Origin of the sequence: Rhizobium sp. BK619 (assembly GCF_014195245.1) — a bacterium.
GTDB lineage: Bacteria > Pseudomonadota > Alphaproteobacteria > Rhizobiales > Rhizobiaceae > Rhizobium > Rhizobium acidisoli.
Window position 1 is genome coordinate 228,588 of sequence record NZ_JACIBH010000007.1, and the last position, 56,935, is coordinate 285,522.

52 protein-coding genes (1 of these 52 running past the window's edge) are annotated in these 56,935 nt (G+C 61.9%); 26 read left to right on the forward strand and 26 right to left on the reverse strand.

Annotation, left to right across the window (positions count from 1 at the left end):
• The 5 genes from glgC to FHX14_RS15365 form a co-directional block, all read left to right on the forward strand.
• Positions 1–217 carry the final stretch of a glucose-1-phosphate adenylyltransferase gene (gene glgC / locus FHX14_RS15345; RefSeq protein ID WP_003585857.1) on the forward strand. The gene continues 1,046 nt to the left of window position 1, outside the view, so only the last 217 of its 1,263 coding nucleotides appear in the window; the start codon falls outside the window, past its left edge; the stop codon is at positions 215–217.
• Positions 218–220: 3 nt separating this feature from the next.
• The gene (gene glgA, locus FHX14_RS15350; RefSeq protein WP_184377693.1) at positions 221–1,663 is read left to right on the forward strand and encodes a glycogen synthase GlgA; all 1,443 of its coding nucleotides are present in this window, start codon (positions 221–223) and stop codon (positions 1,661–1,663) included.
• A 6-nt stretch (positions 1,664–1,669) separates the two neighbouring features.
• Positions 1,670–3,301 (forward strand): alpha-D-glucose phosphate-specific phosphoglucomutase, encoded by a 1,632-nt coding sequence (locus FHX14_RS15355; RefSeq protein WP_003585862.1) that lies wholly within the window; start codon positions 1,670–1,672, stop codon positions 3,299–3,301.
• Between the two features lie 12 nt (positions 3,302–3,313).
• Complete coding sequence (gene glgX / locus FHX14_RS15360; RefSeq protein ID WP_184377694.1) at positions 3,314–5,293, forward strand: glycogen debranching protein GlgX; 1,980 nt, start codon at positions 3,314–3,316, stop codon at positions 5,291–5,293.
• Positions 5,294–5,382: 89 nt separating this feature from the next.
• Positions 5,383–5,871, forward strand: a complete 489-nt coding sequence (locus FHX14_RS15365; RefSeq protein ID WP_003585866.1) for a MaoC family dehydratase — start codon at positions 5,383–5,385, stop codon at positions 5,869–5,871.
• A gap of 18 nt (positions 5,872–5,889) precedes the next feature.
• On the opposite strand, the gene FHX14_RS15370 is transcribed toward FHX14_RS15365, so the two are convergent.
• The 5 genes from FHX14_RS15370 to FHX14_RS15390 form a co-directional block, all read right to left on the reverse strand.
• Positions 5,890–6,288, reverse strand: coding sequence for a VOC family protein (locus FHX14_RS15370; RefSeq protein ID WP_184377695.1), 399 nt, complete (start codon positions 6,286–6,288; stop codon positions 5,890–5,892).
• A 46-nt stretch (positions 6,289–6,334) separates the two neighbouring features.
• Positions 6,335–6,883: a sarcosine oxidase subunit gamma gene (locus FHX14_RS15375; protein ID WP_183696957.1), complete on the reverse strand. Its 549-nt coding sequence runs from the start codon at positions 6,881–6,883 to the stop codon at positions 6,335–6,337.
• A complete protein-coding gene (locus FHX14_RS15380; protein WP_184377696.1) occupies positions 6,876–9,869 on the reverse strand; it encodes a sarcosine oxidase subunit alpha in 2,994 nt (997 codons plus the stop codon). Before FHX14_RS15380 ends, FHX14_RS15375 begins: the two co-directional genes overlap by 8 nt.
• Positions 9,866–10,207, reverse strand: coding sequence for a sarcosine oxidase subunit delta (locus FHX14_RS15385; RefSeq protein WP_003585872.1), 342 nt, complete (start codon positions 10,205–10,207; stop codon positions 9,866–9,868). Before FHX14_RS15385 ends, FHX14_RS15380 begins: the two co-directional genes overlap by 4 nt.
• Positions 10,208–10,313: 106 nt before the next feature.
• Positions 10,314–11,567 (reverse strand): sarcosine oxidase subunit beta family protein, encoded by a 1,254-nt coding sequence (locus FHX14_RS15390; RefSeq protein WP_003585874.1) that lies wholly within the window; start codon positions 11,565–11,567, stop codon positions 10,314–10,316.
• A gap of 298 nt (positions 11,568–11,865) precedes the next feature.
• Here FHX14_RS15390 and FHX14_RS15395 point away from each other — a divergent pair, with 298 nt between their 5' ends.
• Positions 11,866–12,924, forward strand: coding sequence for a FecR domain-containing protein (locus tag FHX14_RS15395; protein WP_184377697.1), 1,059 nt, complete (start codon positions 11,866–11,868; stop codon positions 12,922–12,924).
• A 5-nt stretch (positions 12,925–12,929) separates the two neighbouring features.
• Here FHX14_RS15395 and FHX14_RS15400 read toward each other — a convergent pair whose 3' ends face one another.
• Positions 12,930–15,101, reverse strand: coding sequence for an adenylate/guanylate cyclase domain-containing protein (locus tag FHX14_RS15400; RefSeq protein ID WP_184377698.1), 2,172 nt, complete (start codon positions 15,099–15,101; stop codon positions 12,930–12,932).
• A gap of 229 nt (positions 15,102–15,330) precedes the next feature.
• Here FHX14_RS15400 and FHX14_RS15405 point away from each other — a divergent pair, with 229 nt between their 5' ends.
• The 5 genes from FHX14_RS15405 (at position 15,331) to FHX14_RS15425 (ending at position 20,886) form a co-directional block, all read left to right on the forward strand.
• On the forward strand, positions 15,331–16,950 hold the full coding sequence (locus tag FHX14_RS15405) for an adenylate/guanylate cyclase domain-containing protein (protein WP_184377699.1): 1,620 nt from the start codon (positions 15,331–15,333) through the stop codon (positions 16,948–16,950).
• Between the two features lie 175 nt (positions 16,951–17,125).
• The gene (rpsU, locus tag FHX14_RS32790) at positions 17,126–17,338 is read left to right on the forward strand and encodes a 30S ribosomal protein S21 (protein WP_003585885.1); all 213 of its coding nucleotides are present in this window, start codon (positions 17,126–17,128) and stop codon (positions 17,336–17,338) included.
• Between the two features lie 135 nt (positions 17,339–17,473).
• Complete coding sequence (locus FHX14_RS15415; protein WP_003585886.1) at positions 17,474–18,343, forward strand: tetratricopeptide repeat protein; 870 nt, start codon at positions 17,474–17,476, stop codon at positions 18,341–18,343.
• Between the two features lie 348 nt (positions 18,344–18,691).
• On the forward strand, positions 18,692–20,344 hold the full coding sequence (locus FHX14_RS15420) for a sensor histidine kinase (RefSeq protein ID WP_184377700.1): 1,653 nt from the start codon (positions 18,692–18,694) through the stop codon (positions 20,342–20,344).
• Between the two features lie 59 nt (positions 20,345–20,403).
• Positions 20,404–20,886, forward strand: coding sequence for a DUF992 domain-containing protein (locus FHX14_RS15425; protein WP_012558961.1), 483 nt, complete (start codon positions 20,404–20,406; stop codon positions 20,884–20,886).
• Between the two features lie 58 nt (positions 20,887–20,944).
• On the opposite strand, the gene FHX14_RS15430 is transcribed toward FHX14_RS15425, so the two are convergent.
• From FHX14_RS15430 to FHX14_RS15455, 6 genes are all read right to left on the reverse strand, one after another.
• Positions 20,945–22,339: an NAD(P)(+) transhydrogenase (Re/Si-specific) subunit beta gene (locus FHX14_RS15430; protein ID WP_184377701.1), complete on the reverse strand. Its 1,395-nt coding sequence runs from the start codon at positions 22,337–22,339 to the stop codon at positions 20,945–20,947.
• Between the two features lie 7 nt (positions 22,340–22,346).
• Positions 22,347–22,745: a proton-translocating transhydrogenase family protein gene (locus FHX14_RS15435; RefSeq protein ID WP_003590253.1), complete on the reverse strand. Its 399-nt coding sequence runs from the start codon at positions 22,743–22,745 to the stop codon at positions 22,347–22,349.
• Complete coding sequence (locus FHX14_RS15440) at positions 22,745–23,893, reverse strand: Re/Si-specific NAD(P)(+) transhydrogenase subunit alpha (RefSeq protein ID WP_184377702.1); 1,149 nt, start codon at positions 23,891–23,893, stop codon at positions 22,745–22,747. The genes FHX14_RS15435 and FHX14_RS15440 overlap by 1 nt, the downstream gene beginning before the upstream one ends.
• Positions 23,894–24,096: 203 nt before the next feature.
• The gene (locus FHX14_RS15445; protein WP_003590250.1) at positions 24,097–24,321 is read right to left on the reverse strand and encodes an aa3-type cytochrome c oxidase subunit IV; all 225 of its coding nucleotides are present in this window, start codon (positions 24,319–24,321) and stop codon (positions 24,097–24,099) included.
• A 339-nt stretch (positions 24,322–24,660) separates the two neighbouring features.
• The gene (locus tag FHX14_RS15450) at positions 24,661–25,413 is read right to left on the reverse strand and encodes a hypothetical protein (protein WP_012558965.1); all 753 of its coding nucleotides are present in this window, start codon (positions 25,411–25,413) and stop codon (positions 24,661–24,663) included.
• 143 nt (positions 25,414–25,556) lie between these two features.
• On the reverse strand, positions 25,557–27,860 hold the full coding sequence (locus tag FHX14_RS15455) for an EAL domain-containing protein (protein WP_003590248.1): 2,304 nt from the start codon (positions 27,858–27,860) through the stop codon (positions 25,557–25,559).
• A 327-nt stretch (positions 27,861–28,187) separates the two neighbouring features.
• Here FHX14_RS15455 and FHX14_RS15460 point away from each other — a divergent pair, with 327 nt between their 5' ends.
• Positions 28,188–28,727: a TRAP transporter small permease subunit gene (locus tag FHX14_RS15460; RefSeq protein WP_003590247.1), complete on the forward strand. Its 540-nt coding sequence runs from the start codon at positions 28,188–28,190 to the stop codon at positions 28,725–28,727.
• 20 nt (positions 28,728–28,747) lie between these two features.
• Positions 28,748–30,238, forward strand: a complete 1,491-nt coding sequence (locus FHX14_RS15465) for a TRAP transporter large permease subunit (protein ID WP_012558968.1) — start codon at positions 28,748–28,750, stop codon at positions 30,236–30,238.
• A gap of 87 nt (positions 30,239–30,325) precedes the next feature.
• Here FHX14_RS15465 and FHX14_RS15470 read toward each other — a convergent pair whose 3' ends face one another.
• The gene (locus FHX14_RS15470; RefSeq protein ID WP_003590245.1) at positions 30,326–31,432 is read right to left on the reverse strand and encodes a TRAP transporter substrate-binding protein; all 1,107 of its coding nucleotides are present in this window, start codon (positions 31,430–31,432) and stop codon (positions 30,326–30,328) included.
• Between the two features lie 292 nt (positions 31,433–31,724).
• Here FHX14_RS15470 and FHX14_RS15475 point away from each other — a divergent pair, with 292 nt between their 5' ends.
• Positions 31,725–32,504, forward strand: coding sequence for a gamma-glutamyl-gamma-aminobutyrate hydrolase family protein (locus tag FHX14_RS15475; RefSeq protein ID WP_183696968.1), 780 nt, complete (start codon positions 31,725–31,727; stop codon positions 32,502–32,504).
• A 15-nt stretch (positions 32,505–32,519) separates the two neighbouring features.
• Here the strand turns inward: FHX14_RS15475 and FHX14_RS15480 are convergent, their stop codons facing one another.
• The 3 genes from FHX14_RS15480 to FHX14_RS15490 form a co-directional block, all read right to left on the reverse strand.
• Entirely contained in the window at positions 32,520–33,476 is a 957-nt protein-coding gene (locus FHX14_RS15480; protein WP_184377703.1) for a 2-hydroxyacid dehydrogenase, read from the reverse strand.
• A gap of 28 nt (positions 33,477–33,504) precedes the next feature.
• The gene (locus FHX14_RS15485; RefSeq protein ID WP_003590238.1) at positions 33,505–34,527 is read right to left on the reverse strand and encodes a LacI family DNA-binding transcriptional regulator; all 1,023 of its coding nucleotides are present in this window, start codon (positions 34,525–34,527) and stop codon (positions 33,505–33,507) included.
• A gap of 120 nt (positions 34,528–34,647) precedes the next feature.
• Positions 34,648–35,160: a MarR family transcriptional regulator gene (locus FHX14_RS15490; RefSeq protein ID WP_179612194.1), complete on the reverse strand. Its 513-nt coding sequence runs from the start codon at positions 35,158–35,160 to the stop codon at positions 34,648–34,650.
• Between the two features lie 85 nt (positions 35,161–35,245).
• Between FHX14_RS15490 and FHX14_RS15495 the strand changes: the two genes are divergently transcribed.
• From FHX14_RS15495 to cysE, 5 genes are all read left to right on the forward strand, one after another.
• Positions 35,246–36,034, forward strand: coding sequence for a creatininase family protein (locus FHX14_RS15495; protein ID WP_184377704.1), 789 nt, complete (start codon positions 35,246–35,248; stop codon positions 36,032–36,034).
• A gap of 146 nt (positions 36,035–36,180) precedes the next feature.
• Complete coding sequence (locus tag FHX14_RS15500) at positions 36,181–37,269, forward strand: GTP-binding protein (RefSeq protein WP_003590235.1); 1,089 nt, start codon at positions 36,181–36,183, stop codon at positions 37,267–37,269.
• Positions 37,269–38,258: a WD40 repeat domain-containing protein gene (locus tag FHX14_RS15505; protein WP_003590234.1), complete on the forward strand. Its 990-nt coding sequence runs from the start codon at positions 37,269–37,271 to the stop codon at positions 38,256–38,258. The genes FHX14_RS15500 and FHX14_RS15505 overlap by 1 nt, the downstream gene beginning before the upstream one ends.
• 64 nt (positions 38,259–38,322) lie before the next feature.
• Positions 38,323–38,769: a GNAT family N-acetyltransferase gene (locus FHX14_RS15510; protein ID WP_184377758.1), complete on the forward strand. Its 447-nt coding sequence runs from the start codon at positions 38,323–38,325 to the stop codon at positions 38,767–38,769.
• A 106-nt stretch (positions 38,770–38,875) separates the two neighbouring features.
• Entirely contained in the window at positions 38,876–39,694 is an 819-nt protein-coding gene (cysE, locus tag FHX14_RS15515) for a serine O-acetyltransferase (protein WP_003590232.1), read from the forward strand.
• 62 nt (positions 39,695–39,756) lie between these two features.
• On the opposite strand, the gene FHX14_RS15520 is transcribed toward cysE, so the two are convergent.
• The 4 genes from FHX14_RS15520 to odc2 all read right to left on the reverse strand — a co-directional run bounded on the left by FHX14_RS15520 (position 39,757) and on the right by odc2 (position 44,068).
• Entirely contained in the window at positions 39,757–40,914 is a 1,158-nt protein-coding gene (locus tag FHX14_RS15520; protein ID WP_184377705.1) for a GGDEF domain-containing protein, read from the reverse strand.
• A gap of 90 nt (positions 40,915–41,004) precedes the next feature.
• On the reverse strand, positions 41,005–42,033 hold the full coding sequence (locus FHX14_RS15525; protein WP_184377759.1) for a serine hydrolase: 1,029 nt from the start codon (positions 42,031–42,033) through the stop codon (positions 41,005–41,007).
• A 216-nt stretch (positions 42,034–42,249) separates the two neighbouring features.
• Complete coding sequence (locus FHX14_RS15530) at positions 42,250–42,840, reverse strand: N-acetyltransferase (protein WP_184377706.1); 591 nt, start codon at positions 42,838–42,840, stop codon at positions 42,250–42,252.
• 94 nt (positions 42,841–42,934) lie between these two features.
• Positions 42,935–44,068 carry an ornithine/lysine decarboxylase gene (gene odc2 / locus FHX14_RS15535; RefSeq protein ID WP_038691369.1) on the reverse strand — a complete coding sequence of 378 codons (1,134 nt, stop codon included), beginning with the start codon at positions 44,066–44,068 and terminating at the stop codon, positions 42,935–42,937.
• Between the two features lie 528 nt (positions 44,069–44,596).
• On the opposite strand from odc2, the gene FHX14_RS15540 reads away from it, so the two are divergent.
• The 3 genes from FHX14_RS15540 to FHX14_RS15550 all read left to right on the forward strand — a co-directional run bounded on the left by FHX14_RS15540 (position 44,597) and on the right by FHX14_RS15550 (position 47,334).
• The gene (locus FHX14_RS15540) at positions 44,597–45,490 is read left to right on the forward strand and encodes a LysR family transcriptional regulator (RefSeq protein ID WP_184377707.1); all 894 of its coding nucleotides are present in this window, start codon (positions 44,597–44,599) and stop codon (positions 45,488–45,490) included.
• A gap of 132 nt (positions 45,491–45,622) precedes the next feature.
• Entirely contained in the window at positions 45,623–46,264 is a 642-nt protein-coding gene (locus FHX14_RS15545) for a DUF1007 family protein (protein ID WP_184377708.1), read from the forward strand.
• A complete protein-coding gene (locus FHX14_RS15550) occupies positions 46,258–47,334 on the forward strand; it encodes a nickel/cobalt transporter (RefSeq protein WP_184377709.1) in 1,077 nt (358 codons plus the stop codon). Before FHX14_RS15545 ends, FHX14_RS15550 begins: the two co-directional genes overlap by 7 nt.
• Before the next feature lie 2 nt (positions 47,335–47,336).
• Here the strand turns inward: FHX14_RS15550 and FHX14_RS15555 are convergent, their stop codons facing one another.
• The 4 genes from FHX14_RS15555 to FHX14_RS15570 form a co-directional block, all read right to left on the reverse strand.
• Positions 47,337–47,543: a hypothetical protein gene (locus FHX14_RS15555; RefSeq protein WP_003590224.1), complete on the reverse strand. Its 207-nt coding sequence runs from the start codon at positions 47,541–47,543 to the stop codon at positions 47,337–47,339.
• Positions 47,540–48,235 (reverse strand): GNAT family protein, encoded by a 696-nt coding sequence (locus tag FHX14_RS15560; protein WP_012558985.1) that lies wholly within the window; start codon positions 48,233–48,235, stop codon positions 47,540–47,542. Before FHX14_RS15560 ends, FHX14_RS15555 begins: the two co-directional genes overlap by 4 nt.
• Positions 48,236–48,317: 82 nt before the next feature.
• A complete protein-coding gene (locus FHX14_RS15565) occupies positions 48,318–49,037 on the reverse strand; it encodes a tellurite resistance TerB family protein (RefSeq protein ID WP_012558986.1) in 720 nt (239 codons plus the stop codon).
• A gap of 105 nt (positions 49,038–49,142) precedes the next feature.
• Complete coding sequence (locus tag FHX14_RS15570) at positions 49,143–49,781, reverse strand: 2-dehydro-3-deoxy-phosphogluconate aldolase (protein ID WP_184377710.1); 639 nt, start codon at positions 49,779–49,781, stop codon at positions 49,143–49,145.
• Between the two features lie 152 nt (positions 49,782–49,933).
• Between FHX14_RS15570 and FHX14_RS15575 the strand changes: the two genes are divergently transcribed.
• The 4 genes from FHX14_RS15575 (at position 49,934) to FHX14_RS15590 (ending at position 52,898) form a co-directional block, all read left to right on the forward strand.
• The gene (locus tag FHX14_RS15575) at positions 49,934–50,422 is read left to right on the forward strand and encodes a CYTH domain-containing protein (RefSeq protein ID WP_003590219.1); all 489 of its coding nucleotides are present in this window, start codon (positions 49,934–49,936) and stop codon (positions 50,420–50,422) included.
• Positions 50,400–51,308, forward strand: coding sequence for a CHAD domain-containing protein (locus FHX14_RS15580; RefSeq protein ID WP_184377711.1), 909 nt, complete (start codon positions 50,400–50,402; stop codon positions 51,306–51,308). The genes FHX14_RS15575 and FHX14_RS15580 overlap by 23 nt, the downstream gene beginning before the upstream one ends.
• Positions 51,309–51,429: 121 nt before the next feature.
• Positions 51,430–51,906: a VOC family protein gene (locus tag FHX14_RS15585; RefSeq protein WP_184377712.1), complete on the forward strand. Its 477-nt coding sequence runs from the start codon at positions 51,430–51,432 to the stop codon at positions 51,904–51,906.
• A 62-nt stretch (positions 51,907–51,968) separates the two neighbouring features.
• Positions 51,969–52,898, forward strand: coding sequence for a rhodanese-related sulfurtransferase (locus tag FHX14_RS15590; RefSeq protein ID WP_184377713.1), 930 nt, complete (start codon positions 51,969–51,971; stop codon positions 52,896–52,898).
• Positions 52,899–52,953: 55 nt separating this feature from the next.
• Here FHX14_RS15590 and FHX14_RS15595 read toward each other — a convergent pair whose 3' ends face one another.
• Positions 52,954–55,167, reverse strand: coding sequence for a bifunctional diguanylate cyclase/phosphodiesterase (locus FHX14_RS15595; protein ID WP_184377714.1), 2,214 nt, complete (start codon positions 55,165–55,167; stop codon positions 52,954–52,956).
• Positions 55,168–55,302: 135 nt separating this feature from the next.
• On the reverse strand, positions 55,303–56,676 hold the full coding sequence (locus FHX14_RS15600) for a GH1 family beta-glucosidase (RefSeq protein WP_184377715.1): 1,374 nt from the start codon (positions 56,674–56,676) through the stop codon (positions 55,303–55,305).
• Between the last annotated feature and the right edge of the window lie 259 nt (positions 56,677–56,935).

The following is a 56,935-nucleotide window of genomic DNA, read 5'->3' on the forward strand; positions in this document are numbered from 1 at the left end:
CAACTCCTTCTCCAAACTGGAAGGCGCGGTCATCCTGCCGAACGTCAAGATCGGCCGGCGGGCGCAGCTCAAGAATGTGGTGATCGACCATGGTGTCGTCATTCCGGAAGGCCTGGTCGTCGGCGAGGATCCCAAACTCGACGCCAAGCGCTTCCGGCGGACGGAAAGCGGCATCTGCCTGATCACCCAACCGATGATCGACAAGCTGGATATCTGACTTATGAAAGTTCTTTCGGTTTCGTCCGAAGTCTTCCCTTTGATCAAGACAGGGGGCCTGGCCGATGTGTCAGGCGCCCTGCCCATTGCTCTTAAAGCCTTCGGGGTCGAAACCAAGACCCTTCTGCCCGGCTATCCCGCCGTCATGAAGGTCATTCGCGACCCCGTCGTCAGGCTCGAATTCCCCGACCTGCTCGGCGAGCCGGCGACTGTGCTTGAGGTCCAGCATGAGGGCCTCGATCTGCTCATCCTCGATGCGCCGGCCTATTACGACAGGCCGGGCGGCCCCTATGTCGATCCGCTCGGCAAGGATTATCCCGATAATTGGCGGCGTTTCGCCGCTCTGTCGCTCGCCGCCTCCGAGATCGCCGCCGGCCTGCTGCCCGGTTGGCGGCCGGATCTCGTCCACACGCACGACTGGCAGGCGGCGCTGACCTCGGTCTATATGCGCTACTATCCGACGCCGGAACTGCCGAGCGTGCTGACCATCCACAACATCGCCTTCCAAGGACAGTTCGGTCCGGAGATCTTCCCCGGCCTGCGCCTGCCCGCCCATGCCTTCGCCACCGACAGCATCGAATATTACGGCACGGTCGGCTACCTCAAGGGCGGCCTGCAGACCGCCCACGCGATCACCACGGTCAGCCCGACCTATGCCGACGAGATCCTGACGCCGGAATTCGGCATGGGCCTCGAGGGCGTCATCGCCAGCCACATCGACAATCTGCACGGCATCGTCAACGGCATCGACACCGATATCTGGAACCCGGCGACCGATCCCGTCGTCCACACCCATTATGGCCCGACGACGCTGAAGAACCGCGAGGAAAACCGCCGCTCGATCGCCGAATTCTTCCATCTCGACAGTGACGACGCCCCGATCTTCTGCGTCATCAGCCGTCTCACCTGGCAGAAGGGCATGGATATCGTCGCCAACATCGCCGACGAAATCGTCGCCATGGGCGGCAAGCTCGTCGTGCTCGGCTCCGGCGAGGCTGCACTTGAAGGCGCATTGCTTGCCTCCGCCAGCCGCCATCCCGGGCGCATCGGCGTCTCGATCGGCTATAATGAGCCGATGTCGCACCTGATGCAGGCCGGCTGCGATGCCATCATCATCCCGTCGCGTTTCGAACCCTGCGGCCTGACCCAGCTTTACGGCCTGCGTTACGGCTGCGTCCCGATCGTCGCCCGCACCGGCGGGCTGAACGACACGGTGATCGACGCCAATCACGCCGCACTTGCGGCGAAAGTGGCAACCGGCATACAATTCTCACCCGTGACGGAAACGGGCATGCTACAGGCAATCCGCCGTGCGATGCATTTTTACGCGGACCGAAAACTCTGGACCCAATTGCAAAAGCAAGGCATGAAATCGGATGTCTCCTGGGAGAAGAGCGCCGAACGCTACGCTGCCCTCTATTCAAGCCTCGTCTCGAAAGGCATGTGAACTAAAATGAACAAGTCCGTACCCACCACGCCCTATCTGGACCAGAAACCCGGCACGTCGGGTCTGCGCAAGAAGGTTCCGGTCTTCCAGCAGCCGAACTATGCCGAGAACTTCATCCAGTCGATCTTCGATTCGCTGGAAGGCTATCAGGGCAAGTGCCTCGTCATCGGCGGCGACGGACGCTACTACAATCGCGAAGTCATCCAGAAGGCGATCAAGATGGCCGCCGCCAACGGCTTCGGCAAGGTCATGGTCGGCAAGGGCGGCATCCTGTCGACGCCGGCCGCGTCCCACATCATCCGCAAGTACAAGGCTTTCGGCGGCATCATTCTCTCCGCCAGCCACAATCCCGGCGGTCCGACCGAAGACTTCGGCATCAAATACAACATCAACAATGGCGGCCCGGCGCCGGAGAAGATCACCGACGCGATGTATGCGCGCTCGAAGACGATCGACAGCTACAAGATCGCCGATTTCGCCGACGTCAATCTCGACCGCATCGGCAAGGACGAACTGCCGGGCGGCATGATCCTCTCGGTCATCGACCCGGTCGAGGACTATGCCGCGCTGATGGAAGAGCTGTTCGATTTCGGCGCCATCCGCAACCTGATCAGCCTCGGCTTCCGCATTGCCTTCGACGGGATGAGCGCCGTCACCGGCCCCTATGCCAAGGAAATCTTCGAAAATCGCCTCGGCGCTCCCCTTGGTTCAGTGCGCAATTTCATGCCGCTGCCCGATTTCGGCGGTCATCACCCGGACCCGAACCCGGTGCACTGCAAGGAACTCTTCGATGAGATGATGGGCGATGACGCGCCCGATTTCGGTGCTGCTTCCGACGGCGACGGCGACCGCAATCTGATTATCGGCCGAGGCATCTTCGTCACCCCTTCTGACAGCCTTGCAATTCTTGCCGCCAACGCCAATCTCGCTCCCGGTTATTCCGGCGGCCTGGCCGGCATCGCCCGCTCGATGCCGACATCGGGTGCCGCCGACCGCGTCGCCGAAAAGCGCGGCATCGGCATGTATGAAACGCCGACCGGCTGGAAGTTCTTCGGCAATCTGCTCGACGCCGGCATGGCGACGATCTGCGGTGAGGAAAGCTCCGGCACCGGCTCCAGTCACGTCCGCGAAAAGGACGGCCTCTGGGCGGTGCTGCTCTGGCTGAACATCCTTGCCGTGCGCGGCGAGAGCGTTGCCGATATCGTCACCCAGCACTGGCAGACCTATGGCCGCAACTATTATTCGCGCCATGACTACGAAGGCCTCGACACCGATGCGGCGAACGGCCTGGTCGACAATCTTCGCAGCCAGCTTTCCACCCTGCCCGGCAAGAGCTTCGGCAGCCTGAAGGTCGAAAAGGCCGACGACTTCGCCTATCACGACCCGATCGACAAATCGGTGAGTGAGCATCAGGGTGTCCGCGTGCTCTTTGCCGGCGGCTCCCGCGTCGTCTTCCGCCTGTCCGGCACCGGCACGTCTGGCGCAACCTTGCGTGTCTATATCGAGCGCTACGAGCCGGATTCGACTCGCCACAATATCGAAACGCAGGAAGCGCTCGCCGATCTGATCGCCGCCGCCGAAAGCATTGCCAGCATTCGTGAACGCACGGGACGCGACGCGCCAACCGTGATCACCTGATCCGGGGGGAACATGCGGGGAGAGAGTTCGGCGCAAAGCGGCGCGATCGTCTTCGAGACCGGCGTCGAATTTGCCGTGTGGTCGCATCACGCCTCACAGATCGAACTCTGCCTCTTCGAGGATGACGGCAACAGGGAATTCGCGCGCCTGCCGATGGCGCGCGACAGCAATCACGTCCACCGTCTGTTTGTCGACGGTCTGAAGGCGGGCGCCCGCTACGGCTATCGCGCCGACGGCATCTACGCTCCCGACAGCGGCCTCTGGTACGATCCCTCCAAACTGCTGATCGATCCCTATGCTAAGGAGATCGATAGGCCGTTCCGCTACGATCCCCGCCTCGGCATCTATGGCGAGGACAGCCAGGATCTGATGCCGAAGGCGATCGTCACCACCGATACGCGCGCCGAAATCGCCAAGCCGCTCTTCAAACCGGGCGGCTTCATCTACGAGGTGGCTGTCCGGCCCTTCACCATCCTCCATCCCGACGTGCCGGAGGCTCAGCGCGGCACGATCGCCGCCCTTGCCCACCCCTCCGTCATCGCGCATCTGAAGCGCATCGGTGTCGACGCCGTCGAACTGATGCCGATCACCGCCTGGATCGACGAACGCCACCTGCCACCGCTCGGCCTTACCAACGGCTGGGGCTATAATCCGGTCGCCTTCATGGCGCTCGATCCGCGGCTAGCGCCGGGCGGCATGGCGGAGCTGCGCCGGACGGTCGCGACCCTCCATGCCGAAGGCATCGCCGTCATCCTCGATCTTGTCTTCAATCATACCGGCGAGAGCGACCGTTACGGCACGACGCTGTCGCTGCGCGGCCTCGACAACCTGCATTATTATCGCCACGTCCGGAATTGCCCCAGCGAACTCGTCAACGACACCGGCACCGGCAACACGCTCGCCTGCGATCATCCCGAGGTGCTCCGTCTCGTCATCGACAGCCTGCGCCATTTCGTGCTCAATTCAGGCGTCGACGGTTTTCGCTTCGATCTCGCCCCGGTGCTCGGCCGCACCGAGACGGGCTTCGAGCGCGACGGCGGAACGCTTGCCGCGATCCTCGCCGATAATGTGCTTGCCGACCGGATCATGATTGCCGAACCCTGGGATATCGGCCCGGGCGGTTATCAGCTCGGCAATTTCCCGCCGCCTTTCCTCGAATGGAACGACCGGCTTCGTGACGATCTGCGCTGCTACTGGCGCGGCGACGATTGGAAGACCGGGGCGCTCGCCACCGCACTCGCCGGCTCTTCCGATATCTTCTCCCGCAACGACGGCAAAGAGACGCGCAGCGTCAATTTCCTCGCTGCCCATGACGGTTTCACGCTGACCGATCTCGTCTCCTATGCCGGCAAGCACAATGACGCCAATGGCGAGCACAATCGTGACGGCCATAACGAGAACCACTCCTGGAACAACGGCGTTGAGGGGGAGACGGTTTATCCCTCGATCCGCAAGCGTCGCCGTGAGGATGTGATGGCGCTGATATCGACACTCTTTGCCACCCGCGGCAGCATCATGCTGACCGCGGGCGACGAAGGCGGCCGCAGTCAGCATGGCAACAACAACGCCTATTGCCAGGACAATGAGATCACCTGGCTGGACTGGAAGGCGCTGAACGAGGATCTCATCGCCCATACAGCCTTCGTCGCCGGGCTGCGCCGCCGCTTCACGGTCTTTTCCGAAACAGGCTTCCTATCAGGCAACGGCGATGTCGAATGGATTTCGCTCTCCGGCGAGCCGATGACCGTTTCCGAATGGGAGACACCGTCGCTTTCCACCCTCGGCATGCTGCTTTCCACAGGTGACCGCTCCGCGCGCGGCAGGCAGACCCGGCTCGCCGTGCTCTTCAACCGTTCGGGCGACCGCCAATTTTTCACGCTCCCGTCCGAAATCGAACCGGGCTGGCGTCAATTGACACCGGATGGAGCCAAGAAAACCGGCGCCCGCGTCACCGTCGAGCCACGCTCCGTCGCCTTTTTCGTAGAAAAGTGACCGCCTCCCCTCGCTTGCGCAAATCCTTGTCGCAATCGTCATAAATGCACGATAAGGCTTTGGCTGGCGGCCCATCTCACGAGGAATTCATGGTCACGGAAATTTCACTCTCCGACGTCCGGGGACTGATCGGCATGGAAACAGGCCTTTCGGACTGGATCACCGTCGACCAGACGATGATCGATGCCTTTGCAGGGGCGACCGACGACCATCAGTTCATACATGTCGATCCCAAGCGCGCGGCCGCCGAGAGCCCCTTCGGCGGCACCATCGCCCATGGCTTCCTGACGCTGTCTCTGCTGTCGACGATGAACTACAACTGCTTGCCGAAAGTGCGCGAGCAGACCATGGGTATCAATTACGGTTTCGATCGCGTCCGATTCATGACGCCGGTGAAAAGCGGCGCCCGCGTCCGCGGCCGCTTCCTGCTCTCCGACGCCCGCTTCCGCGGCGGTGGCATGCTGATGACCACCTATGACGTCTCGATCGAGATCGAAAACGAGAAGAAGCCGGCGCTCACGGCAAAATGGATCACCATCATCCAGTTCGACCCGAAGGATCGTCCCGAGGACATGTAGACGGAACGGCGCTTTTGTTTAGATAGCCGAATTGAAGACGGCTTCGAGTGCGTGTCCGTCAGGATCCATCACGAACGCCGCATAATAATGTTCGCCGTAGTGGGGGCGTAAGCCTGGACCACCATTGTCACCGCCGCCATGGGCGATTGCCGCGGCATGGAACCGATCGACCGCCTGGCGGCTCGGAGCGGCGAAGGCCAGATGAAAACCCGGGCCGGCCGGGCGCTGGCCGTCCGGTCGATGTTTGATCGCCAGCTTGTCGCCGCCACCGGGAAGACCGTAGCCGACTGCCTGGCCCGTCTGCCCCGGCCGGATGTCGTCCCAGACCCTGACATAACCGAGCGCGGCAAGGGCGGCATCGTAAAATGCCGCCGATCGTTCGATATCGGAAACGCCGAGGGAGGCATGGTGCAACATTCACCTATCCCTTGTATGAGACTTCCGCAGCCGGATTGATCCGGCCTTAATGTCCCGCATCTTCTGCCGCTTCCGCCAGCAGCCCGAAGACGTAATCGGAAAACGACCGCCAGCACTCCACCCGGAACGTGTCTTTATCGGTGCGAAGAAGCACGATTTCCGCCTTGCCGAGGATCGTGCGCGACGCGGCTCCGACCGGAAACGAAGACAATGACAGATCCTGCGGGCAGCCGGCGGCAAGCGTCTTTTCCGCACCCGGTCCCGAGACGATGATCGCCAGATTGCGGTGAGAAACGTCGGTCGCCGAATGCACGGCGCTGACCCCCGAAAGCACCGTCATCAGATCGGCGCCGTCCTCGTCGATCAGCAGCCATTCGTCCGGCCCGATCCAGAGCACCGAACGGGCACCGGCCCGGCCCGATGTTTTCGGGGCGGTCGGCACGGACAGGCCGAGCGCGGAGGAAAGTGCTGCAAGCGATTCCGCCGGCGCGCGCAGCGCCACACGGCTCGCTGCCGGCGCGGTCGTCAGCCGTACTGTTGCGGAGCCGCCGAGACGGCCGGCAAGCGCCGGTTTGCGAATTGCGACATCAGCCATGGATGCGGCCTCCTTCCTTGTCAAAGAATACCAGATCCGTCACCTCGACGGCGATCGTCCGGTCCGCCATCGGCACATAGAGCGTCTCGCCCATCCGCGCCCGGCCGCCGGCGATAAGCGCGAAGGCAATCGACCGGCCGCAATTTTCCGACCAGTAGGCCGATGTGACGTGGCCGAGCATGGTCATCGGCTTCGGCTCGTTCGGATTGGCGACGACCTGCGCGCCTTCTTCGAGCACCAGCTTCGGATCCTTGGTGACAAGGCCGACGAGCTGCTTGCGCCCTTCCTTGACGAGATCTGGCCGCTGCAGCCCGCGAATACCGACGAAGTCCTTCTTTTTCTTCGAAACGGCCCAGGCAACACCCGCATCATCGGGGGTCACGGTGCCGTCAGTATCCTGGCCGACGATGATATAGCCCTTCTCGGCGCGGAGAACGTGCATCGTCTCGGTGCCATAGACGCAGGCGCCGAGCGGCTCGGCATTGGCCCAGACCGCTTCGAGCACCGACTGGCCGTAATCGGCCGGCACGTTGATTTCGAAGCCGGTTTCACCGGTGAAGGAGACACGGAAGAGCCGCGCCGGCACGCCGCAGACGGTGCACTCGGCAACGCTCATATGCGGGAAAGCTTCGTTCGAGAGGTCGAGCCCTTCGACCAGCGGCGCGACGATCTCGCGCGCCTTTGGCCCCTGCACGGCAATGACAGCCCATTGCTCGGTCACCGAGGTCAGCCATACCTTCAGATCCGGGAATTCCGTCTGCAGATAATCTTCCATGTGATGGAGAACGCGCGGCGCGCCGCCGGTCGTCGTCGTCACATGGAAACGGTCGTCCGCCAGTCGCCCGACGACGCCGTCGTCATAAACGAAGCCGTCCTCGCGGGTCATGATGCCGTAGCGGGCCTTGCCCGGCTTCAGCGTGTCCCAGGCATTGGTGTAGATGAGATTGAGGAATTTTGCCGCATCCGGCCCCACCACCTCGATCTTGCCAAGCGTCGAAGCATCGAAGACGCCCGCTGACTCGCGTGCCGTCCGGCATTCGCGGGCGACCGCCTCATGCATGGTCTCGCCCGCCCGCGGATAGAACCAGGCGCGCTTCCAGTTGCCGACATCCTCGAAGACCGCGCCATGCGCTTCTTCCCAGTTATGCAGCGGCGTCTTGCGCGTCGGATCGAACAGTTCCCCGCGCGAATGGCCGATCAGCGTGCCGTAGGTAACCGGCGTATAGGGCGCGCGGAAGGTGGTGAGACCGACCTGCGGGATTTCCTTACCGAGCATCTCGGCGGCGATCGCCAGGCCGTGCATGTTGGAAAGCTTGCCCTGGTCCGAGGCCATGCCGTTGGTCGTAAAGCGCTTGATGTGCTCGATCGAATGCATGCCCTCGCGCACGGCAAGGCGGATATCCTTGGCGCAGACGTCGTGCTGGAAATCGATGAAGGCCTTGGCATTGGTCTTCGGGCCGGCGCCTTCGGCAGCACCGATCATGCCGCCCGTCCAGTCATAGGGCTGCTCGGCCGAAATGACGATCTTCTCGCCGCCGCTTCCGCCGGTGGCCTGCGCCATCAGTTCGCCGGCCGCAAGCGATTCCTCGATCGTCCGCTGCAGATCGTCGGTGCCGTTGCAAGCGCCGACCGAGAGGCAGTCCTGTGCATAGGAGCCGGGCAGAAAGCGCTGGCTTTCGGCGTCGAAGGCCACTTTGCCGCGCGACTGTGAGAAGAGATGCACGGACGGCGTCCAGCCGGCCGAAACCAGCAGTGCGTCGACCGCAATCTTGCGCGGCGAACCGCCGCCGTTGCGCGCTACCGTCATCGACGAGATGCGCAGCCGCCCCGCCGTATTGACGACCGATTGGCCGGCCAGAACATCGATGCCGAGCGCACGCGCCTCTTCCAGCACCGCCGCTCCCGGCGCCTGCCTGCTGTCGACGATGGCGGCGATCGAAACACCGGCTCGTTTCAGATCAAAAGCCGCCTCATAGGCCGAGTCATGCGCCGTGTAGATGCCGACCTTGGTCCCGACGGCGACGCCGTAGTGATTGAGATACATCCGCCCCGCCGAGGCCAGCATGATGCCCGGCCGGTCGTTGTTCGGAAATACCATGTGCCGCTCGATCGCGCCGGTGGCAAGGATCACCCGCTTGGCCCGAACCTGCCAGAGCCGCTCGCGCGGCAGATCGCTGGAAGGCCTGGCGATATGATCGGTAACGCGCTCGGCAAGAGCGACGAAATTGTGGTTGTAGTAACCGAAGGCGGTCGTGCGGACGAGGACTTCGACATTGTCCATCGCCTTCAACCGCGCCACGGCCTTCTGCGCCCAGCTATTACCGTCCTGTCCGTCGACCTTTACGCCGGTATCGTAACGCAATGCCCCGCCCGCTTCCGCCTGCTCGTCGCACAGGATGACCCGGGCGCCGTTCTCGGCCGCAGCCAGCGCGGCTGAAAGCCCGGCAAGGCCGGCGCCGACCACCAGCACGTCGCAATGGGCGTAACGGCTGGCATAATGATCGGGATCCTCCTCCGTCGGCGCGACACCGAGGCCGGCGGCACGACGGATGATCGGTTCATAGACGCTTTTCCAGGCGGCACGCGGCCACATGAACGTCTTGTAGTAGAAACCGGCGGCAAAGAACGGCGACATCAGATTGTTGACCGCGCCGACATCGAAGGCAAGCGACGGCCAACGGTTCTGCGAGTTGACGATCATGCCGTCGAAGACTTCCTGCACGGTGGCGCGCACGTTCGGCTGCTTGCGCGCCTTGTCGCGGGCGACGTCGATCAGCGCATTCGGCTCCTCGGCCCCGGCCGACAGAATGCCGCGGGCCCGATGGTATTTGAACGAACGTCCCAGAAGATGCACGCCGTGGGCGATCAGCGCCGAGGCGACGGTATCGCCTTCGAGCGCCGTATAGCTCTTGCCGTCGAAGCTGAAACGCGCGGTTCTGGCCGGCGTCAGACGGCCCTTGCCGACAATACGGTTCGCGCCGCTCATTGCGCCTCTCCTTCCAGGGCTTCATAGGTCTCGACAGGCGCATGCTTCTCGGCCGCAGCACCGATCTGAGGCTTCGGCTCACCGGCCTTGTAAGTCACGATGAACTTGTCGCTCACCGTATCGCGCGCCGCGTTGAAGAAGCGTCCGCAGCCGTGAATATGCCGCCAGCGTTCGAAGATCAGGCCCTTCGGATTGTCACGCAGAAAGAAATAGGCTTCGAATTCCTCGTCCGAGACCGAGGCGATATCGGCAGGCCGCACGATATGCGCGTCACCGGCGCCGCGGAATTCAAGCTCCGAGCGCTCTTCCTGACAGTAGGGGCAATGGATCAGCAGCATGTGTGATTTCCTTCTCCTTCCCTTCTCCCCATTGGGGAGAAGGTGCCTGAAAGGCGGATGAGGGGGTGAGCGACGAAAGGAGCGAACGTCCAGATAGCATTCATCATCAGTGTGCCACCGCTGCAGCCGCCGCCTCGTCGATCAGCCGGCCACTGCGGAAACGCTCCAGCGTCAGCCCGGCATTGAACTTGTGCGGCTCGTCGCGGGCAATCAGATGCGCGAAGAGATTGGCCGAGCCCGGCGTCGCCTTGAAGCCGCCGGTGCCCCAGCCGCAATTGACGTAAAGCCCGGGAACCGGCGTCTTCGACTGGATCGCCGAACGATCCGGCGTATTGTCGACGATGCCGCCCCATTGCCGCATCATCTTGACGCGCCGGAACATCGGGAAAAGCTCGCAGATAGCGTCGAGCGTGTGCGTAATGATCTGCAACCCGCCGGTCTGCGAGTAGGAATTATACTGGTCGGTGCCGGCGCCGATGACGAGCTCTCCCTTGTCGGACTGGGAGATATAGGCATGCACCGTGTTCGACATGACGACGCACGGGAAGATCGGCTTCAGCGGCTCGGAGACCAGCGCCTGCAGCGGGCTCGATTGCAGCGGCACGCGCACATCGGCCATCTTCATGATCGTCGTCGTATGGCCGGCGGCCGATACGGCGACCTTTTTGGCACCGATGAAGCCGCGCGAGGTCTCGACCCCGGTCACGCGTCCATCGGGGCCGCGGCGAATGCCGGTCACTTCGCAATTCTGGATGATGTGCACGCCGCGGTCCGAGGCCGCACGCGCATAACCCCAGGCAACCGCATCGTGCCGCGCCGTGCCGCCGCGCCGCTGCAGCGCCGCACCGTTGATCGGGTAGCGGGCGCTGGCCGAAATGTCGAGCGGAGGGCAATAAGCCTTGGCCTGCTCCGGGGTCAGCCATTCATTGTCGATACCGTAGAGCCGGTTGGCATGGATATGCCGCTTGAACGACTGCTGGTCGTGAATATTGTGCGAGAGCATCATCACGCCGCGCGGCGAATACATCACATTGTAGTTGAGCTCCTGCGAAAGCCCTTCCCAGAGCTTCATCGAATGCTCGTAGATCTGCATGCTCTCTTCGTAGAGATAATTCGAGCGGATGATGGTGGTGTTGCGGCCGGTATTGCCGCCGCCGAGCCAGCCTTTTTCGATCACCGCCACGTTGGTGATGCCGTGCTCCTTGGCGAGGTAATAGGCTGCACCCAGCCCATGACCACCGGCGCCGATGATAACGACGTCGTATTCGGCGCGCGGCTCAGGCGAAGTCCACTGCTTCTCCCAGCCCTTATGGCCCCGAAGGGCCTCCCTCGCCACGGCAAAAACCGAATATTTCCGCATCCGCCTTGTTCTCCTATGGGAAAGGGCTGTTCTCCGCGCCCATACAAATCGCAAATCCAAATGCGGCACAACGGTTCTTTTGCGACAGTCTAGCGCTTTGCTTTTGACACTCAGCGACATGATGCCGAAAACTGCGCAGTATTGGCGCGACATCGTCCGCTGCTTCCGAGGCCGTTCGGCAGGACGAGGCAAAATCAGCCTTTCCCAGGGGCCTCTGCCCGGTCGTAGCCCAAGTGGGCGAGAAGACAAGCAGTTACTAAAATGTTAATTCTCCCCATGTTTCCGGGGTCCGTGTATCATGTGGGGTCGGCGTTCATTACTCCAAGCACTTTGCATTGTGGTTGCCATCGCGCAGCCGGCTCTCGCCGCCGAGCCAGTCGGCCAAGCCGTCGTCATCAAGACGGAGGTGACCGGACAGAGCGGCCCAATCGAAGTCGACAGCAGCGTCCATCGCAACGAACGCATCAAGACATCCCCATCGGGGCTTGGCCAATTCCTGTTTCGTGACGGCACGAAGCTCGCGGTGGGCTGGGGCTCGTCGGTCGTGATCGACAAATATGTCTTCGATGATTCCCAATCGGTCAAGAAACTGACCATCAGAGCGGCAAAGGGCACGTTCCGCTGGGTGAGCGGCAGCTCCAACTCCTCCGCATACCAGATCCTGACGCCGGCCGGCACGATCGGCGTGCGCGGCACCGCTTTCGATTTCTACGTCGGCCCCGATGGCACGACCGCCGTCGTCCTGTTGAATGGCGCGGCCCGGTTTTGCGGCCCGGGCGGCTGCCGGCAATTGCAGCAGCGCTGCGATTGCGTGGTCGCCAAGCCGAACGGCAATATGTCTGCGGCACGCCGGGTCGATCCCAGCATTCTCGATACGCTCGGAAATCCCCGCGCGCTGCCGTTCCTTTCCGGTAATCAGCGGCTTTCAGGCGGCATCGGCATGATCGGCGGCTGCAATATGGCGTCGGCCGCGCCGGAAAGAAAAGACAGAAAACCACCACCTCCGGCGATTGCACCTGTTCCGCAAAGGCAGGATCCGCCGCAGAGGCGGGCCGAGCCGCAGAAGGAGCGGCCGAACAAACCCGACATGCCGCATCACGCCAACCCGCATCACGACAGGCCCCATCACGACAGGCCAGATCACGACAAACCAGATCACGACAGGTCGCATCATGATCGGCCCGATCGTCCCGACAAGCATGACGGGCATGATGATCACGACCGGCCCGGACACCACGACCAGCATCACGGAAATGACCAGGATCATCAAGGACACGATCGCGACCACGATGGCGATCGTGATCACGACAGGGATCGGCACCACAACAGGGGCGGCAGTTTCAATCACAACCGCTGACCCGTTCAGTCGGCCGCGCTCTTCTCGAATCGATCATTCGCCTCGCGAAAATGATCGGTCCTGCCGGATACCCGCTGATAGAATTCCGCCAGGCCGTCGATCACTCCCGCCGCCCTGAGCTTTGCCGCCCCGATGAGCTTGCGGGTGTTCTTCGAATGCGCAAGCAGGGCCTGCATCAGTTGCTGGTGGGTGACGACAAGGGCTGAAAATTCAGCCGATGCGGCAACGCGTTCGTCGCCGACGACGGCAAGGATCTGCGTTCGGCTGCTCTTTCCTTTGAGCGGAATGGCGCCGGCCTCGAGCAGCGCCATGCCCCGCACCGACCTTGCCGTGCTGTCGGATATCAGAATATCGAAGCCGACTTCCTTGCAGCATGATTCCAGACGCGCCGCGACATTGACGGCATCGCCGACCGCCGAATAGTTGAAGCGCGTCTTGGCGCCCATATTGCCGACGCAGGCAAGGCCGGTATGGATGCCGATGCCGATGCCGACCGGTTGTCCGGGTCCGAAGCCGAAAGCGTCGCCGGCGTTTAATTCGGCGAGCGTCTCGCGCATGGCAAGGGCTGCGCGAACCGCCTTGATTTCATGACCGGCCACATCGACGGGCGCGTTCCAGAACGCCATGATCGAATCGCCGATGAACTTGTCGAGCGTGCCTTCATTGGCCACCACATGGCGGCTCAGCGCATCGAGCAGCGTGTTCAGGAAGGCGACGACATCTGTCGGCGCCAGCCGCTCGCTGATCTCGGTGAAGTTTCGGACATCGACGAACATGACCGTCAGTTCGCGGTCGTCACCGCCGAGGCGCAATGGATCGCGGGTATGTTCGATACGATGGAGCAGCGATGGCGAAAGATAATGCCCGAAGGCGCGCCGCACCGCCCGCCGCTCCCGGTCGATCACCAGGATTTTGAACGAGGTTGCGGCAAAATGGATGATCGATCCGCTGACGATCGGCGCCAGCGGATCGAAAAGAAGCCCGGCATACAGAAACGACGACCAGGAGGCCACGAGCGCCATCGCCGTGATCAGCAGGCCGCAGATCAGCGCAACGGCGGGACTGACGAAGGTCGTCACCACGACGAGCAGGCACCCGAGTACGGCAATCGTCAGGATTTCCAGCCCGTCCGCCCAGTCGGGCCGCGACAGGAAATGGCCGGACAAGATCTGCTCGACCGCCTGAGCATGCAGCGACACGCCGGGAACATTCTCGCCAAGCGCCGTGACGCGGATGTCCTGAAGGCCGGCGGCCGATGTGCCGACGAAGACGATGCTGCCGTCAATGGCAGCCGCGACCTCGGGAGAGGCCCCTTCGGCCGCAAGCACCTGCCGGGCGGATATGTACCGCTCGGCCCGGTCGGGGCTGACATAGAGCCAGAGTTCGCCCGCCGCCGTCAGCGGCACAACAAAATCGCCGATTTTCGCCGATGTCATGATGCCGGCGCGATCGGGCGCGCCTGACAGCACATAGGTCGACGCCCCCTGCGCAACGCGTAGCGCCTCGATGGCGAGATTGGGATAGAGCTGCTCGCCGTCGGTCAAAAACAGCGGCACCGCCCGCACCACCGGCGAAGGGTTGCCGGGGTTGAGGCTGATATGGCCGAGCCCCGCCGCATTCGCCTCCAATTGCGGCCTGAGCGGCGTCGAGGCGCCGAGATAGGGCGGCGCGGAAATGGGGCTTTCGCCTGTGAAGGCGAAACCCGCCTTCACAGGCGGCCGGTAATTGCCCACATTGGAAAGGCCGAAGCCGAGCACGACGGGCTTCTCGGCAATCGCGCGGGCGAATATCTCGTCATTGTCAGGCAGTTTCTCGGCCAGCGAAGGATCGACGCCTGCGACCTCGGCGACAACGTTGCGCGGCGACAGCCGGTCCGGCTCGGCGAACAGAATATCGAAGGCGATGGCCGAAGCGCCCATCGCCGAAAGCCGATCCACCAGCAGCGCCATCCGGTCCCGCGGCCAGGGCCATTGGCCGAATTCGCGTAAGGATGCCTCGTCGATGTCGATCACGCGAACCGGCATCGGCTCGAAGGTCCTTGGAACGAGCCGCTGATATTCATCGAAGGTCACGCCGCGGATCAGCTTGAAAATCCCGGGATCATCGGCCCGCAGGATCGTGAGCAGAGCCACGATCGCCAGGCCGATAACGACACCGATTTGCTGGACGCGCGTCATAATCTCACCGGTGTCCCTCCACGGCCCGCATAAACGGCCCGCACCTGCCGGCAGGCTACGCCGCTTTCGGTCCAAACGCCATTCGCACATGCCGTCCGGATCCTCTCTTTCGATGGGCCGCACTACGCTTCCGGTTTAGGCCGGGCTTTTGCCTGGATGACAGGGGTGACAGGCAGCTTCGATCTTGCCGGGCAGCCGGCGAAATGTTCTTGTAGCGATCGAAAATCGAATGCCTTCCAGAGAAGAACGAGGGGTCGCCGTGATTTCCGAAACCGCCGCACGTCGGAGCGGCTACTGGCTGATTGTCGTCGTGCTGGCAATGCTCGCAGGACTGCCGCTGGCCGTCTGGCTCGATATCAGCGATCTCTCGGGAAATACCCTGCGGCGTCAAGCACGCGACATGAGTTCACTGATATCGAGCATCCGTTCCTATTATTCCGCCAATGTCGTCGGGCGCGTCCTGGCCGCGCATGCCAGCGGCCTGACCGAAGGCACGGTCGTCTCCCACAACTACGCGAATATTCCTGGCGCCATCCCGCTGCCGGCGACGCTTTCCCTGGAGCTCGGCGATGTCATCAAGGAGCAGCAGGCCAACATCACCTACCGCTTCGTCTCCGACCTGCCGTTCAAAAGCCGTGCCTCCCACGAGCTCGACGAATTCGAGAGCAAGGCACTCGCCGCGCTGCGCGCCAATCCGCAGCAGACGCTGAACGATCTCACCCGGGTCGGATTGACCGATACCTTGCGCTTCATCACCCCCGTCGTCATGGGCCAGGCTTGTGTTGCCTGCCACAATACCCATCCCGAAAGCCCGAAGACCGATTGGAAAGTGGGCGATGTGCGCGGCATTCAGGAAGTCATCATCCGGCAGCCCTATGCGAGCAACGTCTTCGCCTTCAAATACCTGCTCTGCTATTTTCTGTTCGTTGCCATCATCGGCATCAGCTTCATTCTCCTCCAGCGGCAGCAGGCGCGCGCGATCCATAGCGCCAACCAGGATCTGGAAACGGCAAACGAGTTTCTGGCCAGCGTTTCCCTGAAAATTTCGCGTTATCTGTCGCCGCAGATCTACAAAAGCATCTTCTCCGGGCAGAAGGATGTCGTCGTCCATACCGAGCGCAAACGCCTGACGATCTTCTTCTCCGACATCAAGGATTTCACCGCGACGACCGAGCGCCTGCAGCCGGAAGCGCTGACGGCGATGCTCAACGAATATCTGACTGAGATGTCGAACATTGCCCTGGAACATGGCGGCACGGTCGACAAGTTCATCGGTGACGCCATGCTGGTCTTCTTCGGTGACCCGGAAACCAGAGGTCCGGAGGAAGACGCCAAAGCCTGCCTGCGCATGGCCGTCGACATGCAGCGCCGTCTCGGTGAACTCAAGGACAGATGGCGCAGAAACGGCACCGAAGAGCCTTTCGTCGTCCGCATGGGCATCAATAGCGGTTATTGCAACGTCGGCAATTTCGGCAGCAGCGACCGTATGGACTATACGATCATCGGTGCGGAGGCCAATCTCGCAGCCCGGCTGCAATCGATCGCCCAGGGAGGAGAAATCGTCATCAGCTACGAAACTTATGCGCTGGTGAACGAGATCGTCGAAGCCCACCCGCTGCCGCCGATCACCATGAAGGGCATCCAGCGCGAGATCGTTCCCTATGCAGTGGATGGGCTGACACTCGGCGCGGACCATAAGAGCCGCGTGCTCAGCGAACACCTCGCCGGCCTCGACCTGCATTTGGACATGAGCAGGCTGGAACCGGCCGATCGCCTCCGGGTTAGGACGGCTCTCAAGGAGGCGATCGCCGCGCTTGATGAAACTGCGCCCGAGGCGGCCGGATCGTGACCGGACAGGGGCAAGCGTGATTTTTCCACCCGCTTTCCATATGCATCTGGACTTCCTATACCCGATCTGCTATCCCGCATCACCAATCGCAAGGCTGCGGCCGCGCGAACGTTATATTTTTGCCCCTGGCGCTGCGCCGCCGCCGGCATCAACCAACCAAAGGAACGTGATTCTCGTGCAGGTACTTGTCCGCGATAACAATGTCGATCAGGCTCTCCGCGCTCTCAAGAAGAAGATGCAGCGTGAAGGCATTTTCCGCGAAATGAAGATGCGCGACTACTACGAGAAGCCGTCGCAGAAGCGTGCTCGCGAAAAGGCCGAAGCTGTTCGTCGTGTTCGCAAGCTGGCCCGCAAGCGCGCCCAGCGCGAAGGTCTGGTCGCACGCTAAGCGTTGCCGTCGTTTTTTCGACGTTTTCAGATGCATTGTGGCGGGGGCGATGGGTTCGCCACCGCCTTTTTTAGTTTGCCGCTGAAGATCGCATATCCCAGTATCGGGTATGCCGCATGGGGAAAGCGAGCCCGAATGGCTGTCAACACCTTCAATCCGTCCCGCGCCTGGCGCCTGCAGAAAACCGCATTCCTGCCCGCTTTGGCGCTGGCGGCGATGTTCGGCCTTGCCGGCTGTGAGACGACAAACACAACGGATGCCGTGATCAGCATCGACAAGGCGCAGGGCTCGGAAGAGAATATCGCTTCGCTGACGGCGGTTATCAACGCCAATCCCAAGGATCCCGAAGGCTACAACGTCCGTGGTTCCGCCTATGGCCGCGGCGGCCAGTTCCGCCAGGCGCTGAACGATTTCAATACCGCATTGCAGATCAATCCGCGGTTTTTCCAGGCTTATGCCAACCGCGCCCTGGTCTATCGCAACATGGGCCAGCAGGCCCAGGCGATCAGCGATTACAATGCCGCGCTGCAGATCAATCCGAGCTACGACGTCGCCTATATCGGCCGCGGTAACGTCTATCGCATGGCCGGCCAGGACGACCAGGCCTTCAACGATTTCGACAAGGCGATCCAGCTCGGCACCACCGATGGCCGCGCCTATCACAATCGTGGCCTGATCTATCAGAAGCGCAATCAGCAGGACAAGGCGATCGACGATTTCTCGAAGGCGATCTCGCTCGCGCCGAATTCGCCCGAGCCCTATAATGGCCGCGGCATTTCCTATATCGCGCTGAATGACAACGACAACGCCTTTGCCGATTTCAACCATGCGATCGAACTTAACGGCAACATCGCCGAATCCTGGGCCAACCAGGCGCTGGTCTACGAGCGGCGCGGCGACAAGGCGAAGGCCGCCCGGTCCTATCGCCACGCCGTTGGCCTCGATCCCAAATATCAGCCGGCTCGCGACGGCCTTGCCCGCGTCGGCGCCGCCTCAGCCGGCTAGAGCATGATGCCGAAAAGTGTCAGCGGTTTTCGGACGACATCATGCTCTAACTCTTTAATTTAGAATAGGATTCGGATTTTAGGCCAATCGGGCCTAAAATCTGAATCCTATTCTAGGGACATCAGTCGGGCGGCCGAAATATCGGCCGCCGCACGGTATGTCATCCTCGATGACATACTATACTATGTTGCAACCTGCTCTTGCTCCCCCTAACATGCCGCTGCTTCGATAGCTTGCTATCAGGTGTTCGAAACAGTTTGAGGGCGGCTTGCGAGAGATGCGGATCTTTGCTTTCCTGACCGCTCGCAAAAACCCTTGCCGGCCAGCGCATGGGACGTGGCGAAACAGATGAAGATCGTCGCGCTGTTCTTTCCCAAGGCCTCGATCGGCACCTATCTCGTCGCCATGGCGGTGGCGATCGCGCTGCCGATCTTCGCCTTTGTAACGCTGCTTCTGCTGCAGCTGGAGGACAACCAGCGTTCGACGCTGCGGCGCGAGACGGCCCAGGATGCGCTTGCGCTTTCGCGCATCATCGACCGCCAGCTTCAGGATATGGCAACGACGCTGCGGCTGCTTTCGAGCTCGCCGGAACTCGAAAACGGCAATCTCGCCGCCTTCCACGAACGCACGGAAACGGCCCTCAGAGACAATACGCTGTTCGTCATCGCCGTCGACGGCGCCGGCCAGCAACTGTTGAATACGCGCCGGGCGTTCGGCACTCCGCTCGGCGAGATAGCGAACATCCCGGCGCTCCAGGAAGTCATGACCTCCGGTCGCATCGAGGCCTCCGACGTCTTTCGCGGCCGGACCAGCGGCGACTGGGTCTATAACGTCACCCTGCCGCGGAAGAATGATCCCGTCGCAGCCCTGATCATTACCCAAGACGCCAAGGATCTCGGCAAACTCGTGACAACCGAGGGCCTTGCTCCCGGCTGGTCTGCCGCCGTCATCGATCAGAGCGGCCACGTCATCGCCTCCACCGGCCCCACAAATCTCGAACCCGGCACGCCCTTTGATCCGCGCATCCTGCCGGCGTTCACCGCGTCACGCGGCGTCTTCCAGGACGAGAAGATCCTGCCGCACATGCTGCTCGGTTATGCCAGGATTCCCGGCTGGTCGTGGAAAACGGTGATATGGGGACCGATCGCCCAGGCTTCGATCCTCAGCACCTGGCGTTTCCTCATCATTGGCGGGGTAGCCCTGGTGCTCGTCGCCGTGCTCGGCGCCTATGCCGTCGCAAGGCAGGTACGCACTACCATCCGCGATATTGCCGAAATGGCCAACCGCATGGGCGAAGGCCATATTGTCTCGCCGGTCGAGACCAGTGTCATCGAGGCGAACCAGGTGGCGATCGCGCTTTCGAACGCCTCTTTCGATCGCAGCCAGACCGAGGACCGGCTGCGCTTCGTCATGCACGAGCTCGTCCACCGCACCAAAAACCTTCTGACGCTTGCGCAGGCGATGATGCGCCAGCTCGCCAAACAGGCCGACAGCGTCGAGACCTTCCAGGCCGCCGTCGCCGACCGCCTCGAGGGGTTGGGGCGTTCGATCGAACTGCTGACCAGCGAGCAATGGGGAGGCGTGTCGCTGCGGCGGGTCGTCGACATCCACCTGCAGGCCTTCCCGCAATCGCGCGAACAGATCGAAATCACCGGCGAAGATTTCGTGCTGAAGCCGGATGCGGTGCAGAATCTCGGCCTTGCCCTGCATGAACTCGCCACCAATTCGGTGAAATACGGTGCGCTCTCCGTCCCGCAAGGCCGTGTCCGCTTCGAATGGCGCGATGTCAGGGAGGAAGACAAGCCGGATGCCCTGCTCCGCTTCACCTGGGAGGAGCGCGGCGGCCCGCCTGTGGCAGAGCCGACCCGCTCGGGTTTCGGCACGACCGTTATCAAGGCCCATGCAGCCTCCGCCTTCCGCGGCACCGTGCAGGTCGATTTCCGGCCCGAAGGCCTGCTATGGGTGCTGACGGCGCAGCGCTCGACGCTCGAGCGGGACTAAGTCAGGAACAATCGCCACCCCTACCCGTTTCGAACAGGTCGTTCCCAAGGAGAAAGACCATGTTCAAGCAAACCATGATCGCCGCCGCGGCTCTGACGGCCGCTGCCTGGGCAAATCCGGCGGGCGCGGAAAGTTATGTCACGCTTGGCCGCCTGGTCTGCGGATCGGATGGTGGCCAGGGTCTGATCATCACCTCGCAGAAGAACCTGATCTGCACCTACACGCCGGCGTCAGGCGGCGCCAAGGCGGTCTATGCCGGCAAGATCGAGAAGTTCGGTCTCGACATCGGCCAGACCGGCAAAAGCGTGATGATCTGGGAGGTGCTGGCGAAAACCGGCACGGATATACCGCAATTCGCGCTGGCCGGCGAATATTACGGCGTCGGCGCAGATGCGAGCATCGGTGCAGGCGCCGGGGCCAAGGTGATCGCCGGCGGCACTAACAAGGCTTTCATGCTGCAGCCGCTGAACGTCCAGGCCCAGGAAGGGCTGAATCTCGCCATCGGCGTCGAGAAGATGACGCTGGTGCCGGGGGAGACCTAAGCAAAGCGGCTCCGAGCTGAACCGAACAGCCGCCCGAGGGCGGCTGTTTAGCGGTCGATCAATGCGAAATCGCCTTGTTGATATCCTCGGTCATCTTCTTCGCGTCACCGAGCAGCATCATCGTGCCGTCCTTATAGAACAGCGTATTGTCGATGCCGGCATAACCCGAGCCGAGCGAGCGCTTGACGAAGAGGCAGGTCTTTGCCCGGTCGACATCGAGGATCGGCATGCCGTAGATCGGCGAGGTCTTGTCGTCGCGCGCCGCCGGATTGGTGACGTCGTTGGCGCCGATCACATAGGCGACGTCGGCCTGGGCAAATTCCGAATTGATGTCCTCGAGTTCGAAGACTTCGTCATAGGGAACATTGGCTTCGGCAAGCAGCACGTTCATATGGCCGGGCATGCGGCCCGCGACCGGGTGGATCGCATATTTCACTTCGACGCCGTTCTTCTTCAGATTGTCGGCGAGTTCGCGCAGCGCATGCTGGGCCTGGGCGACCGCCATGCCGTATCCCGGCACGATGATGACCTTCGATGCATTGGCCATCAGATAGGCCGCATCCTCGGCCGAGCCGAGCTTGACCGTCTTGTCCGAGGTGTCGGGCCCGCTGGACGCCGTCTCGCCGCCGAAACCGCCGAGGATGACGGAGACGAAGGATCGGTTCATGCCCTTGCACATGATGTAAGAGAGGATGGCGCCGGACGAACCGACAAGCGCGCCGGTAATGATCAGCGCCAGATTGCCGAGCGTGAAGCCGATACCGGCGGCAGCCCAGCCGGAGTAGGAATTCAGCATCGAGACGACGACGGGCATATCGGCGCCGCCGATCGGCACGATCAGCAGAACGCCGAGCGCCAGCGACAGCGCCACCACGGCCCAGAAATCGAAATGGCTTTCGGTGGCGGCCAGTCCGATGATGAACAGCATGATCAGCACCAGCAGCGCCGCATTGATCACATGCCGGTAAGGCAGCATGATCGGCTTGCCGGACATGCGCCCGTCAAGTTTCAGGAAGGCGATGATCGAACCGGTGAAGGTCAGTGCACCGATGGCGACGCCGAGCGCCATTTCGACCCGCGCTTCGGTGTGGATCTGGCCGATCTCGCCGATGCCGAAGGAGGCGGGGGTATAGAGCGCCGAGGCCGCGACCAGGACGGCCGCAAGGCCGACCAGCGAATGGAAACCGGCAACCAGCTGCGGCATCGAGGTCATGGCGATGGTGCGGGCGACATAGGCGCCGACGCTGCCGCCGATGGCAAGGCCGAGGATGATCAGCACGAAACCGCCGAAATTCGGCGTGGCCAGCACCAGCGTCGTCAGAATGGCGATCCCCATGCCGATCATGCCGTAGAGATTGCCCTTGCGGCTGGTGGCCGGATGCGAGAGACCCCGCAGCGCCAGGATGAAGAGAACGCCGGAGACGAGGTAGAGGAAGGCTGCGATATTGGTCATCGGTTCCTCACCGGTCTTTCTTGCGGTACATCGAGAGCATTCGCTGCGTCACCAGGAAGCCGCCGAAAATGTTCACCGAGACGAGCACGAGGGCGACGAAGCCGAAGCCGGTCGCAAGCCCGCTTGTCGAGATGCCGACTGCCAGAAGCGCGCCGACGACGATGACGGAGGAGATCGCATTGGTGACGGCCATCAGCGGCGTATGCAGCGCCGGCGTCACCGACCACACGACGTAATAACCGACGAAGATCGACAGGACGAAGATCGCCAGCTGGAAGACGAAGGGATCGATCGCCCCGCCTGTCGCAGCACTGGCCGCTTCCGGCGCATGGGCCGCCGCTGTGACGACGGCGGTGACCGCCTGGTCGAGCTGCTCCAGCGCTTTGTCCATTGCTTCACTGGCCATCAGAGATCTCCCTTCTTCGCGCCGCCGAAGGCGGGATGCACCACATCGCCGGCATAGGTCAGCATCGTCGCCTTGACGAGTTCGTCGTCGAGGTTGACGACAACGCTCCGGCTCTCCTTGTTGACCATGGTCTCGAGGAAGGTGACGAGGTTCTTGGCGTAGAGTGCCGAGGCGCTGGCCGCGACCCGGCCCGCCATGTTGGCAAAACCGATCACCTTGACGCCATCGACATCGGCGATCTCGCCGGCAACGACGCCCTCGATATTGCCGCCGCGCTCGACCGCGAGATCGACCGCGACCGCACCCGGCTTCATCGCGGCGAGCATGGCGCGCGAAACGAGCCGCGGTGCGGCGCGGCCGGGGATCAGCGCCGTGGTGATAACGATATCCTGCTTGGCGATATGTTCGGCCACCAGCGCTGCCTGCTTCGCCTGATAGTCGGCGGACATTTCCTTGGCGTAACCGCCGGCCGTTTCCGCCGCCTTGAACTCCTCGTCCTCGACGGCGATGAACTTGGCGCCGAGCGAGGCGACCTGCTCCTTGGCGGCCGGGCGCACATCGGTGGCCGAAACCGCAGCACCCAGGCGCCGCGCCGTGGCGATCGCCTGAAGACCGGCGACACCGGCGCCCATGACGAAGACCTTGGCGGCCGGCACGGTGCCGGCAGCCGTCATCATCATCGGCATGGCGCGGTCATAAACCGCCGCCGCCTCGATGACAGCCTGATAGCCGGCAAGATTGGCCTGGGATGAAAGCACATCCATGGACTGGGCGCGGGTAATGCGCGGCATCAGTTCCATCGCGAAAGCCGAAAGACCGGCGCTGGCAAGAGCCGCGATCGCTTCGTCATTGCCATAGGGATCCATGATGGCGATGACCACGGCGCCGCTTTTATAGCCTGCGATTTCCTGTTCGCTCGGGCGGCGCACCTTCAGCACCACGTCGGCGGAGGCTGCATCGGCAGAAGTACCGATCCTGGCGCCGGCGGCCTCGAACTCTCTGTCCGGAAGGCGCGACGCCGCACCGGCACCGGCTTCGACGACGACGTCGAAGCCGAAACTTTTCATTTTTTTCACGGTCTCGGCGGAGGCCGCGACACGCGTCTCCTCGCCCGCAATTTCCCTTGCAACGAAAACGATATTGCCCAACTGCCCCCTCCTCCGGGTCAGCCAGACCGCCGCAGGCTTCCCTGCGCAGGCCAAGCACCTAAAGCATGTCGCGCAAAACTGTCCGGCAGTCCTGCGATAACGATATGCGAGAAAATAAAGACCTGAATCGCGAAGAGCCAATCTGAAAGATCGCGACGCGCTTCAGTCACAAAGCTTCGGCGAAGCCCTCCCCTGTGCCGCGCTCAGCGGAACAGGAAGACGCCGACAGCGAGTAGAATGATGAAGACGAGGAGGCCGCCGAGAAGGCCAGCGCCGCCGAAGAAACCAGCGGTCATCGCAAGCAGGAGGACGATGAGAAGCATCGAGCCGTATTTGGTGGCGGTGATGAACATGTCGTAGGTCTTTTCATGTTCTTTGTAATCCATCGGCGCGCCGGTCTCGACCGGTCCGGTATGATGTTCAGCCATAAATATCGTCTCCCTGAAATGCCTCTGCGCTGCCTGATTCCCTCGGCTGGCGAGGGATATCCCTGCTTGCAGGAATTACACAATGACAGGCGAAAGCGCAATCCATGAGAATGCCGTAGCCAATGCATGTCGCCCGGACGTGTGCAGCGGTTCGGGAGAACGACATGCATAAGACATAGGGCTAAAGCGCGTCGCATGAATCGGATTTGATGTGACGCGCTTTAGGCTTCAAAACCACCTATTCCTAGGCGAAAAACGCATGAGTGGCGACGACTGCGGATAGTGTCGCCGCCCCTCATTTGTTTTCACTTTGATGCTCTCTCGGTGAAAGAACAGAAATCAGAGCGGCAAGTCAGTGCCGAGTTCGCCTTGCGGCACGAAGCGCGCCGTCGGAATGATGGTCAGCGGCGGCAATGTGTCGTTGGGATTGCGCGAAAACATCATGCGCTGCTCGCTGGCGCTGGAGATGAAGAAGGGATAACGCGTCAGCAGCTTGCGCCCGACCTCGATCACATTCGTCGCCATCAGCGTCACGTCAACCCCGTAACTCTCCACCAGTCGGCCGGGCACAATGGTATCGGCATAGAAAACCCGCTTGTAGAAGGCGGCATGTGGGGGCCGGACGGACTGAAGAACGCGGTCCGCCCTGAAATACGCTGCCGCAACGATGGTCGGCCGCAGCGTCAGATAGGGAACCCAGGGCAGATCGGCGGTGAGCTCTGGATCGGCCGCGAAACGCGCCGGGTCGATCAAGGTCAGCCCGGCATCCAAAAGCTCATCCATCTCCTCGGGAAAGGCCTCTCCGGACCGGCTTATACGATGTTCCGGCGTCACATAGTGAATTCGGATCGTACTGATCAGTTCACCATAATAATACAGGCCGAAGATATAGGCATGGCTGTCGAAATCGACATCGTCCAGTAAGCCTCCCGGGGCAAGCGACAACGCGTCGTGGGCCTTGTAGGCCTTGTAGCGCAGGCGTTCTACCTGCTCCATGTCTTCGCTGCTTTCGACGCGGCGATACTCGACATGGTCCAAAACTTCCAAAATTTTCGCGCCGAAATCGCTACGCTTGAACAGTGTCTCTGACATTCTCTCGATCCGCTCGTTAACGGATCATTAATCATATGCCGGTGAGATTTAGGCAAGGAAATCCGATAATTCGGGCCGTTTATAAAGTATTAAGGTTAACGGCGTGGAGGATTGTCAGCGGAAAAGCGGCCGTAGCGGAGCGCTCAGGCGACCTTGTTGCGTCGGCGCTGGACGGGGCGGCGGCCGATGCCCTGCTGCAAGAGCGGGATATTCTGGGAAGGCACCGGCTGAGAGAAAACATAGCCCTGCACCAGATCGGTGCTGCGGTGTTTGTTGAGCAGGGCGAGCTGCTCTTCGGTCTCGACACCCTCGATGACGATCTTCAGCCCCAGTTCGCGGGCGAGATGAACCGTGCCGCGCAACAGCTTGAGGCGGCGGGTATCCTCGACGATATTGCGGACGAAGGAGCGGTCGATCTTGACGATATCAAGCGGCAGCGTGTCGAGATAGCTCAGACTGGAGAAGCCGGTCCCGAAATCGTCGATGGCGATGGTGATGCCGCGGGCCCTGAGTTCCGCCAGGATGGCGCGCACGGCTGCCGGCTCGTCGATCAGGCAGCTTTCTGTGACTTCGAGATGCAGCCGCGCCGCGTCGAGGCCGGAATGGGCAAGCGCGTCGGCGACCACCTTAAGGATGTCGGCATCCCTGAGGTCCCGCGCCGAGAGGTTGACCGAGACGGCGATATGGTCCGGCCAGTTCATGCATTCGCTGCAGGCCTTGAACAGGACGAAGCGGGTGATGTCGGAGATGATGCCCATATCTTCGGCGAGCCGGATGAAGACATCGGGCGGGATCGAGCCCTTCTCCGGATGCACCCAGCGCGCCAACGCCTCGGCGCATTCGATGCGGGAACCGTCGGCCCGGAACATCGGCTGGAAGACCAGATGCAGCGCCTGGGCCGAAACCGCCTCGCGCAGATCCGCCTTCAGCTTCTGCTGCTCGATGTAGCGGCCATCCATCTCCCGCTCGAAACCGGATATGCCGCCCTTGAAGCGCGACTTGCTTTCGAACAGGGCAAGATCCGCCTTGACGCTCCACTCGTCCATCGCGAAGGCGGTGCTTTCGAGGATGGCGTAGCCGGCGCTGAGCGAAACGAGGAAGGTCAGCTCGTCGACCTCATAGTGACCCTGGATCGCCGCGTGCACACGGCGGATCTCGATGTCGAGCGAGGCCGGCTCCTTCGCATGCGGGAAGAACAAGATGAACTGGTCGCCCATCAGCCGGCCGAGAATGGCATTGCCGGAGGCCTGCTTGATGCGGGCGGCGATAGCACAGAGCAGATGGTCGCCGGTGACATGGCCGCGCATGTCGTTGACATGTTTGAACTCGTCGATATCGAGAACCATGAAGCCGAGCGGCCCGGACTTCCTTTGATGTTTGGCGAGATAATCCTGCACCAGCTGCCCGAAATATTCCCGGTTCGGCAGACCGGTCAGCGCATCGAAGCGGACCATGTGCATGATCTTCTGCTCCGCCTTCACACGGCTCGACACGTCCTCGAAGATCAGTACGGCGCCGCCATCGGCCCTTCGGCTGGCGGAGAATTCCAGAGACAGGCCCTCGGGAAAATGAACGAGCGTGCGCGACAGGTTGCCTTCGGCGACCTGGGTGAGCTGGCGCAGGATGAGCTCCGGCTGCGAGGCGTCCATGAAGCTGTAGCGCGCGCCGTAGCGCAGCACGGCGCCGAGGTCGCGGTCCTTCAGCCGCTCCGGCGCGCCGATCTTCAGAAGCTCGCAGGCCTTGCGGTTGACCACCTGGATCCGGTTTTCGACATCGACCATGACCAGGCCATGCGGCATGTTGTTCAGCGCCGTATCGAAACGGTCGGCGATGATGGTGATTTCCCGGCGCGCGATGACATTCTCATAAAGGAACTCGCGCACGCCGTTCGCCATCGCCCGCGTCGTCAGCCAGAAGGGGATGAGGAAGATCGACAGCAGGCCGCGATATAAATCCATCGCCAGCAGGCTGCAGACGATCATCGGCAGGCAGCAGAAGAACGTCTGGAGATCGACTGCGAAGCGCGAGCCGTAGTTGCGGCCGACGACCGAAACCATGGTCGCCATGGTGACGGAAATGCAGGCAAGTTCGGCAAAGGAATCGTGGACGACGAAGATGGCGTAGCCGCTGGCAAAGCCAAGCAGGGCGGTGGTGCAGGCCCCACTGGCAACCATAATCCGCTCCCAACGCTCGATTCCGGCATGCGACAAGCTCTCCTTGTCGACCTGATCGAACCGCCGGAAGATGGCCATGCGAATGCTGAAAACCAGAAGGAAGGCAATCGACAGCGGAATATAGACGGCGGATTGCGTTTTGGCGGCCACGGCAAGGCACGTAGCGATATGCACGATCACGCCAACAAAAAGCGTCATGCGGTTCCCGGAAAGGGAACTCACAAACGACAGATACACATCTAAAGGGACCCTGTTCGGGTTATCTGGCTTCATCCACACTTTCCCTGTGCGCGGGAATTCTAAGCCCAACCCTTTAAAAATTGATTTCAATGGAATCAAACATTTGGTCAAATTTTCTAAAACCAGAGGATGAACCCTACAGCTTACACGCGTCAATGCAGCCTCTTGGCGAGATTATTGAAGTTTTTTATCCACGCCAGGGTTGTCTAATTATTATATGGTCACACGGCTCGGTCCGCGCATCTAAGACTATACTCCAAGGCGAGGCATTTATCCTTCCAATTTCCAAGGCCGTGGTCTACATCGATTGCAAGAGGGAAAGCTGCCGGGAAAACGGCAGGACAAGAACAAGGGAAACCAATGTCGGGACTTCTGGCGGCAAGCCGGCTGATCGATTCGGTCAGTCGGATCATGGGCAAACTTTCCGAATATATGGTGCTGTTCTGCTGTCTGATCAGCGCCGGAAACGCCATCGTCCGCTACGCCTTCAACTACAGTTCGAACGGCTGGCTCGAGATCCAATGGTATCTCTTCGCCTTCGTCGTCATGCTCGGCGCCTCGCATGCATTGCGCAACAACGAGCATGTCCGCGTCGATCTGATCTATGGTGCGGTTTCCGACAAAGCGAAGATCTGGATCGACATCTTCGGCCTCATCGTCTTTCTGATCCCGGTTTGCATCTTCCTCACTTGGCTCTGCTGGCCCTTCTTCACGCTGTCCTACCAGCAGGGAGAAATATCGGGCAATGCCGGCGGGCTGATCCGCTGGCCCGTCAAGCTGATCCTCGTCGCCGGTTTCGCATTGCTCTCCCTTCAGGGCGTTTCCGAGCTGATCAAGCGGATCGCCGCCCTGACCGGCCACCTCAAGATCGACATGACATATGAAAAGCCGCTGCAGTAACGCGGGCTGGGAGAATACAGTTGTTTGATTTCGGCATCATCCCGCCGGCGATGTTCCTGGGCATGATCATCTTCATGCTCTACGGCTTTCCGGTCGCCTTCTCGCTGGCCGCGGTCGGCCTGTTTTTCGGCATCATCGGCATCATCACCGGCCATTTCGGCGAAGTCTTCCTGCAGGCGCTGCCGCTGCGCTTCTTCGGCATCCTTTCCAACGACCTGCTGCTCGCCATCCCCTTCTTCACCTTCATGGGGGCGGTGCTGGAGCGCTGCGGGCTGGCCGAGGACCTGCTCGAAGGCACCGGCAAACTCTTCGGCGGCATACCCGGCGGCCTCGCCTACGCCGTCATCCTCGTCGGCGCGGTCCTCGGCGCCATCACCGGCACGGTGGCCGCGTCCGTCATCACCATGGGCGTGATCTCGCTGCCGATCATGCTGCGCTACGGCTATAGCCCGCGCCTTGCCACCGGCGTCATCGCCGCCTCCGGCACCATCACCCAGGTGATCCCGCCTTCTCTCGTGCTCGTCGTTCTTGCCGACCAGCTCGGCAGGTCGGTCGGCGACATGTATCTCGGCGCGATCGGCCCCTCGATCCTGCAGGTGTCGATCTTCGTGCTCTTCATCCTGGTGTTGTCGATCATCCGGCCGAAATCGATGCCGCCGCTGCCGAAGGAAGTGCGCGGCGACTTCAACTGGGCGCTTCTCGCCAGAGTGCTGATGGGCATGGTGCCCTCGATCGTGCTGATTTTCCTGGTGCTCGGCACGATCTTCATGGGCCTTGCAACGCCGACGGAAGCCGGTGCGCTTGGTGTCGTCGGCGCCATGGCGCTCGCCGCCATGAATCGCCGCCTGACCTGGCCGCTGATCCGCGAGGCGATGACATCGACCACTCACATCACATCCATGGTGGTGATGATCCTGATCGGCTCCACCTGTTTCAGTCTGGTCTTCCAGGGCATGGACGGCTCGCGCTGGATCGAGCACATGCTGTCGGGCATTCCCGGCGGCACGGTCGGCTTCCTGATCTTCGTCAATATCTTCATCTTCGTGCTCGCCTTCTTCCTCGACTTCTTCGAGATCGCTTTCATCGTCATCCCGATGCTCGCCCCCGTCGCCTCGCATCTCGGCATCGACCTCATCTGGTTCGGCGTCCTGATCTGCGTCAACATGCAGACGAGCTTCATGCACCCGCCCTTCGGCTTCGCGCTGTTCTACCTGCGCTCGATCGCCAGCAAGGACGTCAAGACCTCGGATATCTACATGGGCGCTCTCCCCTGGGTCGGCATGCAGCTGATCCTGGTGGCGATCGTGATCTTCTGGCCGCAATCGGTGACCTATTGGCTGGATCACGGCCCGAAGGTCGATCCGAACTCGATCAAGATCGAAGTCCCGGGCTTCGGCGGCCAGCTCGGCCTTCCCCCGATTGGCGGCGGCGGCAACGGCTCGCCGCAGATCCCCGGCCTGACCCTGCCCCCACTCGGCTTGCCGGGAGCGCCGCCGCCACCGGCCAAATAACCCCGCCAATAACAGGGCAAAACAAAACCCCGGATCAAGCGATCCGGGGTTTTGTTATGCGTTGGCGTCGTGTGCCGATGGAAGCCTTCAGAGCTTTCCGGCCCGCTGCTGGATCATCATGAACGTATCGAAAGTGTATTCCGAAAGCTGCATCCAGAGATAGGCGTCCCGCTTGAAGGCGGTCTGGTCGTCGTAGATCTTCTTGAAATACTGGTTGGTGCCGGAGATTTCGCTGTAGATGCCGGTCGCCGCCTGAAAGCAGGCTTCCATGATTTCCTGGCTGAAGGGGCGCAGCGTCGCACCTTCTGCAACGAGCTGCTTCAGCGCCGTCGGATTCTTGGAGTCGTACTTTGCCAGCATGTTGGTGTTTGCGAAGGCGCAGGCATCGGTGAGTGCGGCCTGATAATGCTTCGGCAGGCTGCTCCATTTTTCAAGGTTGAAGAAACCATGCACGGTCGGGCCGCCTTCCCACCAGCCCGGATAGTAGTAGTACTTCGCCACCTTGTGGAAGCCGAGCTTCAGGTCGTCATAGGGGCCGACGAATTCCGCCGCATCGATCGTGCCTTTTTCCAGCGCCGGATAGATGTCGCCGCCGGCAATCTGCTGCGGGATGACGCCGACCTTCTCCATGACCCGGCCGGCAAGACCGGCAATGCGCATCTTGACGCCCTTGAGGTCATCGAGCGTATTGATTTCCTTGCGGAACCAGCCGCCCATCTGCGCACCGGTATTGCCGGCAGGCAGCGCATACATGCCCTGTGTGGCATAAAATTCATTCATCAGCTTGTTGCCGTTGCCCTCGTAAAACCAGGCATTGGTCAGGCGGCTGTTGAGGCCAAACGGAATGGCCGTTCCGATGGCGTAGGTCGGGTCCTTGCCGACGAAATAATAGGAGGTCGTGTGGGCGGCCTCGACCGTGCCGGCGGCCACCGCATCAACGGCCTGCAGGCCAGGCACGATTTCACCGGCCGCAAAAGGCTGGATCGTGAAATTGCCGTCTGTCGCAGCGGCGACATGCTTGGCGATGTCCTCGGCGCCGCCATAGATCGTATCCAAGCTCTTCGGAAACGACGACGTCATGCGCCACGCGATCTTCGGATTCTCCTGCGCGATCGCAGGCGCTGCCAATGCCGTTGCGGCGACCGCGCCGGCGCTGGCGGTTCCCGCCTTCTTGAAAAACGAACGACGATCCATCAAAAACCTCCCGTATGGATGGCACTGCGCGGCCAATCTTCACCCCACCCGCAGCCGGCGCAAACCTAAGCATGGCAGGGGCCGCGATTCAAGCTTTAGTCTATTAGCCTTTGGCATCAAACCGGCAACAAGGGAATGCGAGTGCACCCATCAAAATCAGCGGCTTAGTAGCAAAGCCGGAGCCACGGGGCCGCTTCGGCCGTATTTTGGCCACCTGACACAGCCAAGCGTTGACTTAAGGGCCGTTCTGGCGCCAGAAACGCTGTGCAGAAAGATTTTTACCGGGGTTGATATGACGAAACCGATCGTTGCCATTCCTGCCGATATCCGCAGCTTTGACGGCGCAACCTGGCATGCCGTGCAGCATCAATATCTGCGTGCGGCCTTGAATGCGGCCGGCGTCATGGCCTTCATCATCCCGGCTTTCGAGGCAGGCTACGATACCGACGCGATCCTCGACCGCGTCGACGGCCTCCTGGTTTCCGGCTCGGCCAGCAACGTGCACCCCTCGCTCTACGGTGCCGAGGCCAATGACAAGGACGGCCCCTTCGACCCCGCCCGCGACGCCACCAGCCTGCCGCTGATCCGCCGCGCCCTCGACCGCGCCATCCCGCTGCTCGCCATCTGCCGCGGCATCCAGGAGCTGAACGTCGCGCTCGGCGGTTCGCTGGCAAGCGAGATCCAGGAGCAGCCCGGCATTTGGGACCATCGCCGGCCGGACGGCGTCGACCGCGACGGCATGTATGCCATTCGTCAAAGCGTCCACGTCAAGGAAGGCTCCTGCATCGCAAGCATTCTCGGCCCCGGCGAGGTCCGCGTGAATTCCCTGCATCGGCAGGCGATTGCCAGGACCGCCCCGCGCCTGCAGGTGGAAGCGATCGCCGAAGACGGCACCGTGGAAGCCGTCTCCGTCATCGACGCCAAAGCCTTCGCCGTCGGCGTGCAATGGCATCCGGAATACTGGGCCGAAACCGACAAGCCTTCGAACCAGCTCTTTCAAGCTTTCGGCGAGGCCGTCCGCACCTACGCCGCCAGCAAGCTGCCAATCACCCCCGCGCAGGCGATCGCCTGACGGGGCGCACAGTCGCTAGGCCTTCTGCGGCGTCTCCGGCACCGGCGTCAGCGCGGTCCCTTTCTCGAACCAGGCGATGAGATTGTCGGCGACGAGATCGGCCATGGCGTTGCGGGTCGGCACCGAGGCGGAGGCGACGTGCGGCAGGAGCACCGCATTGGCCGGTTCCAGCAGGCCGGCCGGCACGGTCGGCTCGTCATAGAAGACGTCGAGACCGGCCGCGCCGAGCGCACCGGAAGCAAGGGCTGCACTCAGCGCCTCCTCGTCCACCGTCCAGCCGCGGCCGACATTGACGAGAATGCCCTCAGGACCAAGGGCTGCCAGAATATCGGCATCGATCGTCTTATGCGTCTGCGGCGTCTTCGGAACGATGGCGATCAGCGTATCCACCGCTTCCGCCAGCCCCTTCAGCGTCGGGTGATAATCATAGGGTGCATCGGCATGACGCGAGCGCGTGTGATAGCTGATCTTCACCTTGAACGGCTCCAGCCGCTTGGCGATCTCAAGCCCGATGCGGCCAAGGCCATAAAGCCCGATATGGCGCCCCTTGAGCGAGAAGCGCGACAGCGGATAGGTCGCGCCCGGCTTCCAGTTGCCGGCGCGCAGCCAGGCTTCGGCCCGCGGCAATTCGCGGATCGTGTTCAGCAGCAGACCAATCGCCGTATCGGCGACTTCGTCGTTCAGCACATCAGGCGTATTGGTGACGACAATGCCCTTTTCGGCGGCCCGCTTCACATCCATGCCGTCATAGCCGACGCCGAAACTGGCAATCACCTCGGCATGCGGCAACTGATCCATCCAGGCACCCGGGAAAGCGCCGGAGACGGCGACGCCGCGGATGCGGCCGGCCGTCTCGGCGTCGAGCGCAAGCCTTTCCTCGCGCGCCACGGCGATGATATCAAAACGATCCTTCAGCCTTTCGAGAACGCGCTCGTGTATCTTCCCGGGAACGAGAATGGCGATGCGGGACATGGCTTTTCCTCTTGGATGCGGTCTTGGTTCAGGCACGGGGCCGATGGGGGCTGGTGGACTGGCGGATGCGCATTTCCGGTTTGATCAGATGCATGCCGTCGGGCTCGTGACTGCCGGCAAGCCGATCGAGCAGTGCGCGGGCGGCCAGGCGCCCGACCTCTGTCTGGCCGTTCCAGACGGTCGTCAGCGCTGGCGTGGCGATCGACGCCTCCTCGAGATCGTCGTAACCGGTGACGGAAATATCGCGTCCCGGCACCAGGCCGGCACGGGCAATCCCGTTCATCAACCCGATCGCCACGAGATCGTTCCAGCAGACGGCCGCGGTCGGCTTCTGCGGCAGCGAGAGGAAATGCACCGCCGCCTCGAAGCCGCCCTGTTTCGAGCGCGGGCCGGGAATGCGCAGGTTCGGATCGACCTCGATGCCGGCCTTGCGCAGCGCGTTGACGTAACCCTGGTAGCGGTCGCGGCCGGTGGATGTCTGGTCCGTGCCGCCGATCATGGCGATCGAGCGGTGGCCGAGGCCGATCAGATGGTTGGTGGCAAGCGAGATGCCGTAGCTGTCGTCGCCGCGATAGGTCGGCAGGTCCTGGCCCTCCATCGAACGGGCAACCAGGATCGCCGGCATGCCGTTTTCTTCGGCCAGTTGCACGTCCTCAGGCGGCGTGCCGATCGCCGGCGACATGATGACGCCGTCGCCGCCGAGCTGCAGAAGCGTCTCGATGAAGGTGCGCTGCTTTTCGACATTGTCGTAATGGTTGGAAAGGATGAAGGTGTGGCGGCTGCGATCGAGCTCGCTTTCGATCGCCTTCAGGATTTCCCCGTAAAACGGGTTCATGATGTCGTGCACGACGACGCCGATGATGCCCGAGCGCGAGGTGCGAAGGCTGGCGGCGCGGCGATTGTAGATGTAACCGAGCGCGCGCGCCTGTTCCTTGATCTTTTCCCGGGTATTGCCGGCGACGAGCGGACTGTCGCGTAAGGCAAGCGATACCGTCGCCGTTGAAATGCCGAGTGTTTCGGCAATTGTCGAAAGCTTGATCTTCTGGACCACGTGTCCTCCTCCAGGCAGCACGCAAGACAGCAAGACCACGCCGGCTAACCGGCGCGGTCCCCTTAAAATGTTTAATTAAAAGATTTAACCGGCGGAAGCAATTCGTCTTTCAGGGAAAATTCAGTCTTCGTCCGGTTCGTCGATGTGCAGGGCTTCGGCCTGCAGATTGCCGTCGATCGCCTTCAGCAGTCGGACGAGATTGCGGATTTCCTTTTCGGAGAATGCCTGCGTCGCCAGCCTGTCGCAGGCCGAGGCCGCCATTTCTATCCCCTGCACGCTGCCGCGCCCGAGCTCGGTGAGATAGACCTTGGTCAGGCGCGCATCCTCGGCATCGGGCTTGCGCTCGAGAAAACCCTGCGCCTCCATGCGGCCGATCGTGCGCGTCATCGTCGGCGCCTTGACGCCGAGTTTCTGGGCAAGCCCGCCGGCCGTCATGCCGTCGCTCTCGGCAAGCGAGAGGATGACACCGTCCTGGCCGGCATAGAGGCCGCTTTCGAGCAGGTTGCGCGAGAGCACCGTGCGCATGGAACGGGCCGCCTGGGTCAGCGCCGGCGAAAGGTCGACGAGCGTATACTCGGTCTGATCCTTCTTCTTGGACTTGTTCTTCTTGCCGTCCTTATGCTTCTTTCCCATAGCCATCCCTTTGATCTTTAAGCGCTGGCGCCGCTGCGATATGACATTGCCCAGGATCTCGTCATAAACAAGAGGCAACGACCGGATGATGACGCCTTCGCCCCGCTTCGACGACAGCGACCCGGTTTCTGCCCGCGGCGGGCGCCGCCCGATCGCCGTGCTGCCGCTCGGCGCTCACGAACAGCACGGCCCGCACCTGCCCTTCGAAACCGACACCCTGATTGCCGAAGGCGTCGCCGAACGATTGAAGGCGGCCTTACCAGCCGGCCTGTCGGTCACCTTCCTGCCCGCCGAATCTGTCGGCTATTCCATAGAGCATATGGATGTTGAAGGAACGAAGACGCTCGCCTTCGACGAAGCGGTCAACCGCTGGCTCGGCATCGCCGAGCGGCTGGCGGAGCAGGATATCCGTAAACTGGTAATGCTAAACGCCCATGGCGGCAATTCGCCCCTGATGACCATCGTCGCCACCGAGGCGCGGATCCGCTTCGCCATGCTGGCGGTGGCGACGAGCTGGACCCGCTTCGGTTTGCCGGATGGCGTGATCCCGCCTGAGGAAAAGGCGATCGACATCCATGGCGGCGATATCGAGACCTCGGTAATGCTGGCGCTTCATCCCGACAAGGTCGATATGGCGAAGGCGGCGGACTTCTCCTCCCGGCAGAGCGAATTTGCCGGGCGCTTCAAACATCTGCGCGCCTACGGGCCGCACGCCTTCGGCTGGAAGATGTCGGATCTCAACCCGCAGGGCGCGGCAGGCAACGCCGCGGCGGCGACGGCGGAAAAGGGCGAAGCGCTGATTGCCCATGCAGTGAAGGGATTGGTGGAATTGCTCGAGGACGTCGACGCCTTCGACATCACACAGTTCCGGTGAAGATAGGCATCTAAGCGGCGCAGACGATGTGATCTTATAACATTATAAAACCCTTTGAACTGCCGCGCCCATGCCATTATATGAGACCAACCGTTCAAGCAGCCGATCCAAACCGCTCGGCCGCACGCCTAATCCTAGAGGTTCTCATGACCGACGCGATCTCCACGCAGAAGCCCATTCCCGTCACCGTGCTCACCGGTTATCTCGGCGCCGGCAAAACGACGTTGCTCAACCGTATCCTTTCCGAAAACCACGGCAAGAAATATGCGGTCATCGTCAATGAGTTCGGCGAGATCGGCATCGACAACGACCTGATCGTCGAGTCCGACGAAGAGATCTACGAGATGAACAATGGCTGCGTCTGTTGCACGGTGCGCGGCGACCTGATCCGCGTCGTCGAAGGCCTGATGCGCCGTCCCGGCCGCTTCGACGGCATCATCGTCGAAACCACCGGCCTTGCCGATCCGGTGCCGGTCGCCCAGACCTTCTTCATGGACGATGATGTGCGTGCCAAGACCGAACTCGACGCCGTCATCGCGCTCGTCGACGCCAAGCACCTGCCGCTACGCCTGAAGGACAGCCGCGAGGCCGAAGACCAGATCGCCTTCGCGGACGTCGTCATCATCAACAAGAGCGACCTGGTCACCCCGGAAGAACTGGATGTGATCGACGACATCGTCCGCGCCATCAATCCGGCTGCGCGCGTCTATAAGACCAGCCGTTCCGGCGTCGACCTTGCCCGCGTGCTCGATCAGGGCGCCTTCAACCTGGAACGCGCACTGGAAAACGATCCGCATTTCCTGGAGCACGGCCATGACGACCATGTCTGCGGCCCGGATTGCGATCACGACCACCACCATCATGACCATGACCATGACCATGATCACCACGGGCACGAGCATCATCACCACGGCGCCATGTCGGCGATCCATGATGTCACGGTGCAGTCGGTATCGCTGCGCGGCGGTCAGATGAACCCGGAGCGCTTCTTCCCCTGGATCCAGAAGGTCACCCAGACGCAGGGACCGAACATTCTGCGCCTCAAGGGCATCATCGCCTTCAAGGACGATCCCGAGCGTTATGTCGTCCAGGGCGTGCACATGATCATCGAGGGCGATCATCAGCGGCCGTGGAAGGAGGACGAAAAGCACGAGAGCCGTCTCGTCTTCATCGGCCGTGATCTCGACCGCGAAAAGCTCGAAGCCTCCTTCAAGGCCTGCGAGGCAGCCGCCTGATGCCGACAGTTGCACCGCTTGATCTCGACGGCCACGTTCTGGCCGTCGAATTTTTAGGTGATGTCCCCTTCTTCGCAAACGCCAGCGGCACGTTTCACCGGCTGGACGGCGGCGACAGGGTTTGCGAAGCCCATCAGGGCATGCTCACCGCCATCCGCGATCCCTATAGCGAGAGCCTGATCTCGGGCGGCGAGGACGGCAAGGTCCTGCGCATTGCAGCCGACGGCAGCGTCAGCGAGCTCGCTACTGCACCACGCAAGTGGATCTCGCAGGTTGCGGCCGGCCCGCAAGGCGCCATTGCCTATTCCTACGGCAAGAGTTCGCTCGTGCGCCTTGCCGACGGCACGACCAAGGAATTTGCCGAGGAACGCACGGTCGAAGGCCTTGCCTTCGCGCCGAAGGGCCTGCGCATCGCAGCCGCGCGCTATAACGGCGTGTCGCTGCATTGGATCGGCATGAACGCCAAGCCCATTGACCTCGAATGGAAGGGTGCGCATACCGGCGTCACCTTCTCGCCCGATGGCAATTTCCTCGTCACCTCGATGCAGGAAAACGCGCTGCACGGCTGGAAACTCGACAGCAAGCCCGGCGCTGAAGCCCGCCATATGCGCATGACCGGCTACCCCTCCAAGGTGAAATCGCTCTCCTGGTCGGTCAAGGGCAAATGGCTCGCCTCGTCGGGCGCGCCTGCGGCCATCGTCTGGCCCTTCCAGGGCAAGGACGGGCCGATGGGCAAGGCGCCGCTCGAGCTCGGCACGCGCGCCAACATCATGGCGACCGCGGTGAAATTCCATCCGCTCGAAGATATCCTCGCCATCGGCTTCATCGACGGCATGATCCTCGCCGTGCGCATCGCCGACAGCAAGGAGGCGCTGCTGCGCCGCCCCGGCAAAGGCGCGATCACGGCGATGAGCTGGAGCAAAAACGGCAAGCTGCTCGCCTTCGCCTCGGAAGCCGGCGATTGCGGCGTCATCGATATTTCGGCTTGAGCCATTTGCCGGCCAGGACGACATCGTGACGGAAGCGGAAATCGTGGCGCTCGGCGCCGACCACATGCAGGCGGCCGCAGAGATCAGGCGTGAGGCGCTTTGGCAGCGGTTGCCGTGGCTGCCGAAACTGCATACGCCCGGTGAAGAAGAGCAGTACTGGCGCATGCATCTTCTGCCGAACTGCAGGATCCTCGGTGCTGCCATGGGAAATCGGCTGGTCGGCGTCATCGCCTATGGCGACGACTGGATAGAACAGCTTTATGTTCTCCCCGATTTCCAGGGCACCGGTATCGGCTCCCTGCTTCTTGGCTGCGCCAAGGAAGAGATGGATGAAATCAGCCTATGGACGTTCCAGCGCAATATCGGCGCCCGTGCCTTCTACGAGCGGCACGGTTTTTCCGCCGAGGAAGAGACAGACGGCGCCGACAACGAGGAAAAAGAGCCGGATATACGCTATCATTGGCGCCGGCTTCCGGAGCTGACGCCCGGCCCGCACCCGTCAAGCGGTTAAAACAGGCGGTCAAGCCGGAGATATCGGGCTTGCCAAATGCTCTACCGGGGCGAAACATGAATCCCGCGCAGACATGACTGCGCAGTCGCCGACAGAGGAAACGGGAATGCCGAAATCCACCGGCCTTGGTCTGGCCGAGCAACAGCCGCAGTCCCCGGACAATGCATTCGTCTGGGCGGTGATCCGCGCCGAGGCACTCGAGCTTGCCGCGCGCGAACCGATCCTGCAGCACCTGCTCGCCGCTCAGATAACGGCCACCTCCGGCAACAGGGGGATCATCGCCCGCGTGCTCGCCGCGCGGCTTGCTGCGACGCAGGTGGAAACAGGCGATCTGTTCGATCTGATCCTGTCCACACTCAACGACGATATCATGCGGGCGATCGAGGCCGATCTCGTCGCCGTGCGCCAACGCGACCCGGCCTGCACGACGTTTCTTCATGCGCTCCTGAACCTCAAGGGGTTTCATGCGCTGCAGACACACCGCATCGCCCACGCGCTCTGGAACGCCGGCCGCCCGGAAATCGCCACCTGGCTCGCCAATCTCGCCTCGCTGGTCTTCGGCCCGGATATTCATCCGGCCGCACGGATCGGCGCTTCCATCATGCTCGACCACGGCTCGGGCATCGTCATCGGCGAAACGGCGGTGATCGAGGATGAAGTATCGATCCTGCAGAATGTCACGCTTGGCGGCACCGGCAAGGAAACCGGCGACCGCCATCCGAAAATCCGCCATGGCGTGATGATCGGCGCCGGCGCCAAGATCCTCGGCAATATCGAAATCGGCGCCTTCAGCAAGATTGCCGCCGGCAGCGTCGTGCTGAAGCCGGTTCCCGAACATTGCACGGTCGCCGGCGTGCCGGCAACGCTGGTGCGCGTCCACCGCGCCGACGAAATCCCCGCTGAGACGATGGACCAGAATATTTAGAGCAATGCCAGCAAAAGCGTGAAGCGGTTTTGCGTCCGGAATTGCGTCAAATAAACCCCGTGCTACGCGGCCTGCTGATTTTCTCCAAAGGCTTCGACCCGGTTGCGGCCTTCGCGCTTCGAACGATAAAGCGCCTCATCCGCCTTCTTTATCAGCTGTCCAAAATCTCCGCCGGTTTCCCCACGCATGGCAACACCGATGCTCAGCGTCGGAAAGACGGCCAGATCCGGCTGATGCAGAACGGCGGCGGCGAAGGCGAGACGGATGCGCTCGGCAATCGCCACCGCATCCTGCCCGAAAACATTCTTCAGCACCACCAGGAACTCGTCGCCGCCCTGACGGGCGAGCAGATCGTTCGAGCCCATAATGCTTCTCGAAACACTGGCGAAAAGCCGCAGGATATCGTCGCCGCTCGCATGGCCATGCCGGTCGTTCAGCTGCTTGAAATGGTCGATATCGATGATGAGCAGCGATATCGGCTGGGAACCGAGAGTGGGCAGATGCTGAGCAAGGCCGCCGCGATTGAGCGCGCCGGTCAGCGGATCGTGGTGGGCGAGTTCGGTCAGCTGATTTCGGCTGCGCTCGGCGGCCATCAGCACCATAGCCATGCTGCGCAGCATGATGAACGCGACCGCCGATACCGCCATCCAGCTATGGACCACATTGCCGCCGAAAGGATCCGGCCCGCCGATCTCGCCGGTCGCGGCAAGAATGCTGCGCACCGCAAAGATCATCGCAGTGCAGACATAGAGGCCGACGAGCAGGACTGCCGAATACAGCTTCTCGCGCCGGGCAATATCGATTGCCTCCCTTGCGACGGCAAGATCGCAGAGGCAGCAGATGACGGAGACATAGAGAAGTCTCGCCGACACCGCCGAGGGATCGCTGACAATAAGTGCGACAGGCACGCTGACGAGAAGGATGGCAAGCCAGAAATAGCGCTGGTCGAGGGCCCGGCCGGCAAAGACCCGCACGGCGAAGAACATCAGCATGTAGCCGGCAATGGTCACGATATTGCCGCCGTCGACCGAGACCGAATAGGGAACGAGATTGCGCAGCGCGACGAGGAACGAACCGACGCCGACAAGCAGGTTGCTCAGGCCCCACCAGAGCGGCCATCTCTCGAAGCGGCCGGTCGCATAGGCTGCGAGCTGGAGAATACCAAGCACGAAGCAGCTCACGGCCACAATGAAATAGATCGTCCTGAGATCCAACAGCATGACGTCTTCCCGAAATTCTCGCGGAACATACAGCAAGCGTTTTGCGGTTTGATTGGGGGCTTCGCTAGAAGTTTAACGATCAGCGGTTTTTCATGCGGCTCGCACCGTGCCGATGATATCGGCCAGCAGGGCGTGCAACAGGTCCCGGTATCCGTTTCGGGCCGAGGGACCGCCTTCCTCCGAGGTCATGACGACAGTCAGATCCAGCGACGGCACGATGTAGAGCATCTGCCCGCCATAACCCCAGGCGAAATGCACCTGCTCACCGCCGATCTGCCGGGTGAACCAGCCATAGCCATATTCGTCGCCGGAGAAATGCGAGTTGGTATGGTGCTGCCACGACTGGGAAATCCAGTCGGCAGGCACCACCTGCTCGCCTTCCCGAGTGCGCCCTCCATTGCGGTAGAGTTCGCCGAAGGCAAGCAGAGACCGGGCGCTCATCGCCATCTGATTCCCACCGAGATAGATGCCCTGCGGATCGCGCTCCCATGCGCCGATGCGGAAACCGTCGACCGGGCCGAGCCATTCATGCGCCAGCGCCAGCGTCGACCGCCGGCTCACCTTCGTGAGAATGGCCGACAGCAGATGCGTGGATGCGGTGGAATAGAGCATCTCGCCGCCGGGCTGATCGACGAAAGGCTGGGAGAGCGCAAAACGCACCCAGTTGCGCGAGGAGACCCAGCGGCCGTAATTCGGGCCCGACATGCGATCGAGCCCGGCCTGCATCGAGAGAAGATGACCGATGGTGATATCGTTGATGCGCGGATCCGGCGCCGCGGGGAGATCGGCCTTCAGGATCGGCGCGATCTTCTGATCAGGCCCCGCCAGCAGGCCCCTGCCGATGGCAATGCCGACCAGCGCCGAAATGACCGACTTCGAAACGGATTTGATATTGGTCGATTCCGACGGCGAATGGCCGTGGAAGCCGCGCTCGGCAAGCACCCGTCCGCCGCGCGCGACGATCACCGTCTTGAGAGGCCGCAACGCCGGGTCATCAGCCGCCTGATCGAAAAGGGGATTAAGCCCAGTGAAGGTGCGGGCTACGCTCTGGGCAGCCACCGGCGCAGCTGCCGCAAGCGGCAAACTGAAGAGAAGCAGAAGGGAGAGAACGCGGATCATGCGGCGCAAGATAGGATATCAGCCCGGCATGTTCGCGGGCCGGCGGTGCATTTCACGCGATTGTGTTGCTCAATGCGTGGGGCATCCCGGTGAGCCCACGCGGTACCCGAAAAAACAATCCGCGCCGCAACCACGGCAGGCCCGCCTGCCTCCATGGTCAAGCAGCGCGGATATTGCCGGCCGGGGTAAGGACGTTCAACCCCGGCCGGCCGATTGCTAGGCTGCGCGGCGAAGCGGCGCGCCGGCCAGCATGCGTCCCGAGGGGACGATCATGCCGGCCGCGCCGTCAAGCCAGCCTTCCGTGAGCTCGAGCGCCAGAAAGCGCGAGCGTTCGAACGGGCCCGGCATGACAAGATGGCGAGCCTTTTCGGCAAAAAAGCCGAAACGCTCGTAATACGCGGCGTCGCCGACGAGCAGGACGGCGCCATGCCCGCGTTTCTTGGCTTCGAGGATCGCCGCGCGCATCAGCGCCGAGCCGATGCCCTTGCCGCCGTGATGCGGCGCAACGGCGAGCGGGCCAAGCAGCAGCGCATCGATCGGCGTGCCCTCGTCATTGACGCCGGCCTCGATGTTCCAGAGCCGTACCGAGCCGATGACATGGCCGTCGCGATCGCGCGCCACCAGCGCCAGCCCCTCGGCCGGAACACGGTTGCGGCGGATCTTCTCCGACGACTTCTTGCGGCGGCCTGCGCCCATGACCCGGTCGAGCAGGTTTTCACGGGCGACGACGTCCGACGGATTTTCGGCGTCGATGGCGAAAGTGGTAGGCGCAAAGAATGCGCGGACAGAATCAAGAACAGCGGCCATCTTGGCCTCCCGTACCCAATACCGTTATCAGCGGCGATGAAGGAAAATTGTGAAATTGCCGCCCCGGCTGGTTACGGGGCCGGCGGAAACGACCTCAGATGACGTAGGCCTTCAGCGGCTCGAAACCGTTGAAAGCGACCGCCGAATAGGTCGTCGTATAGGCGCCGGTGCCTTCGATCAGGACCTCGTCGCCGATCGAAAGGGAGATCGGCAGCGGATAGAGGTTCTTCTCGTAGAGCACGTCGGCCGAATCGCAGGTCGGGCCGGCGATGACGCAGGGCTCCATCTCGTCGCCGTCGTGCTCCGTGCGGATCGGATAGCGGATGGCTTCGTCCATCGTTTCGGCGAGACCGCCGAACTTTCCGATGTCGAGGAATACCCAGCGCGCATCGTCATTGTCCGACTTCTTCGAAATCAGCACGACTTCCGCCTTGATGACGCCGGCATTGCCGACCATGCCGCGGCCCGGCTCGATGATCGTCTGCGGGATCTGGTTGCCGAAATGCGTGCGCAGCGCCTGGTAGATCGACTTGCCGTAAGCTTCTGCGGACGGAACGTCGCGCAGATACTTGGTCGGGAAGCCGCCGCCCATGTTGACCATCTGCAGGTGGATACCCTGCTTGGCAAGCGAGACGAAGACGCGCTTGGCATCGGCAAGCGCCGAATCCCAGGCATCGACCTTGGTCATCTGCGAACCGACATGAAACGAGACGCCGTAGGACTGCAGGCCGAGCTGGTGGGCGTAGACGAGAACATCGACAGCCATCTGCGGAACGCAGCCGAACTTGCGCGACAGTGGCCATTCAGCGCCTTCGCCATCCGTCAGCACGCGGCAGAAGACGCGGGCGCCGGGAGCGGCACGCGAGATCTTCTCGACTTCCTCGTGGCTGTCGACTGCAAAGAGGCTGACGCCGAGCGCATGCGCGCGGGCAACGTCACGTTCCTTCTTGATGGTGTTGCCAAAGGAGATGCGGGCGGCGGTTGCACCGGCTTCGAGCGCCATTTCGATTTCGGCAACGGATGCGCAATCGAAATTGGAGCCGAGGCCTGCAAGCAGCTTCAGCACTTCCGGAGCCGGGTTGGCCTTGACCGCATAGTAGATGGCGCTGTCCGGCATTGCGTGACGGAAGGCGTGGAAATTGTCGCGAACCACGTCGAGGTCAACCACGAGGCACGGACCGTCGGGACGTCGGGTTGCGAGAAAGTCGCGGATGCGCTGAGTGGTCATATCGTTCCCTCTTCCAATTCCAGAGCTCCGGCATCAACCGGAGGACAAAGGGCATACGAGAACTCGCATTGGAACCAGCCGGTGGAGACCCCGGAACCATAGCAAGCGCTCGATGCGCGGATAGTGAACCAACGCCGCGATGCGGTGTAAGTTCGGCTTTGTCTGCCATGGATTGGAGGGAGAATCCCAACCGCACTTCCGGCAATGATGGTGTGCCTCTTCAGTAACCCCCGCTGATGGAAAGCAGGGAGAGAACAAAAAGGCCCGCACCGTCGTTGCTTCAGGCGTCCTCGCATTTTCCGGTTGGCCGGAATAGCGACTGGAGGGGTTAATTCCAGGTACCTTACCGATTTCCTCACCAATTCGAGGGTTCGGCGGACACCCATGGGCACGTGCGACTTTGGGCTGAGGTGGAAATAAGAATATTCGCCTTCATAATCAAGCGTTTTTTTGATCTCCGGGTCAAAAAAATAATTGAACGGGAAGTGCGGATTTGTTCAACATTCCGAAACAGTTTAAGGGATGGCCATGGATACCTTGACCCGCATACGCGCCTTCATCGATGTCGTCGAGGCCGAAGGCTTTTCCGCCGCCGCCAGGCGCACCGGCCGCTCCAAGGCGCTGCTCTCCAAATATGTGCGCGAATTGGAAGATGAACTCGGCGCCCTGCTGCTCAACCGCACCACCCGGCAGTTCTCCATGACCGAGGCCGGCCACACCTATTACCGCAGCGCCTCGGATATACTCAAGGAGATCGACAACCTTGCCGACTTGGTGCGCGAAAACAATGCGCAGCTGAAGGGACGGCTGCGCATATCCGTGCCCCGCACTTTCGTCGATGCCGATGTCGGCCAGTCGCTGATCGATTTCTCCAGGGAGAACCCGGATCTTTCGCTGGAGATCGCCGCCGACGACCGGTTTGTCGATCTGATCGAGGAAGGCTTCGACGTGGCGATCCGCATCAGCAAGCTCGAAGATTCCGGCATGATCGCCCGCAAAATCTCCGATTTTCGCGTCCATCTCTGCGTCACCCCCGATTTTCTCGAACGCCATCCGGATCTTGCCCATCCGAGCGACATTTCCAACGTCCCCTTCATCGTCGACACCAATTCGCGCACCCAGGCGAGCATCCGCTTCCACAATCCCGACAACACCTCATTCACCGTCGCCGTCTCGGGCCCGATGGAGGTCAACAGTCCGCATGCGACTTTGCGCGCGGCGCTTGCCGGCATCGGCATCGCCCTCATCCCTGATTTCATCGCCCGCAAGCCGATCGAGAGCGGCGAGCTGGTGACGCTGTTCAACGATTATCTCCCGACCGACCGCGGCATCTATGCCGTCTATCCGCACCGCCGCTATCTGCCGGCCAAGGTGAGGATCTTCGTCGATTATCTCAACAACTGGTTCAAGAAACATCCGTAGCGCCGCTCTTGCGGCTGCGACATCGCGCCCCGCGCCAACTCGCGGCTCTTTGAATCCAGTGCGGAATCCGGTCCCAATTCCGTCCCAATTTCTGGCAAGAAGTCAGGGTCACCGAACAGGGCAGCGGAACAAATGAGATATTCGACGATACTGATGGCCGCGCTCGTTTCGCTGGCGCCGGCCGCCGCCTTTGCCCATCCGCACATCTTCGTGGAGGCCCGCCTCGAGGTCGTGGCCGGCAAGGATGGCAGCGTCGAGGAACTGCGCAATGTCTGGCGCTTCGACGAGGTTTTCTCCTCCTCGGTGGTCATGGATTTCGACAAGAACACCGATCTGAAGCTGGAGCCGAACGAGCTCGCCGAGGTCGGAAAAACGGTGAAGCAGTCGCTTGCCGAATATGATTACTACATGAACCTGACGATCGACGGAAAGAACGTCACCGTTCAGAAGCCCGACATCATTCACGTCGATTACAAGGACGGCCAGCTGCTGATGTTCTTCGCGGTCAAGCCGGTGGAGAAGATGCCGCTGAAAGGCCGGCTCAGCTTCGGCGTCTACGACCCGACGCTCTACACCTCGATCGACTTTCCCACCGACAACGAACTGGCAATCGTCGGCGACGGCTTCAAGGCCTGCAAACATCAGGTGGTGCGGCCGGATGCCGACCAGGTGATCTCGCAGAACAAGCAGTCGCTGACCGACGCCTTCTTCAACGATCCCACCGGCACCAACATGTCCAAGCTCTTCGCCACCCGGCTGGAGGTCACATGCTGAGGAAACGCCTGCCCCTCATCCTTTCCGCCGCCGCCATGACGCTCCTGACGGCGGCAAGCCTCGCCCATGCGCAATCGCCGCTCGGCATCGGCACGGCGGAGCCGAGCTTCCAACCGACCGGCGGGCCGCTCGCGCCGCTTTTGCTCTATGTGAACTACGAGCAGCAGGCCTTCTACCGGGCGCTGACCGATGCCTTGAAGGCGATGCGTCAGGACCCGTGGCAGTTGGCCTCGCTGATCGGCCTCTCCTTCGCCTATGGCGTCTTCCATGCCGCAGGCCCCGGTCACGGCAAGGCGGTCATCTCCTCCTACATGATCGCCAACGAGATCGAGCTGAAGCGCGGCGTGGTGATTTCCTTCATCTCGGCCTTCATCCAGGGCGTGGTGGCGGTGGCGCTGGTCGGCGGCGCCTGGCTGGTGCTGCGCGGCACCGGCATCACCCTGACGGCGGCGACCCATGCGATGGAGATCGCAAGCTTCGTCATGGTCATCCTGTTCGGCGGCTGGCTGCTGTTCCGCAAACTGCGCTCGATGGTGGGCAACATGCCGCGCCGGCGGCTGATGGCGACGTCAGCCGGTCCGGTCAGCATGATGCTCGACTGGAAGGACAATGCCGCCGAACGCCAGGTCTATGCCTTCAACGGCAAGGCGCAGGCTGTGGAGTCCGGCCATACCTTTGTTCCCGGCATGGCCTGCGAGACCTGCGGCAATGCTCATGTGCCGGATCCCGCCCTGCTTGCCGGCGACAGGTTCAGCGCCCGCGAGGCCTGGTCGGCGATCGTCGCCGTCGGCCTTCGCCCCTGCTCCGGCGCATTGCTGGTCATGACCTTCTCGCTGCTGAACGGGCTCTATCTCGGCGGCGTGCTGTCGGTTGCCGCCATGTCGCTCGGCACGGCAATCACCGTTTCCCTGCTGGCCACCCTTGCCGTAACCGCCAAGAGTGCCGCCGTCCGCCTCTCCGGGCGCGGCTCAACCGCCTCGGTCTGGATCGGCAACGCCATTGAAATCCTCGGCGCCGTGCTGGTAATCGTGATGGGGGCCCTGCTGCTCGGAGCGTCGCTGCAGGGATAGGCCTACTTCCCCTTGCTGCGCTGATAGCGCGCCCGCAGCCAGAAGACCGCGAAAAACGCCATGATCAGGCAGACGCCGACGGCGATCCCCAGCACCGGCGAGAAATTGCCGATCCACAAAACGATGGTCGGCAGGAAATAGAGGACGAGGCCGGCGCCGAGCAGGATGATGGCGGCGGCGATTGCCTGCGAGCGGCTCTCAGGGCTCACGCGAGCCTTTCCTTTTCCAGATCGGCGCGAATATCCTGCAGCCGGCGGATCTGATTGCCGGCGGCATCGAAATTCTCCGGCGAAAGCCAGGCCTCGAAGGCATCGTTGAGCAGCGGCCATTCGGCATCGATCATCGAGAACCAGGCGGTATCGCGGTTGCGGTGCTTGGCGATCATGTGCTGGCGGAAGACCCCTTCGAAGCTGAAGCCGTACCGCGCCGCCGTCGTCTTGCTCGCCTCGTTCTTATTGTCGCATTTCCATTCGTAGCGGCGGTAGCCAAGCTCCTCGAAGACGTGCTTGGCCATCAGGTAATGCGCTTCGGTCGAAAGCGGCGAACGCTTCATCTCCGCACCATGCGCCACCCCGCCGATCTCGACGACGCCGTTTGCCGGGTCGGCGCGCATGTAGTTCGCCATTCCGACAATCTTGCCGGTGGCGTTGTCGCGGAAGATATGGGTGAGCCAGCCGGACTTGGTGTAGACGGTTTCCAGCCAGTTGGCGAAATCCTCGATCCCGGAGAAATCGTCCTGCGCGAAATAGAGAAGCAGCGGGTTGATGCCCATGCCGCCAAGCCCGTCCCACAGCGCCTCGATATGCTCTGCGCGCCGATAGGGTTCGACGGTGACGAAACGGCCCTTCAGCGTCACCGGCTTCGGTGCCGGGCAGCCCTTGAAATTTGTTAGATCGCGCATGTTCACTCCCCTTGTCCAAGAGTGGAGTGGATAGGCCAGCCGCCAGACAAAGGCAACCGGCCTAGATGTTACTGTGACCCAATCACTGGGACAAGGTAACTTTTGCGGAGGACACTGTCGCCTCGATATGGTCGACCAGCTGGTCGGCAAGGCCGAGCCTGCCGGCAAGCAGATCGAGATAACCACGCTCGGCCCGCGAATCCGGCTCGATGGTGAGCCGAGAGGCGGTGTAGAGTTCAACGCGCTGTTCTTCCGTCGTTGCGGCGGCCACCAGCGCATCGATATCGGTCGGTGAAGCGAGTTCGCGCTCGATGAAGGCAGCAGCCTCGCCGCTGACATCGGCAGCCTTGACCTTGTCCATGATGAGGGCCCGTTCGGCATCGTCGATATGGCCGTCGGCCTTGGCGGCGGCGATCATCGCGCGGATCAGCACCAGCACGAATTCATTGCTGCCGGCAGGCGAGGCCGGCCCGAAGCCGGATTCGACAGGCGGTGGCAGGAGAACCGGATTGTTGGCCGAGGGTGCATCCGAAGGGGCTGCTGGCGCCTGCCCTGCCTGGTAATTTTTGTAGGCCTGGTAGCCGAGGCCGGCGATGGCGGCAAGACCGCCGATCGCCAGTGCGTTGCCGGCAATACCCCGGCCGGTCTTCGTGCCGAGAAGCGCGGCGGCGATCGCACCTGTCGCCAGAGGATTGTTCCTGGCCGTCTGCACAGCGTCGCCCGCCCTGTCGCGGACCGAGCCGCCAAGGCCCGGAACCTGCGAACCCAAGAACTGGTCGAGAAGCTTCTTTGCGTCGAACATTCCTCGTCGTCTCCCTGTTAGCTGGAGGACTACATAGGTTTGCGACAACTCGAATACAAACAGCGGAGCGGGAATTGTGCCGTGAGGCTCATCCCCTCCCCAAACTCAGGCCTTCAGCGCCGCGGCCTCTGCTGCGAGCTTGGTGATCCCCGCCCAGTCGCCGGCTGCGACCAGTTCCTTCGGCGCCACCCAAGAGCCGCCGACGCAGATGACGTTCGGCAGCGACAGATAATCATTGGCGTTCTTCAGCGAAATGCCGCCAGTCGGGCAGAACAGCGTGCCTGCCAGCGGCGAGGAGAGCGCCTTGAGCAGAGCGGCGCCGCCAGCCTGCTCTGCCGGGAAGAACTTCAGCACCTGATAGCCTTCTTCGCGCAAAGCCATGACCTCGCTGGCGGTCGCAGCACCGGGAAGCAGCGGCACATCGGAATCGGCAGCGGCATCGAGCAGTTCCTGCGTCGTGCCCGGGCTGACGATGAATTTCGAACCGGCCTCGACGGCGGCTTCCCAATGGGCGGCGTTCAGGATCGTGCCGGCACCGACTTCGGCGCCCTCGACCTCGGCGGCGACGGCGCGCACGGCATCGAGTGCCGCCGGCGTGCGCATGGTGATCTCGATCGCCTTCAGGCCGCCCGCGACAAGCGCGCGGGCCAGCAGCACGGCCGACTTGGCATCGTCGACGATCAGGACCGGAACGACAGGCTGGAGTTTCAGGATGGAAAGGAGCTTTTCTGTTTTCTCGCCCATAGCCGTGCGACTTCCTTGAAACGATTGAATTCGACCCCGAATAACGTCCTAATGGAACCTTGTCGAGATAAAACCAATTCCTACGACAGGGTGGGTATGAAATCCCGGGAAAGTGGGCTACCGTGCGGCATCGTCACAAAAGGTTCACCGGTATGGCGAAAGAGATCGAGCGGAAGTTCCTCGTACGCAGCGATGGATGGCGTTCCGCCGTCGAGACGAAGTCTGCCCTGAGACAGGGCTATATCGCCTCGATGGACGATCGTTCCGTCCGGGTGCGTATCCTCGATGGCAGGAAGGCGCGGCTGACGATCAAGATCGGCCGCAGCGCCATCACCCGTGACGAATTCGAATACGACATCCCGATCGCCGATGCCGAGGAACTGTTGCAGAACGCGATCGGCATCGTCATCGAAAAGACGCGTTACCGCGTTCCGCATGAGGGTTTCGTCTGGGAGGTCGACGTCTTTGCCGGCGAACATCGCGGCCTGGTGATTGCCGAGGTCGAGATGACCGCAGAGACCGACGATCCAGCCCTGCCTGCCTGGCTCGGCCGTGAAGTAACCGGCGATTTCCGCTATTCCAACCAGGCCCTTGCCACAGAATATGGGCACGACAGGCATGGCCTATCGCATTCGGCCTAAGGCCGATTTCACCAGCGAGTTCCGCAGCGCCGCGAAAGAGCAGCTGGACGATGCGATCGCACTGATCGAAGAACAGCCGGACGGCGCCCATGAGGCCATCCATTCCTTTCGCAAAAACCTGAAACGATTGCGCTCGCTTTACCGGCTCGTCGCCCGCGAGGCGCCGGATTTCCAGGATCGCGAAAATGCCAGGCTGCGCGATGCCGCCCGTTCGCTTTCGGCGATCCGCGATGCCAACGCCCTCATCGGCACGGCGCAATATCTGCAGCGGAGTGCCCGCGGGAACGAAGAGAGCGAGGCACTCGGCCGCATCATCACCGTGCTTGAAGGCCGCCGTGACTGGATGGCGCAGGCCGAAAGCGGTCTTAAACAGCGCTTGGCGGAAACCACCGACGTTCTGAAGGAGGCGGCCACCGCCCTGGATGGAGTCTCATTCAATGGCGGCCACCGCAAGAATGCCCGCAAGCTGGCGAAGAGCTGGCGCCGTACCGCACGAAAGGCGAAGGCGGCACTTGCCGCCTGCCATGGTGAGGCATCTGCCGACGACTTCCACAAGCTGCGCAAACGCACCTACGACTATCGGCTCTATCATAGCCTGTTGCGCGATGTCTGGCCCGGCGCAATGAAGGCCAAGCGCGATGCGGCCAAGGAACTCGTCGAGGATCTCGGCCATATCCATGATCTTGCCGTGCTCTCCGAACTGGTCGAGGCCGAGCCGCAGCTCTTCACCCGCAATGACGACCTGGCCCATCTGCTCGACGCCATCATCTTCCGCCAGCAGGAAGACCGGCGGCAAGCGCTTGTCAAAGCCGAAACCGTCTTCGCCGATGATCCCGACGAGGAAGCACAGCGCATCGAGCTTCTCTGGCTGACGGCCGGGAGTTGAGGCGGCATCACTATGGCGCCAGCGCCTCTGAAATATTTCAACAAAACCTATTGACCTCAACTAATATTGAGGTCCTAGCCTCCGGCGTCGATAAGCACAGACCTGACCCCGCGAGGAAGAAATGACCGCCGAAAATATCGCGATGCCAAAGCTGCTCGGACTCTACGAGACTCATTTGACCGTTGCCGATCTCCAGACCTCCACGGACTTCTACCGCGATGTCGTCGGGCTCGAACCGGCGGCCTCGTTCGAGGAGCGCAAAGTCGCTTTCCTCTGGGTGGACGACAGGAAGACCGGCATGCTCGGCCTTTGGGAAACCGGAACCGGGCCGCTGAAGATGCGGCTGCACATTGCCTTCCGGATGACCGCCGCCGGCGTGCTGCAGGCGCCCGCCCTGCGCAAGGGAAAGGGGGTCGAGCCTCTCGGCTTTACCGGTGAACCCGCGACGGAGCCGGTGGTTCTCGGCTGGATGCCGGCATTGTCTATCTATTTCAAGGATCCCGACGGACACTCGATCGAGTTCATCAGCATCCTCGACGACACTCCCGACCGAAGCTTTGGCGTGCGGCCGTTTTCCGAATGGCAGGCCAAAGCCTAATCACTCAGCGGCGACCGGTGAAGGCAATTGCGCGAGCCGCCGATTTTCTGTATTTCCGCCCCATGACCGACAGCCTGACACACACCAGCCCGTTCCTCGTGGCCGCACTCTACCATTTCGTTTCCGTGCCGCGCTTTGAGAGCCTCCAGGCGCCGCTGCAGACGCTGTGCGAGCAGAGCGGCGTCAAGGGAACGCTGCTTCTGGCGCATGAGGGCATCAACGGCACGATCGCCGGCCCGGATGCTGGTATTGCTGCCGTGCTTTCCTTCCTGCGGGCACAGCCGGAATTTTCCGGCCTGGAGCATAAGGAAAGCCGCGCTTCGAAAATGCCTTTCCTGCGCATGAAGGTGAAGCTGAAAAAGGAAATCGTCACCATGGGCGTGGAGGATATCGACCCCAACAAAGTCGTCGGCACCTATGTGGCGCCTGAGGACTGGAACGCGCTGATTTCCGATCCCGATACCATCGTCATCGACACCCGCAACGATTACGAAACGGCAATCGGCACCTTTCGCGGCGCTCTCGACCCGAAGACGAAGACCTTCCGCGAATTTCCCGATTGGGTGCGTCAGAATTCCGGCCTGCACAACAAGCCCAAGATCGCCATGTATTGCACCGGCGGCATACGCTGCGAGAAGGCCACCGCCTTCATGAAGGCCGAGGGCTTCGACGAGGTCTATCATCTGAAGGGCGGCATCCTGAAATATCTCGAAGAAGTGCCGCAGGAGGAAAGTCTGTGGGACGGCGCCTGCTTCGTTTTCGACGAGCGCGTCTCCGTCGAGCACGGGCTGAAGGAAGGCGAACACCGGCTGTGCCATGCCTGCCGCAACCCGATCACCGCAGAAGAGATCACCTCGCCTCTCTATGAGGAAGGCGTTTCCTGCAGCCATTGCTACGACACCCGCACCGAAGAGGATCGGCTGCGCTACCGTCAGCGGCAGCACCAGATCGCCCTCGCCAGGAAACGCGGCCAGCGGCATATCGGCAGCTGAGCTAGGACCCTTTCCGGGTCAGCCTCCATTTTTCCGGAATCTCTGCCAGCGCCCGTCAGGCTGCGCCGAGACGGCGCCGGCCTTCCGGCTCGGCTGCATGCCGCGCGTGCAGCATCTCGGTGATCAGATCGGCCGTCATCGGTTTTCCAAACAGATAACCCTGCAGGCAATCGCAGCCGAAGAGGCGCATGGCGATTGCCTGCTCCTCGGTCTCGATGCCCTCGGCCGTCACCGGAATGTCGAGAGAGCGGGCGAGCGCCACGGTCGCCTGCAGCATCTCGCGCTGGCGCTTGTCCTCATTGACCCCCATGACCAGCGAGCGGTCGATCTTGATCCGATCGAAGCCGAACTGCCTGAGATAACCGATCGAGGAGAAGCCGGAGCCGAAATCGTCGAGCGCCACTTTGACCCCCAGCGCCTTCAGCCGTTCGATCGACTGGCGGGTGCGCTGCGGATTCTGGATCATGTAGCCTTCGGTGATCTCGAGCGTGATGCGGTCGGCCTCGACCTCCGTCTGCTTCAGCACGTAGCGCACATAATCGGCAAAAGCGGGATTGCGGAACTGACCGGGAGAGACGTTGACCGAAACGTTGAGTTCCGGCCATTGCTTGGCTGTCTCGCACGCCTTGCGCAGCACGAACAGGCCGAGCGATTCGATGAGGCCGCTGGTCTCGGCGATTGGGATGAACACCTCGGGCGAGATAGGGCCATGACCCGGTCGGTTCCAGCGCACCAGCGCCTCGACGCCGGTCGGCGCATAGGAGGCCGCATCGATCAGCGGCTGGTAGGCGAGTGTCAGATCGCCGCTTTCGATGGCCATCCTGAGGTCGAGTTCCAGCGCATTGCGCTGCTCCCGGTCGGCATCCATCGACGGATCGTAAAGCGTCATGCGCGCACGGCCGGCTTCCTTCGCCTTGTACATGGCAAGGTCGGAGCGGCGCACCAGTTCCTCGCGCCCGATCGTGCCGGCAGGCGACATGGCGATGCCGATGCTGGCCCCGACAACAACGACGCGGCGACCGATCTCCAGCGGCTCGACCAGAAAATCGAGGATCTGCTCGGCAAGTTGCAGGGCCGCAGCATTCTCGCCGTCCGAGAGAAAGGCGATCGCAAATTCATCGCCGCCGATGCGGGCGAGAACCGCGCCTTGCGGAATAAGCACGTCGAGACCGGCCGCCACCCCGCGGATCAACTGATCGCCGGTGCCGTGGCCATAACTGTCATTGACTTCCTTGAAACCGTCGAGGTCGAGATACAGGAGCAGCACGTTGCGTTTGGTCTGGCGCGCCTCGACGACGAAACGGTCGACAGCAAGCCCAAGACCGTCGCGATTGGAAAGGCCGCTCAGCCGGTCGCGCAGCGTCTCTTCGCGGGCGCTGTTTTCATCGGCCTTCAGCCGGCGGCCGGCAAACCAGCCGATGACCAGCAGCACCACGAAGAACAGTCCGACAAGGCCGAGCGCTTGCAGGACCATCGGCCGCACCTGTGCGTAGCCGACATCACCCGGCGAACGCGAGGTCCAAACGAGCTTTTGAAGCGTTGCCCCCGTCGGATCGACGATCGGCACAAAATAGTCAGCCTCGAAGCTCGGCGGCGCCAGCCTCAGCCCGCCAATGACATAGGTCTGGCCGAGCGCGGTCACCCGGTCATTGTCGAGATGGCGGGCGAAGACGAGATAGCGGTGCTGGCCGGCCGGCGCATCCAGCGCACCGGATTTTTTCCGCACCAGAGCGACGCCGACAGCGGCGACACCACGTTTGGTGGTGACGAAGCCGACTGCTTGGGGAGTCCCGGCTGTGTCGGCCGCCTTCGCCGTCTCGAACAGGGTCCAGAGCGACGGCGCGAAGAAATCCGCAAGCGGCTCCTCCATCGGCTTGCCGTCGCGATAGGCCATGATCGGCTTCTTCCGGTCATCGATTACGATCGCCATGTCGAAAAGCGAGCTGTTGACCGACATCTCGCCGTAATTGCTCACCGTCCAGGCCATGCCGTCGGGCGAATAGACGTTGACGGCGGCATCGTCCCAGGCGGCGTAATCGTCGAGCGTCGCGGCAAGCTGGTCCTCGAAAGTCTTCAACGCCCCGATCGTCGTTTCGCGCGAGCGCTCGTCATCGAGAAGATTGGCATTTTCGGCCACGCGCTCGAGCGCCGTCAGTACCATGACGGTGACAATTGCGACGATGACGGCAAAGGAAAAAAGCACGCCCGTAACGGTGATGTGACGGCCTACTCCCAAACCCTTGCTCTGCGACTTTCCGGCTGTCTGCATTACGGCTCCCTGACCGTCCGACTTTGCCAGCCAAGGGTTCAAAAACGTTTAAGCAACCACCTGTTGAAGATTTGCGAGGAGCTATTTCTTGCCTGCGGATGCAGAAAATGAGGGAAGCAACGTCAGCCGTTTCACCTAACCCGCCTTGTGATTGCCCTTCGGGAATTGTGCTGCGAGTTCGCGATACCACTTGCCGCTCTTCTTCACCGTGCGCAACTGGGTCTGATAATCGACATGGACGAGGCCGAAGCGCATGCGGTAGCCTTCCGCCCATTCGAAATTATCCATCAGGCTCCAGGCAAAATAGCCGCGCATGGGATAACCGTCCTTGATGAGGTTTGCCACGACATCGAGATGGTCGCCGAGATAGTCGAGACGCATCGTATCGTCGACCTCGCCATCGACGACTCCGGTGTTGTCGCAGGCGCCGTTCTCGGTGATATAGCATTCCGGCAGTTCGTAGCGGCGGTAAAGGCCCTCGACCAGGAGCTTCAATCCCGGCGCATAGATTTCCCAGCCGATGTCGGTCTTGACGTCGCTTGCCGGCGGCGCTTTCACCGTCCAGGGGAAATCGCCCTTACGCTCGGCATCGTCGGTAACCCGCTCGGGCGTGTAGTAATTCAGACCCCACCAGTCGAGCTTCTGGCTGATGAGCTTCATGTCGCCGTCTTCGATGACAGGCATGCGGTCACCGAATGCGTCGACGAATTCCTTCGGATATTCGCCTTTGAAGACGGGATCGAAGAAGGCGCCGTTGTGGAACTGATGCGCACGTTCGGCGGCAGAAAGATCGGCCGGGCTGCCGGAACCGGGGATGATCGAGGCGGCGTTGAGCACCAGCCCGACGGGCACGTTGGGGGCTTCCGAGCGGATCGCCTCGACGCCGAGACCGTGGGCAAGGTTCATATAATGCATGGCGTGAAGGGCGGCCTGCATATTGCGCTCGCCCGGGGCGTGGATGCCGTAGAGATGGCTGAGCCAGACGATGCACCACGGCTCGTTGAAGGTGGCGACAGCGTCGAGACGATCGCCGAGACGGTTCATCACCGTCTTGGCATAACGCTGATAGGCGTAGGCGGTCGAGCGCGCCGTCCAGCCGCCGTCGCCGGCAAGCAGCAGCGGCAGGTCCCAATGATAGAGTGTCGCGAAGGTCTTGATCCCACGCGCCTTGCAGCCGTCGACCAGCCGGTCGTAGAAATCGAGGCCGGCCTCGTTCACCGGACCCGTGCCGTCGGGGATGATGCGCGGCCAGGCGATGGAGAAGCGGTAGGCTTCGACACCCATATCCTTGATGAGATCGAGATCCTGCTCCAACCGGTTGTAGTGATCGCAGGCGACGTCGCCATTGTCGCGATTATAGACGCGGCCGGGCATATTGCAGAAGGCATCCCAGATGGAGGGCTTGCGCCCGTCTGCCTTGCCGGCGCCTTCGATCTGGAAGGCGGCGGTGGCGACGCCGAAGGTGAAATCGCCGGGAAGGCGGCCTGCAAGCGTCTTCGCATCGATCATCTGTAAATCCCGTCTCAGCGTGTGAATGGACCGTTTACGCTCGGATTTAGCCAAGCCGGAAAGCAAAGTACAGGCCCGGAAGGAGAAAAACTGTAACGTTACAGTCGGAGCATTGATCGGCACTGACTGCAGCACTGCCTCACCCCGGCCCGTGGCGCTTTTCGCTCTGACTGCCCTCATAACGCGAATGTCAGCAGTCGTGACTTGCCGTCGCGCCTGTGATCGCGGACACAGCCAGGATATCGCAAACATGAAAGGA

Excerpts from the sequence above, each read along its gene's own strand:
- glgA (WP_184377693.1), top strand. The coding sequence starts at position 221 with ATGAAAGTTCTTTCGGTTTCGTCCGAAGTCTTCCCTTTGATCAAGACA.
- FHX14_RS15355 (WP_003585862.1), top strand. The coding sequence starts at position 1,670 with ATGAACAAGTCCGTACCCACCACGCCCTATCTGGACCAGAAACCCGGC.
- glgX (WP_184377694.1), top strand. The coding sequence starts at position 3,314 with ATGCGGGGAGAGAGTTCGGCGCAAAGCGGCGCGATCGTCTTCGAGACC.
- FHX14_RS15365 (WP_003585866.1), top strand. The coding sequence starts at position 5,383 with ATGGTCACGGAAATTTCACTCTCCGACGTCCGGGGACTGATCGGCATG.
- FHX14_RS15370 (WP_184377695.1), bottom strand. The coding sequence starts at position 6,288 with ATGTTGCACCATGCCTCCCTCGGCGTTTCCGATATCGAACGATCGGCG.
- FHX14_RS15375 (WP_183696957.1), bottom strand. The coding sequence starts at position 6,883 with ATGGCTGATGTCGCAATTCGCAAACCGGCGCTTGCCGGCCGTCTCGGC.
- FHX14_RS15380 (WP_184377696.1), bottom strand. The coding sequence starts at position 9,869 with ATGAGCGGCGCGAACCGTATTGTCGGCAAGGGCCGTCTGACGCCGGCC.
- FHX14_RS15385 (WP_003585872.1), bottom strand. The coding sequence starts at position 10,207 with ATGCTGCTGATCCATTGCCCCTACTGTCAGGAAGAGCGCTCGGAGCTT.
- FHX14_RS15390 (WP_003585874.1), bottom strand. The coding sequence starts at position 11,567 with ATGCGGAAATATTCGGTTTTTGCCGTGGCGAGGGAGGCCCTTCGGGGC.
- FHX14_RS15395 (WP_184377697.1), top strand. The coding sequence starts at position 11,866 with ATGTGGGGTCGGCGTTCATTACTCCAAGCACTTTGCATTGTGGTTGCC.
- FHX14_RS15400 (WP_184377698.1), bottom strand. The coding sequence starts at position 15,101 with ATGACGCGCGTCCAGCAAATCGGTGTCGTTATCGGCCTGGCGATCGTG.
- FHX14_RS15405 (WP_184377699.1), top strand. The coding sequence starts at position 15,331 with ATGCCTTCCAGAGAAGAACGAGGGGTCGCCGTGATTTCCGAAACCGCC.
- FHX14_RS15415 (WP_003585886.1), top strand. The coding sequence starts at position 17,474 with ATGGCTGTCAACACCTTCAATCCGTCCCGCGCCTGGCGCCTGCAGAAA.
- FHX14_RS15420 (WP_184377700.1), top strand. The coding sequence starts at position 18,692 with ATGAAGATCGTCGCGCTGTTCTTTCCCAAGGCCTCGATCGGCACCTAT.
- FHX14_RS15425 (WP_012558961.1), top strand. The coding sequence starts at position 20,404 with ATGTTCAAGCAAACCATGATCGCCGCCGCGGCTCTGACGGCCGCTGCC.
- FHX14_RS15430 (WP_184377701.1), bottom strand. The coding sequence starts at position 22,339 with ATGACCAATATCGCAGCCTTCCTCTACCTCGTCTCCGGCGTTCTCTTC.
- FHX14_RS15435 (WP_003590253.1), bottom strand. The coding sequence starts at position 22,745 with ATGGCCAGTGAAGCAATGGACAAAGCGCTGGAGCAGCTCGACCAGGCG.
- FHX14_RS15445 (WP_003590250.1), bottom strand. The coding sequence starts at position 24,321 with ATGGCTGAACATCATACCGGACCGGTCGAGACCGGCGCGCCGATGGAT.
- FHX14_RS15450 (WP_012558965.1), bottom strand. The coding sequence starts at position 25,413 with ATGTCAGAGACACTGTTCAAGCGTAGCGATTTCGGCGCGAAAATTTTG.
- FHX14_RS15455 (WP_003590248.1), bottom strand. The coding sequence starts at position 27,860 with ATGAAGCCAGATAACCCGAACAGGGTCCCTTTAGATGTGTATCTGTCG.
- FHX14_RS15460 (WP_003590247.1), top strand. The coding sequence starts at position 28,188 with ATGTCGGGACTTCTGGCGGCAAGCCGGCTGATCGATTCGGTCAGTCGG.
- FHX14_RS15470 (WP_003590245.1), bottom strand. The coding sequence starts at position 31,432 with ATGGATCGTCGTTCGTTTTTCAAGAAGGCGGGAACCGCCAGCGCCGGC.
- FHX14_RS15475 (WP_183696968.1), top strand. The coding sequence starts at position 31,725 with ATGACGAAACCGATCGTTGCCATTCCTGCCGATATCCGCAGCTTTGAC.
- FHX14_RS15480 (WP_184377703.1), bottom strand. The coding sequence starts at position 33,476 with ATGTCCCGCATCGCCATTCTCGTTCCCGGGAAGATACACGAGCGCGTT.
- FHX14_RS15490 (WP_179612194.1), bottom strand. The coding sequence starts at position 35,160 with ATGGGAAAGAAGCATAAGGACGGCAAGAAGAACAAGTCCAAGAAGAAG.
- FHX14_RS15495 (WP_184377704.1), top strand. The coding sequence starts at position 35,246 with ATGATGACGCCTTCGCCCCGCTTCGACGACAGCGACCCGGTTTCTGCC.
- FHX14_RS15500 (WP_003590235.1), top strand. The coding sequence starts at position 36,181 with ATGACCGACGCGATCTCCACGCAGAAGCCCATTCCCGTCACCGTGCTC.
- FHX14_RS15505 (WP_003590234.1), top strand. The coding sequence starts at position 37,269 with ATGCCGACAGTTGCACCGCTTGATCTCGACGGCCACGTTCTGGCCGTC.
- FHX14_RS15510 (WP_184377758.1), top strand. The coding sequence starts at position 38,323 with ATGCAGGCGGCCGCAGAGATCAGGCGTGAGGCGCTTTGGCAGCGGTTG.
- cysE (WP_003590232.1), top strand. The coding sequence starts at position 38,876 with ATGCCGAAATCCACCGGCCTTGGTCTGGCCGAGCAACAGCCGCAGTCC.
- FHX14_RS15520 (WP_184377705.1), bottom strand. The coding sequence starts at position 40,914 with ATGCTGTTGGATCTCAGGACGATCTATTTCATTGTGGCCGTGAGCTGC.
- FHX14_RS15525 (WP_184377759.1), bottom strand. The coding sequence starts at position 42,033 with ATGATCCGCGTTCTCTCCCTTCTGCTTCTCTTCAGTTTGCCGCTTGCG.
- FHX14_RS15530 (WP_184377706.1), bottom strand. The coding sequence starts at position 42,840 with ATGGCCGCTGTTCTTGATTCTGTCCGCGCATTCTTTGCGCCTACCACT.
- odc2 (WP_038691369.1), bottom strand. The coding sequence starts at position 44,068 with ATGACCACTCAGCGCATCCGCGACTTTCTCGCAACCCGACGTCCCGAC.
- FHX14_RS15540 (WP_184377707.1), top strand. The coding sequence starts at position 44,597 with ATGGATACCTTGACCCGCATACGCGCCTTCATCGATGTCGTCGAGGCC.
- FHX14_RS15545 (WP_184377708.1), top strand. The coding sequence starts at position 45,623 with ATGAGATATTCGACGATACTGATGGCCGCGCTCGTTTCGCTGGCGCCG.
- FHX14_RS15550 (WP_184377709.1), top strand. The coding sequence starts at position 46,258 with ATGCTGAGGAAACGCCTGCCCCTCATCCTTTCCGCCGCCGCCATGACG.
- FHX14_RS15560 (WP_012558985.1), bottom strand. The coding sequence starts at position 48,235 with ATGCGCGATCTAACAAATTTCAAGGGCTGCCCGGCACCGAAGCCGGTG.
- FHX14_RS15565 (WP_012558986.1), bottom strand. The coding sequence starts at position 49,037 with ATGTTCGACGCAAAGAAGCTTCTCGACCAGTTCTTGGGTTCGCAGGTT.
- FHX14_RS15570 (WP_184377710.1), bottom strand. The coding sequence starts at position 49,781 with ATGGGCGAGAAAACAGAAAAGCTCCTTTCCATCCTGAAACTCCAGCCT.
- FHX14_RS15575 (WP_003590219.1), top strand. The coding sequence starts at position 49,934 with ATGGCGAAAGAGATCGAGCGGAAGTTCCTCGTACGCAGCGATGGATGG.
- FHX14_RS15580 (WP_184377711.1), top strand. The coding sequence starts at position 50,400 with ATGGCCTATCGCATTCGGCCTAAGGCCGATTTCACCAGCGAGTTCCGC.
- FHX14_RS15585 (WP_184377712.1), top strand. The coding sequence starts at position 51,430 with ATGACCGCCGAAAATATCGCGATGCCAAAGCTGCTCGGACTCTACGAG.
- FHX14_RS15590 (WP_184377713.1), top strand. The coding sequence starts at position 51,969 with ATGACCGACAGCCTGACACACACCAGCCCGTTCCTCGTGGCCGCACTC.
- FHX14_RS15595 (WP_184377714.1), bottom strand. The coding sequence starts at position 55,167 with ATGCAGACAGCCGGAAAGTCGCAGAGCAAGGGTTTGGGAGTAGGCCGT.
- FHX14_RS15600 (WP_184377715.1), bottom strand. The coding sequence starts at position 56,676 with ATGATCGATGCGAAGACGCTTGCAGGCCGCCTTCCCGGCGATTTCACC.